Here is a 55,558-nt window from a genome sequence, read left to right as displayed (position 1 = left end):
CAAGATCGGCAACGAGGTTGGTCTCAACGCCGCCTTCCAGACCGCGGCGCAGGCGCAGATGGACGCGCTGAAAGCCGCGTCGACCGGTCTCTCCGGCCTCGGCACGGCCGTCGCGAAGGCCCGTGACGCGTACATCGCCCGGGAAGAGGCGCACAAGGCTTCGCTGGACAAGGCAGCGCGCGCATGAGCGTCGAGGGACTCCTCAGCACGTTCATCGCGCCGATGAAGGAAGACCTGGCGAAGCTCGACGGCGACACCGGCGGCGCCACGCGTGCCGGCGACGCCTTCGGCCGCGCGCAGACCGCTTTGACGAACCTGGGTTCGCGGCACTCGTCGGCTTCCACCGCGGTGCTGAACACGTGGTCCGGTGAGAAGGCCAACGCCTTCACCAGCCGCGTGGCCACGTTCACCGCGGCCGCGAACACGTTGTCCTCCAACGCTTCGGTGGTCAAGACCGTGGCTTCGTCCGGAGTTTCCGCGGTGACCGGCGGGCGGACGGCGATCCAGGGCCTGATCGACGAGTTCACCTCGAAGGCGACGCCGAAGCTCGCCGCCGCCGTCGCCGCGTCGATGGTGGCCGGTCCCGGTGTGGTGCTGGCCGCTCTGGCCGACCTCGCCGGGCTGGCTTCCGGTTACCAGGGCAAGACTTCCGCCGAGCTGCAGAAGGTGCGCAACCAGCTCACGCAGCTGGTCGGGCAGCTGAACGGGTTGCAGCAGCCCGACGGCGGCGCGCTCGGGAAGCTGGGCGAGCCGCTCGGCGGTGACGAGGGCACGACCGCTGCCGCCGGTGCTTCCGACTCGCCGAAGCAGGACTCCAGCTCCAGTTCCAGTGCCAGTTCCGGGTCTGGTTCCGGCTCCAGTGGAGGCGGAGGCGGCGGTGGGGGCGGCGGCGGTGGTGGTGGAGGCGGCGGCGGTGGTGGTGGTGGTGGTGGTGGTGGAGGCGGCGGCGGTTCCGGCCCTCGGCTGCCGGTCGCGATTCCACCGCAGCCCGGCACCGGCGTCGGCGTGAACCTGCCCGACGGCAGCAGTGCCGAGGCACCGAACGAGACCGCGGCCAAGGCCGTCCGGAACGCGTTGTCGGCCCTGGGCACGCCGTACGTGTGGGGTGGCGCGAACCCGCCCCAGGGCACGGACTGCTCAGGCCTGACGCAGTGGGCGTACCAGAACGCGGGCTTCGACATCCCGCGCCCGGCCTCGTCGCAGGCGATGGGCGCGTCCGTGCCACCGGACCAGCTGCTGCCAGGCGACCTGGTCGTGTGGGACGGGCACGTCGCGATGGTGATCGGCAACGGGCAGATGGTCGAGGCCGGTGACCCCGTGCAGGTCGGCAAGATCCGCACGACGAACAGCGGGATGTCGTTCTACGGCTTCTACCGGCCGACGGGCTGATCCGCGCGGACGAACACCGGCTTGAGATGCCGCTCCGGCAACACCTCCGGCAGCTGCTCCCAGTCGAACACGCCGGACACCACCCGTCCCGGATCGACCTGCCCCGACGCCACGAGCTCCAGCGCCTGCGGCAGGTGCGCCCGCACGTTGTCCCTGGCGACCCGCAGGGTGACACCCGTCAGGTACATCTCCAGCAACGGCAGCTCCCCCGGCCGGAAGTGGTTGCCCGCGCTCTCGCAGAAGCCTTCCGGCGCCAGTGAGCGCAGGGCCGTGACCAGTTCGGTGGACTCCACGGCGAGGTCGAACCCGTGGTGCACCGGCTCGATCTCCGCCGCGGTCCGCGCGCCGTATCCCTCCGCGATGGCGCGATGGGCCGGGTCCGGGTCGACGTACAGCACGTCGGACGCGCCCAGAGCGCGGGCGATGTCGCAGACGTAGAGGCCGATGCTGCCGCGCGCGATCACCAGCACCCGTGCACCTGGACGGGCGCGGAGGTGCGGTGCGACGAGCCGCCACGCGAGCGGCCAGTTGTCGCTCGCAGAGGCCATCGCCACCGGGTCCAGCCCGCCGGGCAGCGGCACGAGCATCGCGTCCGCCCACGGGATCCGCACCAGGTCGGAGAACAGGCCGCCCCACGAACCACCGATGGGTGCGCCGAACATCGCCATGTGCGGCACCGACGTGCAGTGGGTGGTGAGGCCGCCGGCGCAGCGGTCGCAGGTTCCGCACGAGATCGCCCACGGCACGACGACGAGGTCTCCCGGCGAGAACCGGCTCGATTCCCCGGCGTCGACAACTCGCGCGACGCATTCGTGCCCGATGGCGAACGGCGGCGGGATGGGGCCGTGGCCCGCCAGGATCGCCGAGTCCACATCGCACGGGGCTGCCGCGACAGGCTCCACGATCGCGTCGGAATCGGATTGCAGAACCGGGTCGGGGGCTTCCCGCCACTCGACGGTCCGGCGCGCGACGTAGGTCAGCTCACGCATTCTTCTTGGCCATCTCGACGAGGTCCGCGAACCGCACGATCTTCCCGCCCGAGCCCCAGGTTCCCTCCGCCTGCTCGTGGATGAGCACCCACACCCGCATGACGTCCGCCTCCCCCAGTCCGGCGGCTTCGAGCACCAGCGCCGTCGCCTCCTGCACCAGCCCGGCCTTGCGCCGCTCGGACAGCGCACCCGCCGGAACGCGCACGTCCCACCCGGAACCGCGGTGCGTCGTCCTCGGCGGTCGTCTGCGCCCCTGCCGGCAGTTCGTGCAGGTAGGCCCACGCCACCGAGCGGAAGAACGCGCGCGCAGCTCGTCGTCGCCGCCGCCGAAGGAGCCGTCGCGATGTGCCGGACCCAGCGCGGCACCCAGCCGCTCGACGACGTCGCGAAGGAGCTGACCGCGCTCCTCGAATCCGTCATCGAGGCGCGTACATGATCACTGCCACACCGGCCAGGCAGATCAGCGCGCCGACCACGTCGTAGCGGTCGGGCCGGAAGCCGTCCACGACCATCCCCCAGGCGAGCGAGCCCGCCACGAACACACCGCCGTAGGCAGCGAGGATCCGGCCGAAGTGCGCGTCGGGCTGCAGCGTCGCGACAAAGCCGTAGAGACCCAGGGCGATCACGCCGCCACCGATCCACAGCCAGCCCCGGTGCTCCCGCACGCCCTGCCAGACGAGCCAGGCGCCGCCGATCTCCATGAGGGCGGCGAGGGCGAACAGCACGACCGAACGCAGGATCATGCGGCACACTGTCGCAGCAGGGGGTGATCAGGTGGACGACGACGTCGAGCGCGCCGCGAGGAAGGTGCGCGATGTCGAGCAGGCCGTGTCGCAGCACGTCGCGCGCAGCGGTCCCGTCACGGGGCGGGCGTCCTCACCGGACGGCGCGGTGACGGTGGTCGCCACGCCCGGTGGTCCGCCGCGGCAGATCGAGGTCAGCGCGTCGGCGCTGCGGATGGGGCCGCACGGGCTGGCCGCCGAGGTCATGCGGGTCGCGGAGAAGGCGCAGCGCAACGCCGCGTCCCGGCTGCACCAGACGCTGGAGCGGGTCGTGGACCCGCGGGAGCTGACGGAGCTGGGGTTCGTGCGCGAGCGGGACGAGGACGAGTTCGGGTGGCGGCGGTGAACGAGGACCGGATGCAGGCCGTCGAGCAGCTCCAGCGCGACCTGGCCGTCACCGCCGAGACCGTCGAGCACCCCAACGGGCTGTGCATGGTCACGGCGTCCGCGAAGGGCCAGATCAGGGCGCTGCACCTGCACCCGGCCCTGCTGCAGCTGGGCGCGCGGGCGGTCGGCGAGATCGTCACCGAGACCGTGCGCCTCGCGACCAACGCGGCCGTGCAGACGAGCTTCAACAAGATGGCACTGGCCTTGGGTGACGGGATGGCGATCGACGTCGAGTCGATCGCGGGCGATTCACCCTTCCGGTCGAAGTGGAACCCCGTCGTACCGCCGAAATCCGCAGCTGAAGCGGCACCGGCGGAGCGGCGGCCCAGGGCGCCGATCGTCGAGGACCCCGACGAGGACGCGTTCTTCGAGAACCCCTTTGGGCGCCGGTGATCAGCACCGTTAGGCTCGCCCACGGCATCAGGCAGGCGTGACCGGGAGGTCAGGATGGCGCAGGACATCGTCCCCATCGAGCTGGGGCTGACGCAGGGTGACGTGGTCACGCTGTGGGCACCCCGCTGGCGCGAGAAGGGCGAGGAGTGGGAGGCGTTCCTCGGCGACGAGGAGGACTTGTTCGTCTTCCCCGACGCCGCGCATCTCGCCGCCTTCGTGCGCACCGCGGAAGAGCACGACCTCACCGACCACCCCGCGTGGCCGGTCGTGCCGTCGCTGGGCGTCGCGGACCTCTCGCCGGACGACAACCACCAGTTCGACCTCGTCGGCGTGCCGGAGCTGATCGCGGAAGACCCGGACACCTGGACCATCGGTGAGCTCGCCGACGTGATCGCGATCGTGCGCGCGCTCGCGGACGTCTGCGACCTGGAGAAGGTCCACGAGGTGCTCGACTCGGCGGAGGGCTTCTCGCTGCTGCCGCAGGGCACGCTGCCGTTCAGCGGCCGTGACGGCGCGAAGCTGTGGGACGAGCTGTCCGAGGTCGTCTCCGAGAAGTGGGACGAGGTCCTCGACGCGATCGACAGCGTCGTCAGCACGCCGGACGTCCCGGAGAAGGAGCTCGCCGTCGCACAGGAGGAGCTCGCCGCGCTCGAGGCCGAGACCGCGGCTGCCGCGGACGCCGCAGACGAGGACGAGGACTCCGACGAGGAGAAGGCCGAGCCCACCGGCTTCTGGGCCGAGGTCGGCATCGACCCCATCAAGATCATCACCTCCGCCGGCGAGTTCTACACGCTGCGCTGCTACCTCGGCGACGACCCGGTGTTCCTGGGCCGCCGCGGCAAGATCGAGGCCTTCACCTCGCAGCGCGGCCTGAGCCGGTTCGTGGCCGAGCACGACGACCACGACCTCGCCGAGGTCGAGACGTGGAACGACGTCAAGGTCAAGGCCACCGCGGGCGAGCTCGACGTCGACGTGGACGAAGAGAACGTCTACGTGCTGACCGGCATCGCCGAGGACATGGAGGAGGGCCCCGACGCCCTCGACCCGCAGCAGCTCGACCTCGCCGTCGAACTGTTCGAGGACGCGGGCGAGTGGGCGGAGGACGAGTCCGTCAAGGAGGCGCTGGCGTCGTCCGAGTCGCTGGGCTGGCTGGTGTCCTTCGTGGTCTCGCCGGACCCGACGCGTCTCGCGCCGTCCGCCCCGTACGACGCCGAGGTGGCCGCGTTCCGCGAGCTGCAGGCGAAGTTCGAGGACCGGCTGAACATCAACTGAGTCTCCGGATGAAAAGGGCCACCCGTGCGGGTGGCCCTTTTCGCGTTTCTAGCGCACGCGGTAGCTGACGGCCGCGAACGGGAAGTTGCCCTGGTGCAAGCTTCCCAGCACGTAGTAGCTGTCGCCGGAACCGCCGGGCAGGCCCGTCCTGCAGTCCGCGTTGTAGAAGACCTCGATGTCGGCGGACGAGATGTTGATCCCGGAACGCACCGGCGCAACGTTCACGCACTCACCGCCGGCGAGGTCGACCGGTGACTTGGTGCCGGACAGGTTGGTGCCGCTGTAGAACGCGGCGTTCTCACCGGAGGCGCTCGCGGGCAGTGCGAGCGCCGTCGAGGCGAGAACCGCGAGTCCACAGGCGATGAGTGCAGTGCGCATTCGACCACTCTTTCTGGGAGGAAAACCGTTGGGGCGACGGCAACCCCAGCCTGCCAGCGGTACCTGTCGGCGAGCTGTCGTTGACCGGTCAACGACAACCGGAACCAGAACCGGTCGCACCACCTGTATGATACAGGTTTATGACAGGTTCTCGGTCGCAGCGCCTAGCCGCTGAGCTGAGGGAACGCATCACGCTCGGCGACTACGGCCCGGCCGGAGCTATCGAGAGCGAGGCGGAACTCGGCCGGCGTTACGAGGTCAGCCGCGTGACCGTGCGCCGCGCACTGGAGCAACTCCGCGACGAAGGCCTGCTGGCGTCACGGAAAGGCGCCGGCTGGTACGTGGTGTCGTTCGCACAGCCGCTTGCTCTCGGCACGTTCCAGCACGCGCGGTCCGCCGTCGCGGAGGCCGGTGTCCCGCTGGTACGAGCCGTTCTCGAGTACGGCTACCGCGAAGCGCCGCCGAGCGTCGCCCTGACGCTCGGCGCGGGCGAGATGCTGCGCGTGCGGTCGTTGCGCCGCACCGGCGGCGCGCCGCTGGACGTCGTGACCGAGTGGGTGCCACTGGAGTTGGCGGCGCCGGTCAGCCGTGCCGACGCCGAGTCTCCGGGCACCTGGGAGACGTTGCGCCGCAACGGAAACCAGATCGCCGTGGTGCGGCAGAGCATCGCAGCCGTGGCCGCGGGCGAGGTCGGCCCGTTGCTCGGCGTCACCGAGGGCACGCCCGTGTTGTTGGTGCGGCGCATCGCATTGGACGTTTCCGAGCGGCCGATCGCGCTGTCCGAGCACCACTACCTGGGCCACCGGTTCCAGCTGGAGGTCGAGTTCCGCGGCTGGCCCGGCGCGGAACCACCCGGGGTAGCACCAATTCGTTCGGAGGACTGAGAATGCGTGTGCTCATCACCGGTGCGGCCGGGTTCATCGGCTCGCACTTCACCCGCTACTGGCTGCGGGAACACCCGTCGGACGAGGTCATCGCGCTCGACGCGCTGACGTATCGCGGCACGCGCACGAACCTGCCAGCGGACGTGCCGTTCGTGCACGCGGACATCGCCGAGGCCGACGTCGAAGGTGTCGACGTCGTCGTGAACTTCGCGGCCGAGTCGCACAACAGCCTCGCGGTGCTGGATCCTGGCCGGTTCTTCCGCACCAATGTCCTTGGCACGCAGGCGTTGCTGGAGTCGTGCCGTCGCGCGGGCGTGCGGCGGTTCCACCACGTGTCGACGTGCGAGGTGTACGGAGATCTCGCACTCGATGCCGTTGACGCGTTCCACGAAGAGTCGCCGTATCGCCCGCGCACGCCCTACAACGCGTCGAAGGCGGGCGCCGATCACGCGGTGCGCTCGTACTTCGAGACGTTCGGCCTCTCGGTGACGATCACCAACTGCGCCAACAACTACGGGCCGAACCAGTTCCCGGAGAACGTCCTCCCGCTGTTCGCGACCCGCGCGCTGGACGGCGAACAGCTGCCGATCTACGCGGCGCGCGACAACCGGCGCGAGTGGATCCACGTGCTGGACCACTGCCGGGCGATCGACGCGGTGCTGCAGGAGGGCGAGGTCGGCCGGACCTACCACGTCGGCACGGGGGTCGAGGCGAGCGTCGACCAGATCGCCGACCTCGTGCTGGACGAGCTGGGGCTGCCGCAGTCGCGGAAGTCGATCGTGGCGGACCGGCCCGGCCACGACCGGCGTTACCTCCTGGACTCGACGCGGATCGGCCGCGAGCTCGGATGGCGTCCCGAAATCGGCTTCGAGCCCGGTGTCCGGGACACCATCCGCTGGTACACGGCCAATCGCGCGTGGTGGGAGCCGTTGCGCGAGCTCAGCCCCGTCGACGAGAGCGGCTGGGCCCAGCGATCGACTACGCCGTCAATGCCGCGTAGCCGGGCTTGACCAGCTCGTTGATGATCGCGAGCCGCTCGTCGAACCCGATGAACGCCGACTTCATGGCGTTGATCGTGAACCACTGCAGGTCCGCCCAGCCGTAGCCGAAGGTGTCGACCAGGGCGGCGAACTCGCTGGAGAGCGTGCAGTCGCTCATCAGGCGGTTGTCGGTGTTGACGGTGACGCGGAACCGCAGCTTGGCGAGCAGGCCGATCGGGTGGTCGGCGATGGTGGCGGCGGCACCGGTCTGCAGGTTCGACGTCGGGCACATCTCCAGCGGGATGCGGCGGTCGCGAACGTACGCGGCCAGGCGTCCCAGCTGGGCGGTGCCGTCGCCGGAGACCTTGATGTCGTCGACGATCCGCACGCCGTGGCCGAGCCGTTCGGCGCCGCAGTGCTGGATCGCCTCCCAGATGGAGGGCAGGCCGAACGCCTCACCGGCGTGGATGGTGAAGTGCGCGTTCTGCTGGCGCAGGTACTCGAAGGTGTCGAGGCCCCTGGTGGGAGGGAAGCCGGCCTCGGGGCCCGCGATGTCGAACCCGACGACGCCGAGGTCGCGGTAGCGGACGGCCAGCTCGGCGATGCGCAGCCAGCCCTCGTTCTGGCGCATGGCGCAGAGCAGCGTGCCGATGCGGATCTTGCGGCCGGTCGCGGCGACGCGCTGCTCTCCGAGGCGGAAGCCCTCCTGAACGGCCTCGACGATCTGCTCCAGCGAGAGGCCCTTCTCGACGAAGAGCTCGGGGGCGTAGCGGACCTCGGCGTAGACGACGCCGTCGGCCGCGAGGTCCTCGACGGCCTCCGCCGCGACGCGGACCAGCGCGGGTTCGTCCTGCATGACACCGCACGTATGGGCAAAACCTTCCAGGTATCGCACGAGCGACCCGGAGTTGGCGTTGTCGCGGAACCAGCCGCCGAGCACGCCCGCGTCCGTGGTGGGCAGGCCCTGGTAGCCGGAGGCATCGGCGAGTTCGATCACCGTCTGCGGGCGGAGGCCACCGTCGAGGTGGTCGTGCAGCAGCACCTTCGGCGCGCTGCGGATGGTCTCCAAGGTAAGCGGCGTGGACATTGCTACACGTTACTTCAGCCGACACACCGCTTCAGCGCTGGCCAAAATGATCTTGCTCCCGCTATGATCATCAGCCGGTTCACGGATGTTGCCGATCCGTGATCAGCAACTTTCTGCAACCGGATGGCGGCTTGAGTCACCCCAAGGTAGGAACATCACCAGTCGCTGTCGTCTGATTCCGGCCAGTAACTTGGCATTCAGCGCAACCGGGTAGCCTGATCAGGTCAGTCGCCCGTCCGCACCCGGCCGTTTTCTGCCGGGGGTGGTACAGACGCGTCCCGTGACGCGGATAGGCTCCCGTGGTCTCCCCCTCCCCTGGACGAAGGCACTCAGCCGTGACAGAGAACAACAACTCCACGATGTCCTTCGATCGGATGCGCAACATGCTCACGCGCGCCGCGGAGATCCGTGAGAGCGAGCAGCAGCAGATCTTCGACGCGCTGGACGAGATCCACGCACGAATGTCGCCTCTGGAGTCGCTGGGTTCGGTCCGCAAGCGCCTGTCGGAGCTGCCGGACCGCACCGAGGTCAGCGTGCTCGCGGAGCGGCTGGACGAGGCCCTCGCCAAGCTGGAGGCCCAGGACAACGCGGTCGCCGACATCGGCCGCGCCGTCGACGCCCTGGTCGACAAGCTCGCCAAGCCCTTCGCCCAGCTGGACGGCCGCCTCGACGGCGTCGCGGGCCGCTTCGAGGGCGTCGCCGGCCGCATGGACGGCCTGGAGGACAAGCTCGCGAGCATCCACAAGCGCATCGACGACCTCGACGGCCACCTGGACAAACAGGACGGCAAGGTGGACGCGATCCCGGGCGCGGTCACCAACCCGCTCCGCGAGCGCATCGAGGCCCTCGAAGCCGCCCTGCGCGGCCGCCTCGACGAGGTCGACGAGGGCGTGCACGAGCACCTCGACGGCACCCGCGAGGCCCTGCAGAAGATCCTCGCCGACTCCTTCTCGGGCATCCACGGCCGCGCCGACGAACAGCGCGACGCCCTGGCCGCCGCCCGCGCCGAACTGGCCGCCGCGGTCACCGAAAGCCGCGAGAAGCTCGTCTCCGCGGTGAACGACCGCCACAACCAGCTGGCGGCCTCGCTGGTCGAGACCCGCGACACGCTGGCAGGAGCCGTGGCGGAGACCCGCGGCGAACTGGCCGGCACCGTGGCCGAGACCCGCGACACCCTGGCCGGCGCCCTGGCCGAAACCCGCACCGAACTGGCCTCGGCCGTCACCGACACCCGCGAAGCCGTCAACGGCAAGCTGGACGAGGCCCGCACCGCCCTGTACGCGGCGATCGAGCAGTCCCGCGACCAGGTGGACGCCGCCGACCGCCTCGAGGCCCTGGCCGGCCGCCTGGAGCAGGTCACCTCGAAGCTCGACACGATGACCGACCGCCTGGACAAGGTCGAGGACGGCTTCGCCACCCGAATCGCCGAACTCGGCGGCTCTGTCGACGCCGGCCTCACCAAGGTCGCCGAAACCGTGGGCGCCCGCCCGGACACCGACGCCCTGCAGTCCCTGGTCCGCAAGTCGAACCAGGAATCCGAACTGCGCATCGGCGGCCAGCTGGACGAGGCCATGGCCACCTTCGCCGAACTCATCCTCGGCGGCGGCTCGCCCACGCCTCCCCCGCCGCCCACCGCCCTGCCGCGCCCGCAGCGCCGCACCCGCAAGAACGGCCCGAAGCCGGCCAACGGCGGCAAGGACATGGACGACGACGACCTGGCGGCCGAGGGCGCCTGACCGCCCCGCCAGACCAAGCAAACCGGCCCCGGAGCTGCTGCTCCGGGGCCGTTTCACGTCCAAAGCGCGCAAGGGGGTGCGCCAAGGTACAGCAGGGGCACCGGCTGCGCGCCAGCGGAGTCGCAGCCCACGAACGGCGCAAAGACCAAGCCGAGCCCCCGCGCGGCACCTCTGGCGAAGCCGCAGGCGAGCGGGCCCCGGGCGAGCGGCGAAGCCGAGTGGGGAGGCCGAAGCCGAAGCAAAGCCGCAGGCGAGCCCAAGCGACGGCGAAGCCGAGCTGCTTTTCACAACGCGGGCTGGCGGGGTGGGTCCCGTCACGAGTCGTGCCCGAGCGCGGCTCGCTCCGGTGCGGCTCGTGACGGGACCCACCCACACCGCAACCAACAAAGCAACCGCAAGCCGCTCAACGCAACAGGCGTGCCATCAGCCTGCGCGTGGCGCTGGCCGGGTCTTTGACCAGATTGGCGGGATCTGGGGCGGAGCCCCAGGAAACTCTCGCAACCAGCACACAAGCACCCAACGCGCCCACCTATGGACACGAAACAGGAACCCGCCAACGCAACCGGGGGGACGACCTACGAAACCGACGCGCCCGAAATCAGCCGCGAATGGTGTCGATCACCAACGGCGACCGCTCAACCCCGTCGTCCGAGACCGAGTAAGCCCCCTCCAACGCCTGCAACGCCCCCTCAACCGCATCCGGCGTGTCGGTGAACAGCTCCAACAACGGCTGCCCGGCCTCCACCACATCCCCAGGCTTGGCCAAGCACATCACCCCAGCCCCAGCCTGCACCGGATCCTCCTTACGAGCCCGCCCAGCCCCAAGCCTCCAAGCCGCCACCCCAACGCCATAAGCATCCAAAGTGGACAGAATCCCGGAAGCAGGCGCCTCGACGACGTGGCGATGTGCGGCAACCGGCAACGGAGCATCCGGATCGCCGCCCTGAGCCCGAATCATCCGAGCCCACACCTCATAAGCCTCACCAGAAGCCAAAACAGCACCCGGATCAGCCGAAATCCCCGCCAGCGAAAGCATCTCCGCAGCCAAAGCCACAGTCAGCTCAACAACATCGGAGGGCCCACCACCACGCAACACGTCAACAGACTCGGCAACCTCAACCGCATTACCAACCGCACGACCAAGCGGCACAGACATGTCGGTCAACAAAGCCGAAACCCGAACCCCGTGCTCAACCCCGATCGCAACCAACGCCTCAGCCAAAGCACGAGCAGAAGCAAGATCCTTCATGAAGGCCCCAGACCCGACCTTCACATCCAGAACCAGCGACTCGGCCCCCTCAGCAATCTTCTTCGACATGATCGAAGAAGCGATCAGCGGAATCGCCTCGACAGTCCCAGTGACATCCCGCAACGCGTAGAGCTTCCGATCAGCCGGAGCCAACCCTTCGGTAGCAGCACAAACCACCGCACCAACCGAAGAAAGCTGCGACAGAATCTCCGAAGTGGACAGTGCAGCGCGCCACCCCGGAATGGACTCCAGCTTGTCCAGCGTCCCACCGGTGTGGCCCAGGCCGCGCCCGGACAACTGCGGCACAGCAGCCCCACAAGCAGCCACCAACGGCGCCAACGGCAGCGTGATCTTGTCACCCACCCCACCGGTCGAGTGCTTGTCCACAGTCGGCCGGGAGACCTGCAACGACAACCGCTCCCCGGACGAGATCATCGCCTGCGTCCACCGCGCGGTCTCCGCAGGAGTCATCCCGTTGAAGAAGATCGCCATCGCCAGAGCCGACATCTGCTCATCCGCCACGACACCACGCGTGTAAGCGTCGATGACCCAGTCGATCTGCGCGTCGGACAGGGTCAGCCCATCACGCTTGGCACGAATGACGTCCACAGCAGAGAAACTCATGGCAGATCCTCCGGTCCGAACGCGTCGAGCAGCACCTCGGTCATCGGCAACGGCCCACGCGCGGTGTCGACCAGGCAGTCACGTCCGCCGAACTCGTAGATCACCTGACGGCACCGGCCGCACGGCATCAGCAGCTCGCCGGTACCGGAACGACAGGCCACCGCGACCAACCGGCCGCCACCCGTGAGCCGCAGCTGGCCGACCAGGGTGCATTCGGCGCAGAGTCCGAGGCCGTAAGAGGCGTTCTCCACGTTGCACCCGACGACAACACGGCCGTCGTCGCACAGCGCTGCCGCCCCGACCTGAAGCCCGGAGTACGGGCAGTGGGCGAACGCCGCCGCTTCCACTGCCCGTGCCCTGAGCAGATCCCAGTCGATCTCAGTCACGGCGGTAGACCACACCGTCCGCGGCCGGCATCCGCAGCCGCTGCGACGCCACGGCCAGCACGGCCAGCGTCACCATGTGCGGGGCGTACGAGACGAACTCGCCGGGGATCTCGTCGAGGCTGATGTACAGCAGGTACAGCAGCACGGCCACGACGATCGCCGCCGCCGCCGAGAACCACCTGCGGCGGATCAGCTGCCAGACGACGATCACGCCGAGCAGCAGCACGACGCCGTAGACCAGCGCCAGCACCGTTTCGCCGCCCGAACGCAGCTGCAGGCCGTCGGCGTAGCCGAACAGCGCCGCGCCGCCCAGCAGGCCGCCGGGACGCCAGTTGCCGAAGATCATCGCGGCGAGGCCGATGAAGCCGCGGCCGCCGGTCTGACCCTCCAGATAGGACAGCTGGCCCGGGTTCAGGACCAGAGCCGCGCCACCGAGGCCGGCGAGGCCACCGGAGACGATCACGGCGACGTACTTGTGGAAGTACACCTTGACGCCCAGCGAGTCCGCGGCGTGCGGGTTCTCGCCGACCGAGCGCAGACGCAGGCCGAAGCGGGTGCGCCAGAGCAGGTAGTACGACAGCGGCACGAGCAGGATCGTCAGCATCATCAACGGCGAGACGCCGGTGACCAGGCCGCGCAGGATGCCCGCGACGTCGGAGATGAACAGGCGCTGGCCCTGCTCCAGCTCACCGAGCCAGTCCGCGAAGCCCGCCGCCGAGTACGTGTCGAACGGCTGGACCGGCGGGGACTGGCGAGGGTTGTTCGACAGCGGCAGGAACAGCAGCGTCGACAGGTACTTGGTGACACCGGCGCCGAGCAGGTTGATCGCCACACCGGAGACGATGTGGTTCACGCCGAACGTCACGGTGGCGATCGCGTGCAGCAGACCGCCCAGCGAACCGAACACGACGGCGGCGACCAGAGCCGCCCACGGGCCCCACTGGTAGCCGGCCCACGCCGCGCCCCAGGTGCCCATGATCATCATGCCTTCGAGGCCGATGTTGACCACGCCCGCGCGTTCCGCCCACAGACCGCCGAGACCGGCGAGCAGGATCGGCAGCGCCAGGCGGACCGCGGTCTGGGTCGTGCCGGACGAGGTGAGCTGCGGGAACCCGGTCTGCATCGAGGTGATCGACAGCAGCGCGACGGCACCGGCGACACCGAGCATCGCGACGGCCCAGCCGGGCACCTTGCGCTTGCGAGGGGCCGCGGGGATGTGGGGCTTCTCCTCCAGCGTCGTGATCACGCGGCACCTCCAACAGTTCCGAGCTCACGGCCGACGCGACGCTGTTCCGCAGCGAGCTCGACGCGGCGCACCACCTCGTACGCGACGACGACCGACAGGACGATCGAGCCCTGCATGATGGTGACGATCTCCCTTGGCACACCGACGTTGTCGAGCGCGAGACCCGACTTGTCGAGGAACGCCCACAGCAGCGCGCCGAACGCGATGCCGCCGGGGTGGTTGCGGCCGAGCAGCGCGATCGCGATGCCGGAGAAGCCGATGCCCGCGGTGAAGTTCAGGCTGAACGTGTGGTCGCGGCCGAGCAGTTCCGGCAGCGAGATCAGGCCCGCGATGGCGCCCGAGAGCAGCATCGACACCAGCACCATCTTCTTGGCGTTGACACCACCGGCCGACGCGGCGGTCGAGGACTCGCCGGACGCCCGCAGCTCGAAGCCGAACCTGGTGCGGTTCATCATGATCCAGTAGCCGATGCCCAGAGCGACGGCCACGAAGATGAAGCCGAACATCGTGCCGGAGCCGCCGAACGAGATGCCGGGCATCCAGCCGCTCTCCGGGATCTCGGCCGTGCGGATGTTGTTGCCCCGAAGCTCACCGAAGACGTCCCGGCGGATCAGGTACGCCGAGAAGCCGATCGCGAGGCCGTTCATCATGATCGTCGAGATGACCTCGTTGACGCCCCTGGTCACCTTGAGGATCGCGGGGATCGCGGCCCAGGCGGCACCGGCGAGGGCGGCCACGATGATGATCACCAGCGTGTGGATGCCGGGCGGCAGCACGATGGAGCCGCCGACGACCGCGGCGATGACGGCCGCGACGCGGTACTGGCCCTCGACACCGATGTTGAACAGGTTCATCTGGAACCCGATCGCCACCGCGAGCGCCGCGATGTAGTAGATGCCCGTCGAGTTGATGATGTCGACGAGCGTCGTGCCCTTCCCGACCTGGCTCATCATCGCGCCGAACGCGCTGAGCGGGTTGGCGCCCGAGATCACGAGCGCCACGCCGCACAGCAGCATCGAGAAGACGATCGCCAACGCGGGCGGCAGGAGTTTGCCGCGCAGGTTCCCCATCAGTTCTCGCCTTCCTCAACCACCGCGGTCTCGTGCACCGCGGCGCTCGTGCTGCCCGCACCCGTCATCGCGCTGCCGAGGTCCTCGGGCGTGACGGTGTTCGGGTCGGCGTCGGCCACCAGCCGGCCGCGCAGCATGACCTTGATCGTGTCCGAGAGGCCGATCAGCTCGTCCAGGTCGGCGGAGATCAGCAGCACGGCGAGACCAGCGGCACGGGCGCGCTTGATCTCGTCCCAGATCAACGCCTGCGCGCCGACGTCGACACCGCGGGTCGGGTGCGAGGCGATGAGCAGCACCGGGTTGCCGGACAGTTCCCTGCCGACGACGAGCTTCTGCTGGTTGCCACCGGAAAGCGCGGCCGCGGGCACGTCGATGCCCGGCGTGCGGACGTCGAAGTCGGCGACGATCCGCTCGGTGTCCTTCTTGGCGCCGTCGGTGTCGAGCCAGACGCCCTTGGCGGTCGGCCTGCGCGTCTGGTAGCCGAGAATCCGGTTGTACCACAGGGGCTGCGTGAGCAGCAGGCCGTGGCGGTGGCGGTCCTCCGGGATGTAACCGATGCCCGCCTCGCGCCGCGCGAGCGTGCCGAGCTTCGTGAGGTCCTTGTCCAGCAACGTGATCGTGCCGCCGCCGGCCTTGCGCATGCCCATGATCGTCTCGACGAGCTCGGTCTGGCCGTTGCCCTCGACACCGGCGACGCCGACGACCTCACCGGAACGGACCACCAGGTCGACGTCGTCGAGGATCGGGCGCGAGCCGTCGGGGGTCATGAGCCTCAGGCCCGTGACGTCCAGCACGACCTTGTCGGTGACGGTGGACTCGCGGGTCTCCGGGCTGGGGAGCTCGCTGCCGACCATCATCTCGGCGAGCTGGCGCGACGAGACGGTCTTCGGGTCCGCGCTGCCCACGGTCGTGCCGCGGCGGATCACCGTGACCGAGTCCGCGATCGCGCGGACCTCGTCGAGCTTGTGCGAGATGAACAGGAACGTGTAGCCCTGCTCCTGCATGCCGCGGACGGTGTCGAAGAGCTCGTTGACCTCCTGCGGCACGAGCACGGCGGTCGGCTCGTCCAGGATGATCACCTTGGCGCCGCGGTAGAGCACCTTGAGGATCTCGACGCGCTGCCGGTCGGCGACGCCGAGCTGCTCGACGAGCACGCCGGGGTCGACGTTGAGCCCGGTCTTGCCCGAAAGCTCGATGATGCGCTTGCGGGCCTTCTGGCCGATGCCGTGCAGCGCCTCCGCGCCCAGGACCACGTTCTCCTGGACGGTGAGGTTGTCGGCGAGCATGAAGTGCTGGTGCACCATGCCGATACCGGCCTTGATGGCGTCCGAAGGCGTGCGGAACCGCACCTGCTCGCCGTTCACCTCGATGGTGCCCTCGTCCGGCGACTGCATGCCGTAGAGGATCTTCATCAGGGTCGACTTGCCCGCGCCGTTCTCACCGCAGAGCGCGTGCACCTCGCCACGGCGGACGGTCAGGTGAACGTCGCTGTTGGCGACCACACCGGGGAATCGCTTGGTGATGCCGGTGAGCACCACCGCGGGGGGATCGTCCGTCCGTACGGACGTGGAACTGCTCATCGTCGAGTGCTCCTCCTACCACGAACCGGGCCCTGTGAGGGGCAGTCCTCACAGGGCCCGGCAGTTGTGGCTTTCTCGGACTACGGCTTGTCCGCGACCTTGATCTTGCCCTCGATGATCTGGGCCTTGTAGCCCTCGAGGATGCCCTGCAGCTTCGCGTCGATCTTGCCACCCGAGGTGGAGTAACCGACACCGTTGACCTTCAGGTCGAAGACCTTCGGCAGCGACGACAGGTCGTTCTTGGCGGCGGCCTTGATGTAGTCGTACACCGCGACGTCGACGCGCTTGAGCATCGAGGAGACGATGACGTCCTTGGTGTCCGCGACGGTCGCCTGGTTGTACTGGTCGGAGTCGACACCGATCGCCAGCACGCCGGCCTGCTTGGCAGCCGAGAAGACGCCCTTACCGGACGCACCCGCGGCCTGGTAGATCACGTCGGCGCCCTTGTCGATCTGCCCCTTGGCGGCCTCCTGGCCCTTCGGGGCGTCCTGGAAGCCCGTGAAGTCACCGGCCGGGGTGATGTACTTCTTCTCGACCTGGATCTTCGGCGCGGCGGCCTTGGCACCCTGGACGTAGCCGGCCTCGAACTTCTGGATCAGCGGGATCTCGACGCCGCCGACGAAGCCCACGTGGCACTTCTTGCTCTGGTACGCGGCGATGACGCCGGCGAGGAAGGAGCCCTCCTGCTCGGCGAACAGCAGCGGGGTGACGTTGGTCGCGCCCTCGACGGCAGAGTCGACCAGGCCGAACTTGACGTTCGGGAACTCCGCGGCGACGAGCTTCATCGACTCGGCGTAGGCGAAGCCGACACCGATGATCGGGCTGAAGCCCTCGCTCGCGAGCTGGCGCAGACGGGTCTGCTTGGCCGACTCGTCCTCGTTAGGGGCGGCGGAGAGCTCGCGCGTGTTCTCCTTCTTGATGCCCATGTCCGCGATGGCCTTGTCGAGACCGGCGGCGGCGGAGTCGTTGAACGACGCGTCGCCACGGCCACCGATGTCGTAGGCCAAACCGATCTTCAGCGCGCTCGCGTCCACCTTGTCACCGTTGGCCGCACTGGTGTTCGAGGTGGTTGGCGCGGTGGGAGGCGTGGCGAACTCGCAAGCGGCACCACTGCCGGTGTTCGAGTTGTTCCCGCCACCCGAATCCTTCGCGCAGGCGGCCATAGTCATCACGCTGGTCAGCGCGATCGCGGCGACCGCGACGCCACGCATACGACGACGCACGGCTCGTCTCCTCCCTGAGGTTCCTCCCCAACGACGTTGTTGGGTTCTAGACGGCGCACCGTACCTCTTAGTAACCAACCCCGTTGCGGCCAGCACCTACAAAGACCCCTATCGGTTACGCATTCGACGCATTGGCCGCACCTGTGGTGATCATTCGTGTTCGGCGCGTGGCGAAACGTCGTCCTCGAGCGCCTCGCCGGTCTGATCGTCGCCCAAACGGCGCAGTTCCGCGCGCCAGGCCCGGCGTTCGAGCGCTGCCGACATCCCCGCGACCGGTCCACCCGGCGGCAGTTCCGTCCCCACGCGCCCAGGATGTGTCGCGACACTGACTCGCGAATGCCTGCCGGTTGACCGCCGCTGACCTGCGGTTCGACGTTCGACGAAACTTCTTGCGCCGAACGTTGAACCGGTCGCGGGTTCCCGATCGTGTAGAGGGCGGCAAGTGCCCTTGCCGACGACGGCGGCCCGGACCAAGGCGGAGGTCCAGGCCGCCGTCCTCCGTTTTCCCGGTACGCGCGCGCCATTTGTGGCGTGAACCGCATTTCGGGATCGATAAAGACCGCTTGGCCGATCGACAGCGTGTCTCGTCGATCACAGAGCGGGTGCGCCTGCTGGGTCGGGTCCGACGTGCGGGACTAGGATTTTCCGGTCATGGTCGGCAGGAACTGTTCACCGACCACCACCACTGACGTTGGAGGCCGCGGCGCATGACCAGCGCAGGCGCACCCGAGCGGTCGGGCACCACCCGAGGGGGTGGGACGCTCTACCGCGGTGATCTGGGCATGTGGTCCTGGGTCGCCCACCGGATCACCGGTGTCCTCACGTTCTTCTTCCTCTTCACCCACGTGCTCGACACCGCACTGGTGCGGGTGTCACCGAACGCGTACGACGCGGTGATCGAGACCTACAAGAACCCGGTCGTGAACCTCTTCGAGGTCGGCCTCGTCGGCGCGGTGCTCTACCACGCGCTGAACGGCATCCGGGTCATGCTGGTCGACTTCTGGGAGAAGGGCGCCAAGTACCAGCGGGTCATGCTTTGGACCGTGCTGGCCGTCTGGGTCGTCGTGATGATCCCCGGCTTCTACTTCATGATGCAGCGCACGATCTCCGAGCTGGTTGGGGGTCACTGACCATGTCTCTCGCACTCGACAAGCCCCGCCAGCCGCGCCGCCCCGCGGCCCGTCGCAGCAACGGCGAGCTCTACAGCTGGCTGTTCATGCGCCTCTCCGGCCTGTTGCTCGTGGTCCTGGTCCTCGGCCACCTGTTCATCATGAACATCCTCGACGGCGGCATCCACAGGATCAACTTCGGTTTCGTGGCAGGCCGCTGGGCGTCCCCGTTCTGGCAGTTCTGGGACCTCGCGATGCTCTGGCTCGCGCAGATCCACGGCGGCAACGGCGTGCGGACGATCATCAACGACTACGCCCGCAAGGACGCCACCCGGTTCTGGTTGAAGATGCTGCTCTACGTCTCGATGGTGCTGATCGTCTCGCTCGGCACGTTCGTGATCTTCACCTTCGACCCGAACATCTCGAACTGACCCGCGCGGGGAGCCCACCACAATGCAGTTCCACAAGTACGACGTAGTCATCATCGGCGCTGGTGGTGCCGGAATGCGCGCGGCGATCGAGTCCGGCCAGCGCGCCCGCACCGCTGTGCTCACGAAGCTCTACCCCACGCGTTCGCACACCGGCGCGGCCCAGGGCGGCATGTGCGCCGCCCTCGCCAACGTCGAGGAGGACAACTGGGAGTGGCACACCTTCGACACGATCAAGGGCGGCGACTACCTGGTCGACCAGGACGCCGCCGAGATCATGGCGAAGGAGGCCATCGACGCCGTTCTCGACCTCGAGAAGATGGGCCTGCCGTTCAACCGCACGCCCGAGGGCAAGATCGACCAGCGCCGGTTCGGCGGCCACACGCGCAACCACGGTGAAGCCGCCGTGCGCCGCGCCTGCTACGCCGCGGACCGCACCGGTCACATGATCCTGCAGACGCTGTACCAGAACTGCGTCAAGCACGGCATCGAGTTCTTCAACGAGTTCTACGTCCTTGACATCTGTCTCACCGAGACGGAGAACGGCCCGGTCTGCACCGGTGCCGTCGCGTACGAGCTCGCGACCGGCGAGATCCACGTCTTCCAGGCCAAGTCCGTCGTGTTCGCGACCGGTGGTTTCGGCAAGGTCTTCAAGACCACGTCGAACGCCCACACGCTGACCGGTGACGGCATGGGCATCGTCTTCCGCAAGGGCCTGCCCCTGGAGGACATGGAGTTCTACCAGTTCCACCCGACGGGCCTCGCGGGTCTCGGCATCCTGCTGACCGAGGGCGCTCGCGGTGAGGGCGCGATCCTGCGCAACGCCTCGGGTGAGCGGTTCATGGAGCGCTACGCCCCGACCATCAAGGACCTGGCGCCGCGCGACATCGTCGCCCGCTCGATGGCGCTCGAGGTGCTGGAGGGCCGCGGTGCCGGCCCGAACAAGGACTACGTGCTGCTCGACTGCACGCACCTCGGCGCCGAGGTGCTGGAGACGAAGCTGCCGGACATCACCGAGTTCGCCCGCACGTACCTCGCGGTCGACCCGGTAGTCGAGCCCGTCCCGGTGTACCCGACCGCGCACTACGCGATGGGTGGCATCCCGACGAACGTCCACGGCGAAGTGCTGCGGGACAACGACAACGTCGTGCCCGGCCTGTACGCCGCCGGTGAGTGCGCGTGCGTCTCGGTGCACGGTGCGAACCGCCTCGGCACGAACTCGCTGCTGGACATCAACGTCTTCGGCCGCCGCGCCGGCATCGCCGCCGCGGAGTACGCGCTGTCGCGTGACGAGCACGTCGAACTGCCGGAGAACCCGGCCGCCGCCGTCGAGGCCCAGGTCGCGCTGGCGCTGTCGGAGCACGGCCAGGAGCGCGTGGCGGACATCCGCACCGAGCTGCAGGCCACGATGGACGCGAACGCTTCGGTGTACCGCACCGAGGACACGCTGAAGCAGGCGCTGCACGACGTGCAGGCGTTGAAGGAGCGGTACGCCCACATCTCCGTGCAGGACAAGGGCAAGCGCTTCAACACGGACCTGCTGGAGGCCGTCGAGCTCGGCTTCCTGCTGGAGCTGGCCGAGGTGCTGGTCGTCGGCGCGCTGGCGCGCAAGGAGTCCCGCGGCGGACACGCCCGCGAGGACTACCCGAACCGCGACGACACGAACTTCATGCGCCACAGCATGTTCTACAAGCAGGGCGAGGGTCTGGCGGCGGACATCCGCCTCGACTACAAGCCCGTGACCTTTACCCGGTACAAGCCGATGGAGCGCAAGTACTGATGACCGCCACCGCTGAAACCACTGCTGGCTCGCGCGGCTCCCAGCCGCCGGTTCCGGACGGCGCTGTCACGGTCACCGTCAAGATCCGCCGGTTCAACCCGGAGTTCGACGACGAGCCGCGCTGGGACTCGTTCGACATCCCCGCGCTCCCGTCGGACCGCGTGCTGAACCTCCTCCACTACATCAAGTGGTACGTGGACGGCACGCTGACCTTCCGTCGTTCCTGCGCCCACGGCATCTGCGGTTCCGACGCCATGCGCATCAACGGCGTCAACCGCCTGGCGTGCAAGGTCCTGCTGAAGGACCTGCTGGAAAAGGGCGGCAAGCAGACCACGATCACCATCGAGCCCATCAAGGGCCTGCCGGTGAACAAGGACCTGCTCGTCGACATGGAGCCGTTCTTCGAGGCGTTCCGCGCCGTCAAGCCGTACCTCGTGACCTACGGCAACGAGCCGACGCGCGAGCGCATCCAGTCGGTCGCCGACCGCGAGCGCTTCGACGACACCACGAAGTGCATCCTGTGCGCCTGCTGCACCACGTCGTGCCCGGTGTACTGGACCGAGGGCTCGTACTTCGGCCCCGCGGCGATCGTGAACGCGCACCGCTTCATCTTCGACTCGCGTGACGAGGGCGCTGAGGAGCGGCTCGACATCCTCAACGACATCGACGGCGTGTGGCGGTGCCGAACCACGTTCAACTGCACCGACGCCTGCCCGCGCGGAATCCAGGTCACCAAGGCGATCCAGGAAGTGAAGCGCGCGCTGCTGTTCAAGCGCATCTGAGTTCTCGTTTTCGAAGCGCCGCGTTCCCGTTGGGGGCGCGGCGCTTCGCTTTGCGCGTGGTAAGTCTTTCCGGACGCGCACGACCGGACCACCGTGAGGCCACGTTGAAGAAGCAGACAACCGCTGCGGCGGCGGTCACCGTGGTGAGCATCGCCGTCGCCATCGTCGTGAATCTGCTGACGTCGGGCTGGAGCTGGACGTTCTTCGTGCTGCTCGCCGTGCTGGCCGTCATCTGGGTGGCATTGGCGGTGTGGCAGGTCTCGGCCGGCCGGACCAAGCCTCTCGGAGCACCGCCGGTGGCTTCCGCCAGCGGCATCGTTGCCAGGCCGGAGCTCTCGGGAAAGATCGTGCGCCTGCTGCTGGGCACGGGGACGCGCAAGGTCGCCATCACGACCGGGCTCTGGGGTGCCGGCGGGTTCGGCAAGACGACGCTCGCCGCAGAGGTGTGCGAGAACAAGGAGATCAAGGCGGCGTTCGGCACCAACATCTGGTGGGTCACCGTGGGCCAGGAGGTCCGCGGCGCGGCACTTGCGGACACGATCAACGACGTCATCAAGCGCATCGACGGCCAGAGCCCCGGCCTCACCCGCCCGGAACAGGCAGGTATGCACCTGGGCGCGCTGCTGAAGGAGCGCGGCCGCTCCCTGCTCGTCGTCGACGACGTCTGGTCCGCCGAGCAGCTGCGCCCGTTCCTGGACGCGGGCCGCGGCTGCACGCTGCTGGTGACCACCAGGTTCTCCGACGTCCTGCCCAGCGACGCGGAACCCGTCGAGGTCAACCAGATGCGGCCGGAACAGGCGAGCGCCCTGGTGAACAGCGGCATCGCCGGACTGCCCGACTCCGTCAGGGACGGTCTGCTCGACATCACCGGCCGCTGGCCGCTCGCCCTGAGCCTGGCCAACGCCGCTCTGCGACGAGCGGATCGCACCGGCGCCGACGTCACCGAGACCGCGCAGAAGCTGTTGCAACGCCTGCAGAACCTCGGCCCCGCCGCGCTCGACGTCACCGACGCGGATCGCCGTGACCGCACGGTCGCCGCCACCCTGGAATCCTCGCTGAGCCTGCTCGGCGAACGCCGGGACCGAGTCGTCGAGCTGGCGATCTTCCCCGAGGACACCGACATCCCGCGGGACCTGATCGCGCTGCTCTGGCACCGCACCGCGGGGCTGTCGCGCGACGAGACCGACCTGCTGTGTCAGGAGATCGTCGACCTCTCCCTGGCCACCGGGCTGCACCGCGTACGCCTGCACGACGTCATTCGCACCTACCTGCGGCACGAGTGCGGGCTCGATCGGCTGACCGCGCTGCACAACACCTTTCTCGACGGTGTCGCCGCAACGCTCCCGCCAGGTGCGGCGGGATGGTGGCAGATTCCCGGCGAGCAGGAACACCTGTGGCGCACCCTCGCCTACCACCTCACCGGTGCTCAGCGGACCGAGGAACTGGCCGCGCTCGTGGAGGCGCCGGCCTGGATCATCGGCAAACTGCGCAGGTTCGGTCCTGTCGCCGTGGCCGAGGACGTCGCACTCGTCGACAACGAGCACAGCCGCGAGCTCACCCGGTTCCTCGACCAGTTGGGCCACACGCTGACGCCGACCATCCCCGAGCACGCGGTGGTGAACGCACTCGCTCATCGGCTCGCCCACTATCCGGCGCTGAGCAAGCTGCACGAGGCTGCGATCGCGGAAACGCGGAGGGTGCCACGGCTGGTGCCGAGCGCTCCGATGCCGGACCTGCCCGACCCCGCGTTGAAGCGGGTGCTCACCGGTCACGACCGCGCCGTGAAAGCATGCGACTTCTCGCCCACCGGAGCGTGGCTGGCCACAGTCGGCGCGGACGACACGATCCGGGTGTGGGAGCCGCAAAGCGGTCGTGTGTTGCAGGTCATCACCACGAACACCTGGCTGTTCGGCGAAAGCGCACTCTCGCCTGACGGCAGGTGGCTGGCAGCCGAAGGTTTTCGCTCGGTGGTGAACGTGTTCGACACCGAAACGTGGACTGTGCAGGCTGCTCTCGAAGGCCGTGGCACGGTCAGGTGCTTCACCTTCACGGCCGACAGCCGCACGCTTGTCCTGGCCGACTCGCGGGACCAGCTGATCGTGTGGGACGTGGTCACGGGAAAGAAGCTGCGGCAGTTCAAGATCGAGCAGAATCTCGATCACTGTGTCGCGCTGACCGGCACCACGGTGCTGGGCGTCGACGACGGCCTGGTCAGGCTGTGGGACACAGACACCGGTAAGCACACGACGTTCACCGAGCTGCAGACGACCTACGGGGTCACCGACGTCGCGCTGGACCCCGATCACCGCTGGGCAGCGCTCGCCGGTGACTTCGGTATCGCCGTGCACGACCTGGCCCGCCCCGGCCGGCCCGCGCGCATGTTGAGGCACCACACCGACCTGACCGCGGTCGCCTCGTCTCCGAGCGGAGACCTGCTCGCCACCGGCGACGCCAAAGGCATGATCTCCATCTGGACCGTCGCGGAGTGGCGTCCGGTCGGGCAGATCGCCGCCCACGGCTCGGCGATCAACGCGCTGGCCTTCTCCCCCGACGGCTCCACGCTCGCCTCGACGAGCGCCGACGGCACCGCCCGGCTCTGGAATCCCGCGCTGGCATCAGAACGGGCTCAGCACACCGCAGCGTCCACCTGTGCCGCGGCACCTGACGGCACCTGGCTGGCAATCGGGACGCCGACGAGCACGATCATCCAGCGGCTCGCACCTCCCCAGCCCGCTCTGGAGCTCGAGTTCGCGACCCGCGCCTACAGCCTCGTAGCGCTGCACGGCGGCAGGCAACTGCTGGTGGAACTGGTCAGCGAGGTCCTCCTCTGCGACGCGGGTGACTGGCGCGCCGGCCGCGTGCTGGCGCATCCCGAAGGCAACACGCTCAGCTCCGCCACCGGCGGTGGTTCATACGTCTGCGCCCAATCCGGAGGGCAGGGTCTGTTGTGGGACGTCGACAACTGGGGCCCGCCCAGGTTCGTCGTGGCCGACGGCGACTCGGTGCGGCTGGCCGACCGGCCGATGCCGGAGAGCCCGCGCCGAGCCGTACCACTCCTGCGGAGGTCGGCACCGCCGGAGATCGTCGAGGCAGCGGTCGCCCCGTCCGGCAGCTCGGTCGTGGTGACCACCGATACCGCGGTCTTCGTCCTCGGACCTGCCACGGGCGAGGTGATCAAGACTGTCAACGTCGGAACGCAGCCCTATGGAGCACGCGTCACACCAGGCGACCGCTGGCTGCTCGTCGGAGTTCAGGACGGCCTGCAGGTGTGGAGCACCAACACGTGGACACGCCACACCGTCCTGACGGAGATCAGCTCCGACCTCGAGGGCGCGGCTTGGACGCCGGACAACTCGGTGGTCGCCATGGTCACGAAGGACCAGACCGTCCGGATCTACGACAACACCGACTGGCGGTGCCTCACCTCCATTCGGCTCGACGGCACGGTGACCGGATGTACCTGGGCCGGGAACACCGACCTGGTGGTGGTCGGTGGGCACGGCGTCTACCGGTTCGACTTCCGCGGCGGATCTCCCGAAGCCGAAGGGTGATCGAGGCGCACGATGCACACCGGCGGCCTTGGCCGCGCTGCCGCTGCCCGGTGTGCCTTCTTCAGCTCGCGTGCCACCGCGTCCGGGTCGTCGCGCAACCGACTGGGCAGTGTTTGGAGGACCAGGATTCCGGCTGCCGCGTACCGGCTGTTGCGCGCGAGGGTGCGCTCGTAGTCGCGCGGGCCGTGGTGGAACGCCTTCGAGTCGATCTCCCAGGCCAGGCCCACGTCGTCGAACCAGGCGTCCGGTCTGCCGATGACCAGGCCGTCGGCGTCGGCGATCGGGACGTTCCAGTGCGGGGTGGTCAGGCGGATTCGGCGGGAGAGGCGGCGCGCGTCGCGTTCGGCGACCGATTCCGCGCGGCCCAGTTCCTTCAGGACGGCGCGGACGAGCTTGGTGCCGTAGCGGTTGGTGCGGGCCTCCCCGGCGAGGCTCTCTGGCGTGCACCGGCCTCTTTGGACGGCGGCGGCCACCAGGGCCGTGGCGGCGTCGATGGAGCGCAGCTGGCGGCAGGCGTCCACCACGGCTCTTTCCGCGGACACCACCGGGAAGCCGGTCACGTCGGTGGACGCGGGCACCGGGGAGGCGCGTTCGAGGATCAACGCACCGCTGCCGCGGGCGAAACCCGGCACCAGCACGTGGATCTCGGTGCCGGAGGCGGGCAGGCCGTGGCGGCGGCAGGCTTCCGCGCCGGTCAGAACGGCGCCAGGGCCTGCTCGCAGCAGGGCGGCGGTGACCTGTTGGTCTCGCGTGGGCGGGCCGTTGTGCAGCAGCACCACGCCAGGGTGCATGCGCTGCCACGGCCCGCCGGGTTCACAACGGCGCCAGGGGTTCGAGACTCCCAGCGACTTCAGGGTGGTGGCGGTGATGACTCCGAGATCGCTGCGTTCGCGCAGGTGTTCGATGAGCATGGAGTCAGTGTGACAAGCGCCACCGACAGTTTTTGACGGTCAGCGGCGGGAGGCGCGCCTGTTGCGGTCGATCAGCAGCATGAGCGCTCCGGCGACGATGAGCAGCACTCCCAGCGGCAGCAGCCAGCCGACCGAAGCACCCGTGCTGGCCAGGCGGTCGTCCTGATGGCGTGGGGCTTTCGTGACGGGCGTGGACGACGTGGTCGGTGGCTTGGTCGTTGTCGTTGGAGTGGTGGTCGTCGACGTTGGAGTAATCGGCGTGGTCGTTGAAACCGGCGTCGTCGTCGAAACCGGCGTCGTCGTCGAAACCGGCGTCGTCGTCGAAACCGGCGTCGTCGTCGAAACCGGCGTCGTCGTCGAAACCGGTGTCGTCGTCGTGGTCGTTGACGACGTGGTGGTCGTGGTCGAAACCGGAGTCGTCGTCGAAACCGGCGTCGTCGTTGTGGTCGTTGACGACGTGGTGGTGGACGACGTGGTGGTGGACGTGGACGTCGAGGTGGAAGTTTCGTCACCTCTCGGCTCGGGCGTGCGCCATCCTGGCCGTTCTTTCGGGCACCACGCGGCGGCGCACACCCGGCCGTCCCCGGAGGCCGTGGCCTCCGAGGCGGCGCCGTGCAGCGCGACGATCGTCAACACCGCGCCGGCGGTGAGCACACCGATGAAGGCGATACGTGACATGCCGCGATGGTTCGCCCAGGTGCGGCACGTCGCACGCCGTACAGGCGGACGTCACCCACGAGTGCGTCCGAGATCGCTCGATCAGGTCCAGAAAACCGCGATGCCCACGTTCAGCACGACGAGGGACGCGGCGGTCGGCATCAGCCAGGACGGGGCCTTGGGCTTGTTGACGTTGATCGCCACGACGGCGGCGATGGCCACGACGACCAGCAGCTTGACGCCGATCTTGATGTGGTCGTACTTCACCGAGTCGACCAGCGGGTCGATGCCGACCAGCGCGACCCCGGTGAGCAGCTGCAGGGCGGCGCTGTGCAGCCAGCCCTTGTTGACCGGCGCGTCCTTGCCGGCCCTGGCCTGCAACATGATCATCGCGACGAGCATGCCCATGCCCAGCAGGTGCAGGAACACCAGCAGCAGGCGTACGAACTCCACAGCGTTTTCCTATCGACGTCGAGTGGCCAGGAAGCCCCGCACGCCCAGCACCCCGATGATGCTGCCGAGCACGAGCGAGACGATCACGAGCACCAGGTGCACCGTGAAGAAAGCAGTAGGTCCGTCGCTGAACGAACGCGGGTCTTCCCAGATGTTTTTCAGGAACGTGGGCCAGATCACCCACGACCACACACCAAAAGCCACCAGGAAGAGTGACATCGGGCGCGAGAGCTTCACGGCGACCAGTATCAGACGTGGTGCGTGCAAGACGCTAAACGGGGGTGGATAGCCTGGAGGCGTGCCCTTCACCAAACGGCTCATCGTCGCCCTGGTCCTAGCAACGGCCACAGCCGCGTTCGCCGCACCGACCGGCACCGCGCAGCAGGCCGTTTCGGCGCAGTGCGCGAACCGCGAGACCCCGCCGCCCCCGGTGGACACGTCAGAGCAGCCGGCGCCCGGCCAGAAGGCGCCGACGCCGCTCGAAGTGCCGGAGAAACCGATCGGTGGCGACCGGCTGGGCGAGTGCGGCCTGATCCTGCCGCCGAACTCCGCGCAGCCCCCCAGCGGCATCACCGCCGCCTCGTGGCTGCTCGCGGACATGGACAGCGGCGCGGTCATCGCCGCATACGACCCGCACGGTCGCCAGCGCCCGGCGAGCATCATCAAGGTGCTGCTCGCGATGGTCGTCGCCAAGGAGCTGCGCGGCGACCTCGTCGTCACCGCCAGCGCCGAGGACACCCAGCAGGAGTGCACCTGCGTCGGCCTCAAGGACGGCGGCCAGTACACCGTCCGCCAGCTGCTGCACGGCCTGCTGCTCACCTCGGGCAACGACGTGGCGCACACCCTGGCCCGCCAGCTCGGCGGCGTGCCGAACGCCCTGCGCAAGATGAACGCCATGGCCAAGGAGCTCGGCGCCCTCGACACGCGCGCCGTGACCCCGTCGGGCCTCGACGCCCCCGGCACCAGCACCTCGGCCTACGACGTCGCCCTGATCTTCCGCGGCGCGATGAAGTACGACGAGTTCGCCCAGGCCATCAAGCTCCAGCAGGCGCAGTTCCCCGGCCGCAACGGCGGCACGATCATGCTGACGAACGACAACCGCCTGCTCGCGAACTACCAGGGCGCCCTCGGTGGCAAGACGGGCTTCACCGACGACTCGCAGCACACCTACGTGGGTGCCGCCGAACGCAACGGCCGCCGCCTGGTGGTCGCCATGCTGCGCGGCCAGCAACAGCCCACGCACATCACCAACCAGGCCGCGAAGCTCCTCGACTACGGCTTCAACATGGGCCCCGGCGGCGTGGGCAAGCTCGTCGACGGCGCCCCGCAGCCCAAGCCGAAGATCGTCCCCACCCAGGACAGCAACGCCCCTGACGACGCGGCAGCGGCCGACCCCGGAACGGGTCGCCCGACGCCCACCGCGTTCGGCACCGTGGGCCTCCCGATCACGGCAGCGGCAGGCATCGGCCTCCTGGCCGCCGTGTTCCTCTACATCCGCAACAAGCGGGCCAAGGCGGCAAGGGCACGCCGCCAGGCCGCTCAGGCGGCACAGGGCGTCTGAGCCCGCAACGACGACGGCCCCAGCGCAACCGCGCTGGGGCCGTTTCGCGTCAGCAGGGCTACCGCTTGCGCCACCGAAGGCCGAGCAACGCCCCCACCAGAGCCCCGACACCGAGCATCAACGAGGGCGAGGGCCCGGACCGCATCGACACCACCGGCTGAATGACAGCGGGAGGCGGCGCCGGCACCACCTCAGGCTCCCGGTTCTCCCGAGCGGTAGCCGTCCAAGCGGTGATGAACAACAGGAACTGCGCGACGAGGTTCGCGAACACCAGCACACCGATCACCGACCCGAACGCGGCCGAGGTGGGCGAGCGGGTCACGAACGACAGGAAGATCGTCGCCGCCTGCTTCAACACCTCGAACCCGATCGCAGCCGCGAAAGCCCCGCGCAACGCACTGCGCCACCCGACGGGTTTGCGCGGCAACCGGGCCAGCACCCAGATGAACACCATCCAGTTGGCGAGCAGCGACAGGACGATCGAGGCGATCCGCACCAGCGCGTGCGCCCAGCCGGCGTTCTCGAAGCCCAGCCAGTCCAGCAGGTTCTCGGCGAACCCCGACCCGGCGGCCGTGATGGCGAACGACAGCACGATCGCGAGGCCCAGGCTGACCAGCGACAGCAGGTCCCGCCACAACGTGCCGAAGAACGGCAGGTTCGCCTTGGCGTGGCCCCATTGCGCGGTCAGGGCGTCGCGGAGGTTGCTCATCCAGCCGAGGCCGGAGTAGGCGGCACCGAGCAGACCGATGATGCCCACCGTGCCCTTGGAGTCCAGGGCGGTGTTCACGGCCTCGTTGATCTGGTCGCGCAGCTGCTGGTCCGGCACGGCCTCGGCGATGCTCGCGCGGAGGTCGGCCAGCAGGTCCGGCTGGGACTGCAGCACGAAACCGGCGATGGCGAAGCCGATCATCAGGATCGGGACGAGGGACAGCACGCTGAAGTACGTGACCGCGGCCGCGTAGTGGGTGCCGTAGCTCTCGGTGAAGCGCTCGTAGGCCAGCAGGATGTGGTCGAGCCACGCGTACTTCCGCCGCCACTTGTCCACGGTCGAGACGCTAGTGCAAGCGCACTACTCAGGCAGGACGAACCCGATCTTCTCGTACGAGCGGCGCAACGTGACCGAGGCGACCTCGCGGGCGCGTTCGGCGCCGCGGGCGAGGATCTTGTCCAGCGACGCCACGTCGTCGAGGTACATGCGGACGCGCTCCTGGACCGGCGTGACCCACTCGGTGAAGACCTCGCCGAGGTCCTTCTTCAGGTCGCCGTAGCCCTTGCCGTCGTAGTCGAGAACCAGCGACTCCACGGAGCGGCCCGTCAGGGCCGAGTAGATCGTCAGCAGATTCGAGACGCCCGGCTTGTTCTCGACGTCGAAGATGATCTCGCGGCCCGTGTCGGTGACCGCCGAGCGGATCTTCTTGGCCGAGCGCTTCGGGTCTTCCAGGAGCTCCACCACGCCGCCGGGCACCGACTTGCTCATCTTCGCCGTCGGGTCCTGCAGGTCGAAGATCTTGGCGGTGTCCTTGACGATGTACGCCTCCGGCAGGCGGAACGTCTTGCCGTAGCGCGAGTTGAAGCGCGTCGCGAGGTCGCGGGTCAGCTCCAGGTGCTGGCGCTGGTCCTCACCGACCGGGACGTAGTGCGCCTGGTACAGCAGGATGTCTGCGGCCTGCAGGATCGGGTAGGTGAACAGGCCCACGCCGACGGACTGCTCCTGACGTGCGGACTTGTCCTTGAACTGCGTCATGCGCGCTGCCTCGCCGAAGCCGGTCATGCACTGCATGACCCAGCCGAGCTGGGCGTGCTCCGGGACGTGCGACTGCACGAACAGCGTCGCGCGGTCCGGGTCGATGCCCAGCGCGAGGAGCTGGGCCGCCGAGACGCGCGTGTTCTGGCGCAGTTCCTTCGGGTTCTGCTCAACGGTGATCGCGTGCAGGTCGACGACGCAGTAGAACGCGTCGTGCTCCTCCTGCAGCGCGACCCACTGCCGCACCGCACCCAGGTAGTTGCCGAGGTGGAACGAGCCTGCGGTCGGCTGGATGCCGGACAGCACTCGGGGACGACTGGTGGGTGCGTTCTCCGTGGACACGAACGAAATCTTCTCAGACCAGGCGAATCAGTTCTGCGCGGTGTCCTGCTGAACCAGGTCGATGCGCTGGTTCGCCGCCGTGACCGGGGCCGGCCTGCGACGCTTCACCAGGCCGTACACCAGACCACCCACGCCGGCCGTGACCGCGACCAGACCCACGGGACCTGCAGCAGCGGTACCGGTCATGCTGCTCTCGACCGCAGCGCTCAGTACCAGACTCATGCCGTGCACTTGCCGAGCCTCCCCAAGGCACAGATCCACCCCGGAAGGGTGAACCTTGCTGACTGATTGGCCGCCAAGCTACCGATGACCGGTAGCGTCGATGCGCCGAATCAGACTATCGGTCACTGTTGATCGGTTCGCACTCGCCCATATGTCGTAGTCCGCTGACGGGCGTTACGCCCTGCGAGCGAAGCCAGGGTCTCAAGCTCACGCACAGTACGCGCCGACCCGTGTTCGGACCCGGCCATGCGGCTGATCGTCTCCTCCATGAGCGTGCCGCCGATGTCGTTCGCACCGCCGTTGAGGATCTCCGCGGTGCCCTCGTCGCCGAGCTTGACCCACGAGCACTGGATGTTGTCGATGCGCCCGTGCAACGCCAGCCGCGCGAACGCGTGCACGGCGCGGTTGTCGCGGCGGGTGGGGCCGGGACGGGCGACTCCCGCGAGGTAGATCGGGGCGTTGCGGTGCACGAACGGCAGCGCGACGAACTCGGTGAGCCCGCCGGTGCGGTCCTGGAGCTGTGCCAGCACGCGGAGGTGGGTGAGCCAGTGACCGGGGTGGTCCACGTGGCCGTACATCATCGTCGACGACGAGCGAATGCCCAGCTCGTGGGCCGTGCCGACCACTTCGAGCCAGGTCGCGGTCGGCAGCTTGCCCTTGGTCAGCACCCACCGGACGTCGTCGTCGAGGATCTCGGCCGCCGTGCCCGGAATCGTGTCGAGGCCGGCCTCGCGGAGCTCCGTCAGCCACTCGCGCACGCTCACACCCGCCTTCGCCGCGGCGGAGACGATCTCCATCGGGCTGAACGCGTGCACGTGCATTTCGGACAGACGCTTCTTGATCGCGCGCACGACGTCCGCGTAGTAGGTGACCGGCAGCTTGGGGTCGATGCCGCCCTGCATGCAGACCTCGGTGGCACCGGAGTCCCACGCCTCCTGCGCGCGGTCGGCGACCTCCTCGGCGCTCAACCTGAAGGCATCCGCATCGCGCTCGCGTTGAGCGAAGGCGCAGAAGCGGCAGCCGACGTAGCAGACGTTCGAGAAGTTGATGTTCCGGTTGACCACGTACGTGACGTCGTCGCCGACCACCTCGCGCCGCAGGTCGTCGGCGAGGCGCGTCATCTCCTCCAGGGCGGAGCCGTCCGCCGTCAGCAGCGCCATCGCGGCATCGGTGTCGTCGAGCAACGCGGCCGGGTCGTTCGCCGCGATCTTCAGTCCACGTTGGACGTCTTCGGAAAGCCGTTGCGGTGCAACAGGGATCTTCAGCTCGGTCCAGTCGCCGTAGACCTCGTCGAAGTCACCGCGGCGATCGCTCGTGCGGCCCTCGGTGTCGATCGCGGTGTTCAGGTCGGCACGGCCGAACGTGTCGAGCCCGCCGTCCGGCTCCTGCCACTCGCGGCCGACGACGGGAGCGTCCGGGTTCGCGAGGCCGTTTTCCAGCGCCAGCGCGGAAACGTGCGCGGTGAGCCGGGTGTCGATCCACTGCCCCGCCGCCGCGCGGACGTAGCGCGGGTAGACGTTGAGCCGCTCCTGCAAGGAGAAACCGGCCTCGCGCGTGATGTCGACGAGCCTGTCGACCTGAGGCCACGGCTTCTCGGGGTTCACGTGGTCGGGCGTGATCGGCGAGACGCCGCCCCAGTCGTCGACGCCCGCGCGCAGCATCAGGCCGAACTCCTCGCCGACCAGGTTCGGCGGCGCCTGCACGCTCACGGTCGACGGCATCACCAGGCGCGCCACGGCGATCGTGGCCGCGAGCTCGGTCAGGTCGGCGTCGGGCATGCCGCGCATCGCCGTGTCCGGCTTGGCGCGGAAGTTCTGGATGATGACTTCCTGGATGTGCCCGTACTGCTTGGCGATCTGGCGCATCGCGAGCAACGACTCGGCGCGCTCGGTGAGGTTCTCGCCGATCCCGATCAGGATTCCGGTGGTGAACGGCACGTTCACGCGTCCGGCATCGGTGAGGACCCGAAGGCGGACAGCGGGATCCTTGTCCGGGCTGCCGTAGTGCGGCCCGCCCTTCTCGCTCCACAGCCGCTCGGCCGTGGTCTCCAGCATCATGCCCATGCTGGACGCGACGGGACGCAGCCGCTGCAGCTCCTCCCAGCTCAGCACGCCGGGGTTGAGGTGTGGCAGCAGACCCGTTTCCTCGAGCACGGCGATGGCACTGGCGCGCACGTAGTCCAAAGTGGACTCGTAGCCGCGCGCCTCCAGCCACTCCTTGGCGGCGGGCCACCGGTCCTCCGGCCTGTCACCGAGCGTGAACAGCGCTTCCTTGCAGCCCTGCGCCGCCCCTGCCCGCGCGATCTCCAGCACCTCGTCGCGTTCGAGGAACGCGGCGGGCAGCTTGTGCGGCACGGTCGCGAACGTGCAGTAGTGACACCGGTCGCGGCACAGTCTGGTCAGCGGGATGAACACCGACCGGCTGTACGTGACGATCCCGGGACGCCCTTCGGCGAGCAGGTGCGCGTCACGCACTTTGCCCGCCGCGGTCAACAGCGCGTCGAGATCCTCCCCGCGCGCATGCAGCAGCACGGCGGCCTCGGTCGCATCGAGAACGGCACCGTCAGCGGCCCGGCGCAGCGCACGCCTCATGGCCGCCGCGCTCGGACGGGGCTGCGATGGGGTTAGCGAGATGTCCACTGCCACGTCAACGACCTTAAGCCGCCGAAATTCCTGATCACGGTGATCGGGGTGTGGCAAGGATTACGTCACCGCACGCTGACCAGCAGTTCCGTGTTCCGGTCGAGCGGCGTTCCCAGCGGGTTCGTCCGCGAGTGGATGTCGTTGTAGGTGATTTCCCGGCACAGGCTCGCCAGCCCCGTGTCCGACCTGTCGTCGTAGTCGACCTGGTACGGCGCGTCGGCTTCGAGGAGGGTCGTGAACAGCGACAACGTGCCGTCCCCGTTGTCCGCGACCTCGATCACGCGGGCGTGCTGCGGGTAGTCGACGTGGGCGGCGGTGTTGATCTCCCAGAAGCTCCTGCTGGGCGTGTCGTGCCGGTGCGGCGTGATCACGTTGCGGTGCGTGTGCCCGTTGACCCACGCCAGCACGTTGGGGAACCGGTGCAGGAGGTACACGAGCGCGTCGCCGTTCATGCGCGGGTCCAGCGGCCGGCGCCGATCCGGCAGGACGTTGCTCATCGACTTGGACGTGTGGTGACTGAACAGGACGAACAGCTCGTCGCTGACGTTCTGCCGGGTCGGCCTGCCGAGCCAGTCGTAGTAGAGCGAGCTGTTGCGCCTGAGGGTCTTCTCGATCCAGTTGAGCTGGTGCAGCCCGATCGAGCCCTCGGCGAAGCCGGCGAGGTTCGTGGTGTCCATGCTGATGCCGGTCACGCCCGGCGCCATCCGGAACGTGTAGAAGACATCGACACCGTCCGCGTTGGCCTCCGTGTAGCCGTGGCCGCCCGTCGGCAGATGCTTGCGCACGAACTCACCGGTGTCGAACAACCTGCGGCGCTCGTCCGGCGTGACGGTGCGGACGACGCCGCCGCTCGCGAGGATGGCGAGCGCCTCGGGAAGCGCCGCGGGATCGCTGAACGCCCGCGCGACCTTCGCGTTCTGCACGGGGTCGCCGAACCCGACGATCTTCTTGCGCCCGGTGTACCAGCTGTCGAGGAGCCCGTCCGGCAGCGAGCCGACCACGCTGTCGTCGTGGTTGCCGATCGTGGAGTACCAGGGGATGTCCAGGCCGGGGCTGGTGAACTCGCGGACCGCCGCGTCGAGCAGCCCGTCGAGCTGCGGGAAACCCTTTGCCTTGTAGTCGTCCGTGCTGCTGAGGTCCGGCTGCCAGAACGTGCTGATGCCCGCGTTCTGCACGCCTTCGTACCTGGAGTCGCCGGTGTTCGGGACGATCCGGCCGCCGTTCAGGACCGTCAGGAACCAGTCGAGCTCGATGTGCTCGTGGTTGTCGGTGTTGTCGCCGGTCGTCATGACGAAGTCGAACGGCCTGCCGGTCAGCGGGCCGCGCTTGACCGCGTTGACGCGCCTGACGAGCGACGTCGACCCCTGCGCGGTGAGCGTCTCCTGCGGCCGGTGCGCGCCCGATCCGATGATCGGGTGGAGGTACTCGAACCGCAGCGGGCTCTGCGCGTCGCAGATGTGCATGTCGCTGAACTGAACGAAGCTGGCGAGTGCCTGGCGCCGTGCTTCCCTGCCCGCCTTGGCCGCGATCAGGTCGTTGCGCACGACGGTCGGCCAGCCCGGTCCGGCCGCGAGCCTGCGGTAGCCGCTGGCGCCGATCGGCGCGGCCGTGACGTCGAGCGTGGTGCCCGCGGTGAACGCAAACGCTTGGCGGTCGAGGAGTGGCACACCTGCCGCGCCCACACCCATCGCCAGAAGGAATGAACGCCGGCTGAAACCCGTCATGAGCGCGCCCCCGATTCATTGATGGTGAATCGTGTTCATGTTCGGGGAGCTAGCTGGTGAAATCGAGCCGTCAGGTGGGCGACAAGAGCGATAAAGGCTGGTCGGGCTGGATCAGTCGGAGTACTGCAACAGAGTCTCGCCGGACGACGTTGAAGCACGGTTGCCGACAACTGGGGGTGTCATGGCGAAGGACGGACTGCTGCCCGACCCGGACGACGAGACCTACGATCCCGAACCTGACCGCGAAAACACGATCGCCGTCATCGCGATCATGGGCGGCATCCTGCTGCTGGCCTTGTGCGTCCCGACGTTCCCGAAGGCGGTCAAGATCGCTTTCGACCTCGGGACGCCGGGCGTCTACGCGGTCGGCGACGTGCCCGAGTGCTCGTTCCGCTGCTACACCCGCACCGGAACGTTCACGAGCGACGACGGCAAAGTCACGCGCACGGGCGTACACGTGCGCAATGGTCTGCCGCGCGGGCTGAAGCAGGGCGACAGCGTGCGTGCGTTCGACATCGGCACTCCGGGCGAGGTCTTCACGAACGAGGGGCAGGGCGGTTGTCCGTACGCGCTGCCGATCATGTTCGGCCCGCTGGGACTGATCGGGCTCGGGCTCGGGCTGCAGCACGTCTGGGCATCCCGGATGCGGCGCGGGTAGCCGGAGCAGGGGCCGGCACGTCCACTTCACCGAGGACGGCGCGCCACTGGTCCAGCATCAGTCGGCGTAGACGACGGTGACCGGGGCGTGGTCCGACCAGCGCTCGGCGTACGTCGCCGCCCGCTCGACCACCGCCGAAGCAGCCCGAGCCGCGAGCCCGTCCGTCGCGACGTGGTAGTCGATGCGCCAGCCCGAGTCGTTGTCGAAGGCCTTGCCGCGGTACGACCACCACGAGTACGGCCCGGCCACGTCGGGGTGCAGCGCGCGCACCACGTCGTTGTAGCCGGAGGCGAACACCGAGGACATCCACTCCCGCTCGTACGGCAGGAAGCCGGACTCCTTCTGGTTCGTCTTCCAGTTCTTCAGGTCGGCCTGCTGGTGCGCGATGTTCCAGTCGCCGCAGACGAGCACCTCACGACCCGAGACGGCCGCCTTCTCCCGCAGCGACACCAGGTACGGCAGGAAGGCCGCCATGAAGCGGTCCTTCTCGTCCTGCTTCTCGGTGCCGACGTCGCCGGAGGGCAGGTACAGCGAGGCGACCACGACGCCCGGCAGCTCGATCTCCACGTACCGGCCGCTCGACTCGAACTCCGCGGTGCCGAAGCCGACGCGGATCGAGGAGGGCTCCACGCGCGACATGATGCCGACGCCCGCGCGGCCCTTCAGCGACGACGGGGCGTAGACGCCGAACCAGCCGGACGGTGAGTGGACCTCCTGCGCGAGCTCGGCCGGTTCCGCGCGGACTTCCTGCAGGCACACCACATCGGCGGAGGTGGTGGCCAGCCACTCGAGGTAGCCCTTCTTGGCGGCAGCGCGCAGACCGTTGACGTTGACCGTGGAGACCGTGAGCACGAGCGCGCAGCCTACTTGGACGCCAGTCCCCAGGGCTTCGGGTACTCGGCGCCGCAGCCCGCGCAGTGCGCGGTGAGGTCGAGGTAGCCGACGATGGTCGCCATCTCGTCGCGGGGCAGCGCCAGCTGGCGCTGACCGTCCATCTCGGTGTAGAGGCCCTGCCACTCGGGGGTGCACGAGCACTGCGTGACGGCCTTGGCCCGGCCCCACCGAAACATGTTCCGCAGCATGCCCCAAGTTTGCCACACGCCACCGAAGCCGTTGACCAAAGCAAACCGCCACTTCGGCGAACACGAAACGTTGAAAGCGGGCCCTTGAGCGTGCGGATCGGCATGGGCCAAATTCGAAACGGGCCCAGGAAATCTCCCCGAAGCACCAAGGAGAACAAACGAACGCGATCAAGGGTGTCCTCGCCGGTCTCGCCGCAACCGCCGTCCTCTTCGGCGGTGCCGCCCAGGCAGTCGCCGCCCCGGCCACGTCGCAGTCGACGGCGGCGGCGGCGGCGAACGTGACCGGCGAGGTCGTCGCGGTCGTGAAGGGCAAGTCCATCAAGGTGCGCGTCGACGCCTCCACGACGGTGGACGTGGACTACGACCTCAAGAAGACCAACATCTCCGGTGAGCTGAAGGTCGGCGCGTCGGTCGACGTCAACGGCAAGGAGGTCGACGGCAAGATCGTCGCGTCGGGCATCATCGTCATCAAGTAACTCGCGCAGGAAAAGGCCGGCGCCGCCCTCACGCGCCGGCCTTTTCCAATGCCGCCGCCAAATCACGCCGTCCGGAAATTCCCAGTTTTCGATACGCACGCGTCAGGTGCAGTTCAACGGCCCGTGGCGTCACGAACAGCTCAGCCGCGATTTGCCGGTTGGTCAGCCCGTGGACAGCACGCCGCACGATGTGTTCCTCCTGCGCGGTCAGGACCGAACCCGACGGTGTGCGGGCCGGGCGGCCTCCCGCCGCACGCAGCTCACGCGCGGCCAGGCCCATCAACGGGATGGCGCCGCACCGCTTCGCCGCGTCGTGGCCCTGCCGCAACGCCGCGAGCGCTTCCGGACCGCGGCCCGATGCCCGCAGTGCGACACCCCAGTCGACCAACGCCCGCGCCAGCTCCAGCCGTGCCGGAGTGGACCGCAACGTCAGCACCGCCTCCTCCAGCAAAGCGGCATCTCCAGCCACCACACCGGAAACCCGCAGAGCCACGCCGAGTGGCACGGCAAGTCCCCAGTCTCGCGCCAGTTCCAGCTCCTGCGCGGCCAGCCGCACAGCGTGATCCCGCTCCCCCAACGCCAAGTGCGCCAACGCCGCGTGCGAACGCCACGGCTGCAACGACGGGTTGCGCGCGCCACGGCGTTCCATTCGCCGACCGCAGTCGAGGTGGTCGCGCAACGCCGAAGCGGGATCGCCCAGAGCGAGGTGCAGGCGACCACGCTGGTGCAGAAGTGCTTGGTAGTGCGTGTATTCGGGCAGATCGCCGTCCAGCTCGCGTTCACGCACGAGCCGCAGAGCCGACGTCATGTCACCGGTGTCCACCCACGCGCCGACCAGCCCGGAGACAGCGATCACGAGATTGCCGTCCTGGTTGGCGCCCAACGCATCGAGCCGCGCCAACGAAGCGAGGCCGAGCTGTTCCGCGGCAGGCAACGTCCCCAGCCGCCGCGCCACGTGACACCGCAGCCCCTGCACCAAAGCCGCGCACACGGCCAGATCGCGCTCGGCCGTCACCCGCAGCGCCTCCTCGCACTGCCGGTCCGCCTGCTCGTACTCGTCGATGCCGATCAACGCCACGATCAGGTGCGCGAACGAGAACTGGTCGATCAGGTCGCGCCCGATCTGCAGCGGCAACGACGACTGCACGCGCCGCCGCGTCTCCCCGAGGTTCACGCCGACGGAAGCACCGCGGTACGCCAGCAACGTGTTCAGGAACCGCTCGTTGCGCGCCGAGGTCATCCGCGCACCGCACAACCGCGCGATCCGCGTCTCCACCTCGCCGGAGAAGAACGACTCCTCCAGACCGAGCGACAACGCGTACAGGTCCAGCCGCTGAGCCAGATCGGCGTCCACCCCGGAAACCCGCGCGACCACCGACTCGACCTTCGCGACCGCGTCCCGGTACATCCGCCTGCCCGCGAGGTCGCAGGCCAGCAGCAACGCCATCCGCCCCTCGGCCAGCACGTCCATCGACGCGCTGGCGGCCTTGTTCAGCGACGCGATCGCCGCGCCCGGATCGACCAGGGACTGCGCCTCGCTCAGCTCGACCAGCACCTCGCCGCGCAGGTCGTCCGGCAGCGGTTCGCGCAAAAGCCTGCGCAGACAGGCGATCGCTCTGTCCGGGGTGGACCGGCGAGCCGCGATGCGCAGCACGTCCCGCACCCAGTCCTCACCGATCGGCGCGGCCTGGAGCAGATGCGCCGCGACCTCCTCGACGGGCGCCTGGTCGTCGTGCCGGAACCGTGCCGCACGAGCATGCACCGCCGCGCGGTCCAACGCGGTCGTGCTCTGCGCCAACGTCGTCAGCACCATCGGTACACCCGCGAAACCCAGGCCGCTCAACGCCCGTGACGCGTCCACGGCCTCCTGCGGCCCCAATCCCGCTGCCGCGCCGGCCAGCGCCATGTCCACCTCACCGAGCACCGCGAACGCCCGCGCCAGTGCCACCACCTGCGGCCCGGCCTGCGCGAGCCGGGCGACCAGCTCGCCGGACCGTTCCCCGAGGTCGCGAGGACGCAGCCCCAGGAGGTACGGGTTGCCGCGGGTCGCCACCCGCCAGTCGGCGACCACCTCGTCGGTGACACCGCTCGAGAAGATCGTCCGCAGGAACCGGCCACACGCCTGCTGGTCAAGCCCTGCGAGCCGGATCCGTCGCGCGTCACCGACCACCTCGCGCAGCAACGGCGTCGCGTCCACGGCCAGACCGCGCGTCACGACCACGGCCACGGGCAGCTCGCCCAGTCGTCTTCGCAGGTAGGACAGGAAGTTCAACGACGGCGCGTCGGCCTGCTCCACGTCGTCCACGGCGAGCACCACCGGAGCGCCCAGCGAGATCTCGCGGACCAGGCGGTGCATCCGGTGCATCGCGGCCTGGTCCGCGTCGCCGTCGAGGATCTCGTCGGCCTCGCTCTCGAAGAGCTGCGCGACCACACCGAACCGGAACCCTGACTCCGACGACGAGCACTGCGCCCGGAAGACCGCGAACCCCAGCTCACGTGCCATCCGCACGGTCTCGGTCAGCACCGACGTCTTGCCCATGCCCGCGCGGCCTTCGACACAGACCACGCAGGGCGTGCCCGCGGCGGCCTCCTCCAGCGCACGCCGCAGAGCCGTCAGCTCGCGCTTGCGGTCGGACACCACGGAACTCGTGACCGCCACCCGGGCACGCCCCTTCGCCACACGCAGTTGGAACACGTGGCGGCGCGTTCAGGGCCGTCCTGACTAGTCCAGCCGGGTCAATCCTATGGAGGGTCCCCGGACCTGGAAAGGCCTGACCCAACTGGGAAACACCTGGTATCTCAGCCGGAAATTCGGAGCATCTCTCACTTGCAGGTCGAGTCGCTGGTCAGCGCGACGAACTGCGTGCTGACCCAGCGCCGGTCGCTCAGCATCCGGTAGCCGTTCTCGACGCGCGGCTGGGCGTCGGCAACGGCGTCGCGCGGCATCGTCGAGACGATCGGCTGCATGTCGCCGGGGCCCGACCGAACGTTGAGGATGTCCGCGGTCACCGTGACCTTGCAGATCTGGGCGCCCTGCTCACTGGTCATCTGCTTGCCGCCGTTCGCCACGTACATGACGCCGGCGATGCCCAGCACGCCAATCACGATCATGCCCCTGACCGGAACACCCAACATCGCCAGCCTCCGAATACCGCACTGCCCTGGAGCTGCAGATATAGCGGCTGACAGACCCCTGTGGAGGGCTCGGCGCGGCAACCACCCGCAAGAGGAACCGACCGGGTGACGCGGGGACGGAAAAGGCCACCCCGGCGTGACCGGGGTGGCCTTCTCGACTGCGTGAATCAGGCGAACGTCAGAACGACGCCATCTTCTTCTTGAGGTTCTCGTCCAGTGCGGCGAGGAAGTCCTCGGTGGTCAGCCACGCCTGGTCCTTGCCGACCAGCAGGGCCAGGTCCTTGGTCATCTGACCGGCCTCGACGGTCTCGATCACGACCTCCTCGAGCGCCTCGGCGAAGCGGATCACCTCGGGGGTGTTGTCCAGCTTGCCGCGGTGCATGAGGCCGCGGGTCCACGCGAAGATCGACGCGATCGGGTTCGTCGACGTGGGCTTGCCGGCCTGGTGCTGGCGGAAGTGACGCGTCACGGTGCCGTGCGCGGCCTCGGCCTCGACGGTCTTGCCGTCCGGCGTCATCAGGACCGACGTCATCAGGCCGAGCGAGCCGAAGCCCTGCGCGACCGTGTCGGACTGGACGTCACCGTCGTAGTTCTTGCACGCCCAGACGTAGCCGCCCTCCCACTTCATGGCCGCGGCGACCATGTCGTCGATGAGGCGGTGCTCGTAGGTGAGGCCCTTGGCGTCGAACTCCGCCTTGAACTCCTCGTCGAACACACGCTGGAAGATGTCCTTGAAGGCGCCGTCGTAGGCCTTCAGGATCGTGTTCTTCGTGGACATGTAGACGGGGTAGCCCCGCTGCAGGCCGTAGGAGAACGAGGCGCGGGCGAAGTCCTCGATGGACTTGTTGTAGTTGTACATGCCCATCGCCACACCGCCCTCCGCCGGGAACTCGGTGACGACGTGCTCGATCGGCTCCGAGCCGTCCTCCGGCTGGAAGGTGATCGTCAGCTTGCCGGCGCCGGGCACCTTGAAGTTGGTGGCCTTGTACTGGTCACCGTGCGCGTGACGGCCGATGATGATCGGCTTCGTCCAGCCGGGGACCAGGCGCGGGACGTTCGAGATGATGATCGGCTCGCGGAAGACGACACCGCCGAGGATGTTGCGGATCGTGCCGTTCGGCGAGACCCACATCTTCTTCAGGCCGAACTCCTCGACGCGCGCCTCATCGGGGGTGATGGTGGCGCACTTGACGCCGACGCCGTGCTTCTTGATGGCGTTGGCGGCGTCGATGGTGACCTGGTCGTCAGTGGCGTCCCGGTGCTCGATGCCCAGGTCGTAGTACTCAAGGGTGACGTCCAGGTACGGGTGGATCAGCTTGTCCTTGATGAACTGCCAGATGATCCGGGTCATCTCGTCGCCGTCGAGCTCGACGACGGTGCCCTGAACCTTGATCTTGCCCATAACTCCGGGCGCTCCTCTCGCGACGATGCAAGCAAGACAAGCGTACTGGTAAACCGCCGAGGTGTGCCTGCGACCCTGGTTACACCGATTCAGGGTCGAAGTCCGTCGAACGGCTCACGTGCTCCCACTTGTCGATTTCAGCGTTCCGTGCCTGGTCTGCCATGCGGACCATGTCCACCGCGTCGCTGCCGAGCAGCAGACTCAGCGGAGGCTCGTCCATGGCTACCACGTCGAGCATGACCCGGGCGGCCTTGGCCGGATCACCAGGCATGTTGCCGTGCGCGCCACGCATCATGTCGAGCATTGCCCCGACAGAGGGAACGTAGTCCTCTCCCGGCTCGGTCACCACCAGAGAGGGGCCGGTCCAGTCCGTCTGGAAGCCTCCCAGTTCGACGATCGTGGCCTTGACCCCGAACGGCGCGCACTCCGCGGCCAGCGACTCGGTGAAGCCGCGCAGCGCGAACTTGGCCATCACGTACGGGGCGAGCCCGCCGCCGAACGCCATGTGGCCGGCGGTCGACCCGACCTGCAGGAAGTGGCCCGACCGCTGCTCGTGCAGGACGGGCAGCGCGGCCTTGGTGACGTTGACGACGCCCATGAGGTTGATCTCCAGCTGGTCGCGGAAGTCGGCCTCCGAGCACTCCTCGATCGACGTGACGCGACCGGCGCCCGCGTTGTTCATCACGACGTCGAGCCGGCCGAACTCGCGGACCGCCGTCGCCACGGCCGCCCTGGCTTGCCCGGCGTCGCGGACATCGAGTGCAACAGATCTGACCCGGTCGCCGTGTTGAGAGACGAGGTCGTCGAGATCACGTGGGTTGCGCGCGGTCGCGACGAGCCGGTGTCCGGCGGCGAGCACCGCTTCTGCGGTCTTGCGGCCGATGCCGCGGGAACTGCCGGTGATGAGCCAAACCTGCCCCATGTCCGTGCTCCTTGCAGAGGAGTTGGTTGTCCGGAGATATGGAGATTCGGCTCGGGCACCTGATACCTGCGGCTACTGTTTTCACCATCGGGTGATCATCAGAAGGGACGTAAGTGTCAACTGGGCCAACACATGCGATGAGCGGGCTGCTCGCCTGGAGCGCCGTCACCGCACTCGCATCGAGTCACCCGATCGGCCAGCTCTCGCCGCAGAGCTGGGCCGTTGGCGCGGTTCTCGCCACCGGAGCGGCACTCCTGCCGGATCTCGACCACCCCGGTTCGACCATCTCGCGCACGTTCGGAGCACTGAGCAGCGGGCTGTCCGCCGGCATCAACGCGTTGAGCAGCTTCGTGTACCGGACAACGAGAACGAAGAAGGATTCCAAGCGAGACGGCGGACATCGCGGTCTCACGCACACGCTCGTCTTCGCGTTGTTCGCCGCGGTCTTCACCACCGCGGTCGTGCAGAACAGCCAGAAGTGGGCGCTGCCGGTGCTGATGTTCGTGTTCGCCGGTCTCGCGGTGCGCGGCATCATGAACGACTGGTGCCCCAAGCAGGACGCGTTGCTGATCACCGTCGTGTCCGCGGGGATCACGTGGGCGATGATCGCGTGGACCTCCCAGTCGAACGCGTCCGCCGCGGCGTGCGGAATCGCGGTCGGCGTCGGCTGTTTCGCGCACTACATCGGCGATGCGATCACCGAGCAGGGCTGCCCGATCCTCTGGCCGGTTCCGATCATGGGCAAGACGTGGTTCCCCGTGGCACCGCCGAAGATCATGCGGATGAAGACCGGTGGCGTCGTCGAGATGGCCATCGTCGGTCCCGTCGTGACGATCCTGTCGGTGTGGCTCGGACTCGCGGCCCTGCAGGCCACTGGCGCGCTGCCGTTCCTCGACTGGGTGGACCTGTTGCCGATCTAGTGTTCTTGCTCCATCCATTCAGCGGCTACCTGCGCCTCACCCGATCGGTCTAGCCTCCACGAACCCCGACCAGTCGTGTGGAGGATCAGCCGTGTCCGACGTAGCCCGCAGACGCTTCCTGCAGGGAGCGGGTGCGCTGGGTGCAGCGGGTGCGCTCGGCGCTGGACGTGCCTCCGCATCGTCGCGCTACCACTGGCTTTCCGGCGACCACCACACGCACACGCAGTACTCGTACGACGGCATGTACACCATCGAGCAGCAGATCCGCGGTGCGTTGCGGTACGGCACGGACTGGCTGGTGATCACCGACCACGGACACGCGTCGCACGAGGCGCATTCCGTTGAGGCAACGGCCGCCGACATCCGCAGGGCACAGCGGAAGTTCCCGCAACTGCTGCTGTGGCAAGGGATGGAGTGGAACGTTCCCGGCGCCGAGCACGCGACCCTCTTCTTCGAGGACTGCCACGACGAGGCCGGTGTGCTGCGCGACTTCGAGCGGCAGTTCGACTGGCGGCTGAACGGGCAGGAAGCTTCCAGTCCCGCCAACGAGAAGAAGGCTCTGGACGCGATCCGCTGGCTGCAGACCAAGATCCGCAACGGCACCATGAAGTCCGCTCTGGTGTTCGTCAACCACCCGCTGCGCAACGGCCGCGTGGCGCCCCATGAACTGCGGAACATGCGCGACCTGGCGCCCGACATCGTTGTCGGCATGGAGGGTGCGCCCGGCGCGCAGGGTGACGGCGATCCGTTGCGCGGCCCCGGCGGCCACCGCGGCGGGTACGCGAACAGTCCCGGCTCGAACTCCTACGCGGCCTACCCGCCGGAGGCCTACAAGACCTACGGCGGCTTCGACTGGATGACGGCGAAGCTCGGTGGCGTGTGGGACTCGCTGCTCGCCGAGGGCCTCGGCTGGTGGATCACGTCGAACTCCGACTCGCACTTCAACTCGCGCGACACGATCGTCCGCGTGCCGGAGCCGGGAAACCAGTTCGATCTCCACGGCAAGCACCTCGACCCGGTGGACTCCGGCCCGCCGCAGGTCCAGCCGCCCTATGTCGACTTCTTCCCCTGTGAATCTTCACGGACCGCCGTCGGTGCGACCCGGCGGACGCGGGGCGCCGTGATGGAGGGTCTGCGGGCCGGACGGGCATGGGTTTCGCACGGCGGGCTGGTCGACGACCTGCGGTTCAGCGTCCACGGTTCCAGCGGTTCCGCCGGCCTCGGTGAGCGGCTGTGCGTGCGGCGTGGATCCACCGTGACGGCGCAGGTCAAGGCCCGTTTGGCGACACGCCCGAACAGCGCGGGATTCGTGCCGCGCCTGCGTCGTTTGGACGTCGTCAAGGGCCTGGTAACCGGTCCGGCGTCGCCCGAAACGTTGTCGACGCCACATGTGAACGTCGAGCAATCCTACGAGCCGCGCTGGCACTATGCGGTCTTCACGCACACGTTCCGCAACGTCCGAGAGCCTTTTTACCTCCGATTGCGCGGAACCGACGGCAACCGCGGCGCGTTCGAACCGCAGGCGGACACTCCGGGAGCCGCGAACCCGTGGGAGGACCTGTGGTGCTACACCAACCCGATCTTCGTGGAGGTCAGGTGACCAGCACCTTCGTCGGCATCGACGCCGGCTACGAGAACCGCTGGGAAGCGGAGAAGATCGCGCTGGAGCTGCACGACACCGTGCTGACCACGGCCAGGACGGTCGTGGTGCACGAGGTCGAGTCGCACTACGCGATGTCCTTCCTGCTGCCGATGCCCCCGTCCGACGCGGTGGTGAACTCACTGGTCGAGCAGGGCTTCGGGGTAGCGGTGCGCAGTGCCTCGTCGGGGCGTCTCGCGGGACCGGACGCGCTGCGAGCAGGCGCCTCCACCGCCGCCGAGGCCCACCAGTACCGCCGCGAGGGGCGTGCTCTGCGGTTCCAGGGCCAACGCTCGTTGCGCGGCCGTCACGGTGTTTCGGACATCCTCGCGTTCACCGCGATCGAGGCCGTCTTACCGCGTGGCACGCACACGGTCGACACGCGCGGGAACCTGACACCGTTCTTCCAGGACGGCAAGTTGGTGCTGGTCATCGACTAAGTTCGTCGATGTGCGTGACATCGCTGTCTTCAGTGGTTCTGCTCATCCCGCTCTCGCCGAGGAGATCTGCCGTCATCTCGGCGTCGACCTGTCACCCAGCCGCCTGACCCGGTTCGCCAACGACTGTCTCGAGGTGCAGCTGCAGGCGAACTGCCGGGAGCGGGACGTGTTCCTGATCCAGCCACTGGTGCCGCCGGTGCAGGAACATCTCGTCGAACTGCTGCTGATGCTGGACGCTGCCCGTGGCGCTTCGGCGGCGCGCACGACCGTTGTGCTGCCGCACTACGCCTATGCACGCTCGGACAAGAAGGACGCACCGCGAATCTCCATCGGCGGACGGCTGGTCGCCGACCTGATGTGGCCGCCGGCGCATCACGCGTTCTGGCGATGACGTTGCACTCTCCGCAGGTGCACGGATTCTTCTCGGTGCCCGTTGATCACCTGCACGCGTTGCGGGAGCTGGCCGCACACTTCTCCCAGTACGACCTGACGAACACCGTCGTCGTGTCGCCGGACCTCGGGAACGCCAAGGAGGCGGCGCACTTCGCGCGGATCCTCGGCCTGCCGGTCGCGGCCGGCGCCAAGCAGCGGTTCGCCGACGACAACGTGCAGATCTCGACCGTGATCGGTGACGTCACCGGGCGCGATGTGATCGTCCTGGACGACGAGATCGCCAAGGGGTCGACTGTCATCGAGTTGCTGGACAAGCTGCGGGAGCGTGGAGCCGGGTCGATCCGGGCCGCCTGCACGCACGGGCTGTTCTCGTCCGGTGCGCTGGACCGGTTGCAGGCGTTCGACGACGTGCTCGAGATCGTCGCGACGAACACCGTTCCGATCCCCTCGGACAAGATCGTGCCGAAGCTGAAGGTGCTGTCGATCGCGCCGGCGATGGCGGAGGCCATGCGCCGGATCAACGTCGGCGAGTCGGTCTCAACCCTGTTCGAGGCTCCCTGACTTCAGGTGGGCCAGCGCGGTGATCAGCCGTTCCGCGACGTCGGCCGGTCCTGGCATCTTGCGCACCACGGCACGTTGGTGCGCAAGGCCGTGCAGCCCCAGCCACAACGCCACCGCGTCGCCGTAGAGGTCGTCGCTGTCGTGCGCGATCCCTGCCTCGACACACGCGCCGAGCACGTCGGCGAGCAGGGTGAGCGCCTCGGCGCCCAGTGACTCGAGCTCGTCGTCGGTGATCGAGGTGTCCTCCACCGATGGCGTCCACAAGCCGCCGAACATGATCCGGTAGCGCTGCGGGTGCTGCCGAGCGACGTCCAGATAGGCGTTGCACACCGCGAAGAGCCGCTGCCGCGGGTCCTGGCCGGCCTTCTCGTCCGCCTCGCGCAGGGCCGCCGCGAGCCGGTCCATCTCCTGCTGGACGACCGCCAGCATGATCGACGGCTGGTCCGCGAAGTGCGCGTAGATCGACGGCGCCGCGATGCCCGCCTTGCGTGCGACCGAGCGCAGCGTGACCGCGCGTTCGTCGCCGCCCTCGTCCAGCAGGGCAATCGCCGCGGCGATGATCTCCTCGCGCAGCTTGCCGCCCTCGCCGCGGCGGTTGCGCCTGCGTGGCTCCGTGTTCGTCACGGCCGTAACCATACACCTGAAAGTTTATGGTTGTTAGGTCTTGCGCTCGTAGACTTACGGTCGTTAGCTTACGTCCGTCAGCACAGCGAGCCGAGGAGCCACCGGATGAACACCACCACCGAGGTCGTCCTGCCGGGCATCGTCGCGCCCAGCGGCCTGAAAGTGCAGGTCCGCGACCTGCCCGCGCCAAGTGAGGGCCAGGTCGTCCTGCGCATGGACGCGACCGGGGTCTCGTTCGCCGAGCAGCAGATGCGCCTCGGCAAGTACTTCGACCAGCCGCCGTTCCCGTTCGTGCCCGGCTACGACGTCGTCGGCACGGTCGTCGCCGTGGGCACCGGCGTGGACCCCGCGCTGAAGCTCCACCGGTTCGCCGCGGTCACCAAGGTCGGCGGGTGGGCCAGCCACCTGATCGTCGAGGCCGCCGACCTGGTGCCGGTACCGGATGGCGTCGAGCCGGCCGCGGCGGAGACGGTCGTGGTCAACGGCGTCACGGCGTGGCAGATGCTGCACCGCACCGCGAAGGTCAGGACCGGCGGCACGATCGTGGTGCTGGGCGCCAACGGCGGCGTGGGCTCGACGCTCGTGCAGCTCGCCCGGCACGCCGGCATCAAGGTGATCGGCACGGCCTCGGCCCGCCACCACGACGCGGTGCGGGAGCTGGGTGCGACCCCCGTCGACTACCGGGATCCGCACATGTACGACCGGATCCACGAGCTCGCGCCCGACGGTGTCGACGCGGTGTTCGACCACGTCGGTGGCGAGGGGCTGCACAAGTCGTGGCGGCTGCTGCGCCGTGGCGGTGCGCTGGTGAACTACGGCACCGCGGCGACGAAGGACGAGCCCGGCAACGCGATGCTGCCGGTGCTGAACTGTTCGGACGCCTGTTCTTGTGGAACGTGCTGCCCAATGGCAAGCGCGCGGGCTTCTACAACTTCTGGGCCGGCAAGCGTTTCCGTCCCGCCGCGTTCCGCGCACGGCTTCGGGACGACCTCACGCAGGTGCTCCGTCTCGTCGGCGCCGGTGTGCTCACGCCGCAGATCGCCGCACGCATTCCGTTGTCCGAAGCCGCTTCCGCGCTGGCGCTGGCCGAGTCGCGCACCGTGCTGGGCAAGGTCGTGATCGTCCCGGAGCCGTGACCGACCGCCAGACCACCGTGGCCGCTGCCTCTCCGCTCTCGCACCCGCTTGATCACGTCACTCACTTCCCGGAGGTCCCCATCATGAACGCCACCGCTGTCCGCACCACCGTTCTCGCCGGTGAGGTCGACAACCGCGCCGCCTACCTGGGTTTCGCGTTCGCCTACGTCTTCGGCCACGGCGCCGCCGTGCTCTCCGAGACCGGCCTGGTCGTCATGCCGTCCTGGCTGCCGATCGGCTTCCTCGGTGCAGGGCTCCTCGCCGGCACGGTCCTGGCCATGACGGCCTCGCTGCGGGCTCAGCGCGCTGTTTCTCCGGAACGCCGCCGTGCCGAGAAGCTCGTCGGCACGGCCTGGGTCACCGGATTCGCCGCGCTGGCTCTCATGATCACAGCGCTGAGCACCGTGTTCGAGAAACCAGGGCTGCAGACCGTGCTCTGGCCCGCGGGCGCGACCATCGTCGTGGGACTGACCTACATCGCAGAGGGAGCCGTGCGCCGCAACGCGTTGCACTACAACCTGGGCACCTGGCTCGCGTTGGTGGCGGCAGCGACGTTGTTCGTGCCCGCGCCCGACTTCTTCGGTGTGCTCGCCGTGCTGGGCGGCGGTGCCTACGCGGTCGCGGCGGTGCTGGAAGGTCGCCGCCTGGATTCCCTTGCCGCGTAAGGGTTCTAGAGCTGCACTCGCACCGTGACACGGCCTCGGTCGTCACGGTGCGATGTCGCGTGTCCGGTCCGTTGCACGCCATCGAGTTCGAGAGTGAGAGGGCCGCCCTCGCCGTTGAAGTTGCGCCACCACGTCTTGGCGTCCGGCATCATCACCTGGATGGCCACGACGTCACCGTTGCGTTGGTAGCTGACAGGAGTGGAGAACGTACGGCCGGAGCGCCGTCCGGTGTAGGACACGACGGTGATCACCTTGCGCACGAGCTTCCCCACGAGCGGTGCGTCACGCAGGCCCACCATCAACTTGTTGAGGTGACGTACGACCGGTCCCTTGAAGTTCATGTCCGCCAACGTAGCCTCGTAAGTGGAGAACCCCGTCCACTTGACGCGAAGTGAGAAGAAGTGACCGCCGAACCGTCTCAGATGCGTGCAGACGCGCGGGAGAACCGCGCGCGGGTGCTGGCCGTCGCGCGCGAGCTGTTCGCCGAGCGCGGGCTGGAAGTGCCGATGGCCGCGATCGCCCGCCACGCCGGAGTCGGGGTCGCCACGCTGTACCGGCGCTTCCCCACCAAGGAAGCGCTGGTGATGGAGGCGTTCACCGAGCAGTTCGCCCTCTGCCAGGCCACCATCGAGGAGGCGCTGGCGGATCCGGACCCGTGGCGCGGGCTCCGCACGGTGATCGAGAAGGTGTGCTTGCTGCAGGCCACGGATCGCGGGTTCACCGCAGCGTTCGTCGCGTCGTTCCCCGACATGCACTCCGAGGTGCGGGACCGGACGTGGCTGGGCTTCAGCGCGTTGGTGCAGCGGGCGAAGGACAGCGGACAGTTGCGCGCCGACTTCTCGCCGCACGACCTGACCCTGGTGCTCCTGGCCAACGGCGGCCTCGCCGGCGTGCCCGTCGACGTGGCAGTGGCCGCTTCACAGCGGCTCGTCGCCTATCTGCTGGAGGCGTTCCGAACCGGCACGAACGAGTTGCCGCCGCCCGTGCCGCTCAGCTTGGACCTCGTCCTGCGTTAGCCCGGATGGGCGCCGACGGTGTCGCGGATCTGCGCCCCGAGGTCGGCGGACGCCGAACGCGCGCAGTGGGCGCAACAGAAGAAGCGGCCCTCCACCTCCACACCGTGCCCGATCACGCGGCAGTCGCAGTGCTCGCAGCGCGGCGCGAGGCGTTGGATCGCGCACTCGAAGCTGTCGAACGTGTGCACGCCGCCGCCGACGGTGCGCACCTCGAAGGCCATCCAGTACTCGTTGCCACAGACGTCACAGGTCGCCATGCGCGAAGACTGCGACAGGTCAGTCAGGTCGGCAACTTGAGGCGTCGAGTTGCGCGACCAGCGTCTTCGGGGCAATCACCCGATAGGCGTCCTCGACCAGGTCCGCGACGACGTCCCAGTCGACCTCGACGTCGAGGTACACGCCGAGCCAGCCGCGGTGGCCCATGTAGGGCGGGCGGAAGTAGCGGTCCGGTGCCTGGGCGACGAGGGTCTCCTGGACGTCCGGGCCCGCCGCGCACCAGAACGCCACGCGGTCGTCGTGGTGCTGGTTCGCGAACATCACGAAGGTCTTCTTGCCGCGGACGAACCAGGTCGGTTCGCCGTGGCTCAGGCGTTCGGTCACCTCTGGCAGCGCCAGGCAGAGGCGGCGCAGGTGTTCGAGTGCGTCCACCCGAACATCCTGCGCCTTCGGTGGCGGTTCTATCAGCCGATGCCGGAACGGATCGCGCTGATCAGCTCGCCGTTGGACGTGTCACCGGAGAGCTCCCAGAAGAAGACGCCACCCATGTTCTGGCCGCTGGCCCACGAGATCTTGCTGCGGACCGTGGCCGGGGTGTCGTAGCTCCACCACTGGCTGCCGCACTTGGCGTACGCGGTGCCCGCGACGGTTCCGTTGGCCGGACAACGAGTCTTGAGCACCTTGTAGTCCTCGATGCCGGCCTCGTAGGTGCCGGGTGCGGCGCCGGTCGCAGTGCCGCCGGGTGTGGACTGGGTGACGCCGGTCCAGCCGCGGCCGTAGAAACCGAGGCCCAGCAACATCTTGCTGGCGGGAATGCCCTTGCTCTTGAGCTTCTGGATCGCGGCGTCGGTGTTGAAGCCCTGCTGCGGGATGCCGGGGTAGCTGGTCAGCGGGGAGTGCGGCGCGGTCGGGCCCTGGGCGGCCCAGGCGCCGAAGAAGTCGTACGTCATCGGGTTGTACCAGTTCACGTACTGCGCGGCACCCGCGTAGTCCGCCTTGTCGATCTTGCCGCCGGTCGAGGCGTCGGCGGTGATCGCGGCGGTCACGAGGTTGCCGGAGCCGAAGCGTGCCCGCACGGCCTGCATCAGCGTCTTGAACGAGCTGAAACCGCTGGTGTCACAGGTGAGTCCGCACGCGTTGGGGTACTCCCAGTCGATGTCGATGCCGTCGAACACGTCGGCCCAGCGCGGGTCCTCGACGAGCTTGTAGCAGGAGTCCGCGAAGGCCGCCGCCGCGCTCGGGCTGCTCGCCGCCGCCGGGAAGCCGCCGGACCAGGTCCAGCCGCCGAACGAGAACAGGACCTTGAGGTTCGGGTGCAGCTTCTTCAGCTTCCGCAGCTGGTTGAAGTTGCCGCGCAACGCACCCGCGTCCCAGGTGTCCGACGTACCGTCCACAGAGGACGCCGCGTCGTAGAACTTGTCGTAGTCCGCATAGGCGTCGCCGAGGACGCAGCGGCCGCCGGAGACGTTGCCGAACGCGTAGTTGATGTGCGTCAGCTTGCTGGACGAGCCGGACGTGCGGATGTTCTTGACGTGGTAGTTGCGCTGGTAGACACCCCACTGCACGAAGTAGCCGACGACGCGGTTGGCGATCGCCTGCGCGCCGGCCTCCTCCCGCGCCTGCGATGCCGGTGCGGCCAGCGTTGCCGCGATCAGAAGTGCCGATGCCGCCGCGATGATTCTGCGCCTGAACATAGCGGTCTCCTCGATGGGTGACGGCGCGGCGGCGCTCACCTCAAGCTAAGTGGACTAGACCACTGCCGTCAATGGTGAACCGGGAACACGACCGAGACGTACGAGGAGGAGGGAAGGAGGCAACCCGTCAGCTGAGCGGGACCGGCCGGATTCGAACCGGCGTTCTCCCTCCGTGCCGGAGGGCGCGTCGACCACTGCGCTACAGGCCCCATCGCCTACCGCTGCACCCACACTAGTCGGCGAATGCCGGGCCGTATGCCCTGCGAAAGTGTTGGACCCAATAAGGTTCATGCACCAACCTCGGACTGGACGGTGTCGTGCCAGGGATCGACTACTACGAGTTGCTCGGTGTGAGCCGGGGAGCCAGCGCCGCGGAGATCAAGTCCGCGTACCGCTCCCTCGCCAAGGTCATGCACCCCGACGCGGGTGGGACGTCTGGCGGCTTCCGCATGCTTCAGGAGGCCTACGAGACGCTGAAGGACCCGGTCAGGCGCGCCGACTACGACCGCCCGGCCGCACCGCCGCCACCCGTGGTGCGCCCGCAGGCACGCCCGCGACCTCGCCGAACCGGCCGTACTGGCAGGTTGCGCGACTTCGGCGACGACCCGAACTACATGGCACCACGCCCCCGCGTCGACCTCGGCTCGATGGACTGGTGGAACCGCATCGACCTGGGTCAGCGCGTCCGCTACGTGCCCGCCACGCGCGTCGGCCACGCCCCCGCGGCGGCCGCGATCGGCGGGTGGTTCGTTCTGCTGATCCCGCTGGCACTGCCGTTGTCCCCGCTGCTGCTGGCCGTCTGGCTCCCCCTCGTCGCGGGCGCCGGTTACGCGGCGTTCCGACTGGTGCGCCGCTACATCGCCACCACGAGGGCCGAACGGGCGTTCGCCGGTGAGTACGACGGGAACACCATCTTCGGCCGTCCGGGTGAAAACAGACGCGAACGGCTGACCGCCGGACTGCTGACCGAGTACATGACGCAGCTACCGGGCGTGCGCATCTTCCACGGCCTCGCCTGGCCCGGCTCGGTCTTCACCGACATCGACCACGCGCTGCTGTGCGGGCGCCGCCTCGTCCTCATCGAGTCGAAGTCGTGGCTGCCCGGCCACTACTACTGCGACGAGGACGGCGAGCTCTGGCGCAACGGCCACCCGTTCCGCGGCGGCGGCTCGCAGCTGATCGAGGGCGTGGAGCGCTTCGCCGAAATCCTGCCGTGGCTGGAGATCCGCGGGGCGATGATCGTCTACCCGAGCCGGGCCGGCGAGATCACGTGCGACGACGACCTCGACTTCGAGGTCCCGCCGATGACCCCGGACCAGTTCGTGCGCGAGATCGGCGACTGGCTCGCCGACGACCCGGCCACGGTCGACCGCGAGGCGCTGCGCCTTCTGGTGCGGCAGGTGGTCTCCGAAGTCCGAGTCGCCGGCGCGTGACTTGTTTCGCCTCCGTACGAATGCATCTCCGAGTTGAGACGAATTACCTCTTGACGGGCGACTGACGGCCTGAAAGATTGGGTTCGCCAACTGGGGGGAGCAGTTTGAAGTCGAGGGCGCTCTCCCATGCCGTCTTCATCAGATTAATCATGGGGGATTGAAGTGAAGAACGTCATTCGCAGAGTTTCCATTGCCATTGCGGCCGGCGCCGCTCTCATGTCGCTCGCGATCTCGCCGTCCTCGGCCGCGCCGAAGCTCGAGCCGTACGAGATCCCCAAGACGGGCGCGCAGATGCAGGCCGCAGCGGCCGGCGAGGCCGAGTGGACCTACATCGTCCCGAGGACGACCGACCCCAGCTACGTCGGCGGCGACCCGCGCTGCGCCGACGTGGCGTGGAACTCCGTCGACAACGGCGCCCGCGTCATCCTGTTCGACTGCTACGGCACGAACAACCAGAAGTGGGCCCCGATCTGGGTCGCCGGCACCGGCACCCCGTACGGCGCCGCGATGTTCGTGAACGCCAGCTCCGGCAAGTGCCTCGACCTGGCCAACGGCTCCACCGCCAACGGCGCCCACGTGATCCAGTGGAACTGCCACAACGGTTCGAACCAGCAGTGGGAGGTCGTGCTGCCCGCAGGCGCCGACCCGGCGACCCACGACTGGCCCGTCATGTTCAAGAACCGCGCCACGGGCAAGTGCCTCGACCTCGACAACCGCAACACCGTCAATGGCACCGGATTCCTGCAGTGGGACTGCGAGAGCCTGAACAACCAGCTGTTCACGCTCTACCAGGCCAACTAACAATCTGAGGTGCACGTGAAGTGGCCGCTCGCACATTTTCCGCAGGCGGCCACTTCACATGTAAATGCGTCACCCGTTGCACACCGACCGCACCGATTCAACGTGCCGCGTGCCGCTGCGGAGGTTGGTGTCGGCCTTTCCGCTTACGCACCCGCACCTGGAACACGTGGTCCGCGAGCGCGCCGCCATCCGGCGCACGTGTCAGGATTGCCGCCATGACCCGCACGGTGTGCCTCGCGCAGAACCCCGAAGCCGACGCCCTCCTGGCAGAAGACCGGTTCGCGTTGTTGCTCGGCATGCTGCTCGACCAGCAGATCCCGATGGAGAAGGCCTTCTCCGGCCCCAAGGTCCTCGCCGACCGCATGGACGGCCTGGACGTGCACCGCATCGCCGAGGCCGACCCGGAGGCCTTCGCCACGATCATGGCCACCCCGCCCGCCGTGCACCGGTTCCCCGGTTCGATGGCCAAGCGGGTGCAGGCGCTGTCGCAGTACGTCGTCGAGCACTACGACGGGGACGTCACGCGGATCTGGGCCGACGGGGACGGGGCCGCGGTGTTCAAGCGGCTCAAGGCGTTGCCGGGGTTCGGGGACCAGAAGGCGAAGATCTTCCTGGCCCTTTTGGGCAAGCAGTTCGGCGTCACGCCGGACGGGTGGCGTGAGGCCGCCGGGCACTACGGCGAGGACGGAAGCCGACGTAGCGTCGCTGACGTGACGGACCAGAAGTCGTTGCTCGAGGTGCGGGACTTCAAGAAGGCCGCCAAGGCCGCGGCCAAGGGCAAGTA

At 68.5% G+C, this 55,558-nt stretch carries 58 protein-coding genes, 1 tRNA gene and 2 pseudogenes (1 of these 61 cut by a window edge); 28 read left to right on the top strand and 33 right to left on the bottom strand.

The window, feature by feature from the left end:
* Window positions 1–187: the 3' portion of a type VII secretion target gene (locus ABFX45_RS10055; RefSeq protein WP_346129193.1), read on the top strand. It extends 140 nt beyond the left edge of the window; the window shows 187 of its 327 coding nt (coding positions 141–327); the start codon falls outside the window, past its left edge; its stop codon occupies window positions 185–187.
* On the top strand, window positions 184–1,389 hold the full coding sequence (locus ABFX45_RS10050) for a C40 family peptidase (protein WP_346129191.1): 1,206 nt from the start codon (window positions 184–186) through the stop codon (window positions 1,387–1,389). Before ABFX45_RS10055 ends, ABFX45_RS10050 begins: the two co-directional genes overlap by 4 nt.
* Here the strand turns inward: ABFX45_RS10050 and ABFX45_RS10045 are convergent.
* Both ABFX45_RS10045 and ABFX45_RS10040 read right to left on the bottom strand, forming a co-directional pair.
* Window positions 1,371–2,378, bottom strand: coding sequence for a zinc-dependent alcohol dehydrogenase (locus ABFX45_RS10045; protein WP_346129189.1), 1,008 nt, complete (start codon window positions 2,376–2,378; stop codon window positions 1,371–1,373). The genes ABFX45_RS10050 and ABFX45_RS10045 overlap by 19 nt on opposite strands.
* Window positions 2,371–2,583, bottom strand: a complete 213-nt coding sequence (locus tag ABFX45_RS10040) for a tautomerase family protein (protein ID WP_346129187.1) — start codon at window positions 2,581–2,583, stop codon at window positions 2,371–2,373. The genes ABFX45_RS10045 and ABFX45_RS10040 overlap by 8 nt, the downstream gene beginning before the upstream one ends.
* Window positions 2,584–2,601: 18 nt before the next feature.
* On the opposite strand from ABFX45_RS10040, the gene ABFX45_RS46395 reads away from it, so the two are divergent.
* Window positions 2,602–2,814, top strand: a complete 213-nt coding sequence (locus tag ABFX45_RS46395; protein ID WP_428834114.1) for an LmrA/YxaF family transcription factor — start codon at window positions 2,602–2,604, stop codon at window positions 2,812–2,814.
* Here the strand turns inward: ABFX45_RS46395 and ABFX45_RS10035 are convergent.
* Window positions 2,795–3,121: a YnfA family protein gene (locus ABFX45_RS10035; protein ID WP_109639109.1), complete on the bottom strand. Its 327-nt coding sequence runs from the start codon at window positions 3,119–3,121 to the stop codon at window positions 2,795–2,797. The two genes, ABFX45_RS46395 and ABFX45_RS10035, sit on opposite strands and share 20 nt — an antisense overlap.
* Window positions 3,122–3,152: 31 nt before the next feature.
* Here ABFX45_RS10035 and ABFX45_RS10030 point away from each other — a divergent pair, with 31 nt between their 5' ends.
* Genes ABFX45_RS10030 through ABFX45_RS10020 form a run of 3 tightly spaced genes read left to right on the top strand, consistent with a single transcriptional unit; the run spans window position 3,153 to window position 5,212 of the window.
* Window positions 3,153–3,506: a YbaB/EbfC family nucleoid-associated protein gene (locus ABFX45_RS10030; RefSeq protein WP_346129184.1), complete on the top strand. Its 354-nt coding sequence runs from the start codon at window positions 3,153–3,155 to the stop codon at window positions 3,504–3,506.
* Complete coding sequence (locus ABFX45_RS10025) at window positions 3,503–3,940, top strand: YbaB/EbfC family nucleoid-associated protein (protein WP_346129182.1); 438 nt, start codon at window positions 3,503–3,505, stop codon at window positions 3,938–3,940. Before ABFX45_RS10030 ends, ABFX45_RS10025 begins: the two co-directional genes overlap by 4 nt.
* Before the next feature lie 54 nt (window positions 3,941–3,994).
* Window positions 3,995–5,212 carry a primosomal protein gene (locus tag ABFX45_RS10020; protein ID WP_109639107.1) on the top strand — a complete coding sequence of 406 codons (1,218 nt, stop codon included), beginning with the start codon at window positions 3,995–3,997 and terminating at the stop codon, window positions 5,210–5,212.
* Window positions 5,213–5,260: 48 nt separating this feature from the next.
* On the opposite strand, the gene ABFX45_RS10015 is transcribed toward ABFX45_RS10020, so the two are convergent.
* Window positions 5,261–5,590 (bottom strand): hypothetical protein, encoded by a 330-nt coding sequence (locus ABFX45_RS10015; RefSeq protein ID WP_109639106.1) that lies wholly within the window; start codon window positions 5,588–5,590, stop codon window positions 5,261–5,263.
* A 140-nt stretch (window positions 5,591–5,730) separates the two neighbouring features.
* Here ABFX45_RS10015 and ABFX45_RS10010 point away from each other — a divergent pair, with 140 nt between their 5' ends.
* Window positions 5,731–6,474 (top strand): GntR family transcriptional regulator, encoded by a 744-nt coding sequence (locus ABFX45_RS10010; protein ID WP_109639105.1) that lies wholly within the window; start codon window positions 5,731–5,733, stop codon window positions 6,472–6,474.
* Window positions 6,475–6,476: 2 nt separating this feature from the next.
* Window positions 6,477–7,484, top strand: a complete 1,008-nt coding sequence (locus tag ABFX45_RS10005) for a dTDP-glucose 4,6-dehydratase (RefSeq protein WP_346129179.1) — start codon at window positions 6,477–6,479, stop codon at window positions 7,482–7,484.
* Here the strand turns inward: ABFX45_RS10005 and ABFX45_RS10000 are convergent.
* Entirely contained in the window at window positions 7,453–8,541 is a 1,089-nt protein-coding gene (locus ABFX45_RS10000) for an adenosine deaminase (RefSeq protein WP_109639103.1), read from the bottom strand. The genes ABFX45_RS10005 and ABFX45_RS10000 overlap by 32 nt on opposite strands.
* A 359-nt stretch (window positions 8,542–8,900) precedes the next feature.
* Here ABFX45_RS10000 and ABFX45_RS09995 point away from each other — a divergent pair, with 359 nt between their 5' ends.
* Window positions 8,901–10,277, top strand: coding sequence for a coiled-coil domain-containing protein (locus ABFX45_RS09995; protein ID WP_109639339.1), 1,377 nt, complete (start codon window positions 8,901–8,903; stop codon window positions 10,275–10,277).
* 598 nt (window positions 10,278–10,875) lie between these two features.
* Here the strand turns inward: ABFX45_RS09995 and ABFX45_RS09990 are convergent.
* From ABFX45_RS09990 to ABFX45_RS09960, 7 genes are all read right to left on the bottom strand, one after another.
* Window positions 10,876–12,150, bottom strand: a complete 1,275-nt coding sequence (locus ABFX45_RS09990; RefSeq protein ID WP_109639102.1) for a thymidine phosphorylase — start codon at window positions 12,148–12,150, stop codon at window positions 10,876–10,878.
* On the bottom strand, window positions 12,147–12,536 hold the full coding sequence (locus ABFX45_RS09985; protein ID WP_109639101.1) for a cytidine deaminase: 390 nt from the start codon (window positions 12,534–12,536) through the stop codon (window positions 12,147–12,149). Before ABFX45_RS09985 ends, ABFX45_RS09990 begins: the two co-directional genes overlap by 4 nt.
* A complete protein-coding gene (locus tag ABFX45_RS09980; protein ID WP_233439977.1) occupies window positions 12,529–13,782 on the bottom strand; it encodes an ABC transporter permease in 1,254 nt (417 codons plus the stop codon). Before ABFX45_RS09980 ends, ABFX45_RS09985 begins: the two co-directional genes overlap by 8 nt.
* Window positions 13,779–14,852, bottom strand: a complete 1,074-nt coding sequence (locus tag ABFX45_RS09975) for an ABC transporter permease (protein ID WP_109639100.1) — start codon at window positions 14,850–14,852, stop codon at window positions 13,779–13,781. Before ABFX45_RS09975 ends, ABFX45_RS09980 begins: the two co-directional genes overlap by 4 nt.
* A complete protein-coding gene (locus ABFX45_RS09970; RefSeq protein ID WP_109639099.1) occupies window positions 14,852–16,432 on the bottom strand; it encodes an ABC transporter ATP-binding protein in 1,581 nt (526 codons plus the stop codon). Before ABFX45_RS09970 ends, ABFX45_RS09975 begins: the two co-directional genes overlap by 1 nt.
* 80 nt (window positions 16,433–16,512) lie before the next feature.
* Window positions 16,513–17,643, bottom strand: coding sequence for a BMP family lipoprotein (locus tag ABFX45_RS09965; protein ID WP_109639098.1), 1,131 nt, complete (start codon window positions 17,641–17,643; stop codon window positions 16,513–16,515).
* Between the two features lie 162 nt (window positions 17,644–17,805).
* The gene (locus ABFX45_RS09960) at window positions 17,806–17,958 is read right to left on the bottom strand and encodes a hypothetical protein (protein ID WP_170155125.1); all 153 of its coding nucleotides are present in this window, start codon (window positions 17,956–17,958) and stop codon (window positions 17,806–17,808) included.
* Between the two features lie 404 nt (window positions 17,959–18,362).
* On the opposite strand from ABFX45_RS09960, the gene sdhC reads away from it, so the two are divergent.
* From sdhC to ABFX45_RS09935, 5 genes are all read left to right on the top strand, one after another.
* A complete protein-coding gene (gene sdhC, locus ABFX45_RS09955; protein WP_109639097.1) occupies window positions 18,363–18,785 on the top strand; it encodes a succinate dehydrogenase, cytochrome b556 subunit in 423 nt (140 codons plus the stop codon).
* Between the two features lie 2 nt (window positions 18,786–18,787).
* Window positions 18,788–19,195, top strand: coding sequence for a succinate dehydrogenase hydrophobic membrane anchor subunit (locus tag ABFX45_RS09950; protein WP_407656981.1), 408 nt, complete (start codon window positions 18,788–18,790; stop codon window positions 19,193–19,195).
* A gap of 22 nt (window positions 19,196–19,217) precedes the next feature.
* On the top strand, window positions 19,218–20,972 hold the full coding sequence (gene sdhA, locus ABFX45_RS09945; RefSeq protein ID WP_109639096.1) for a succinate dehydrogenase flavoprotein subunit: 1,755 nt from the start codon (window positions 19,218–19,220) through the stop codon (window positions 20,970–20,972).
* A complete protein-coding gene (locus ABFX45_RS09940; protein ID WP_109639095.1) occupies window positions 20,972–21,754 on the top strand; it encodes a succinate dehydrogenase iron-sulfur subunit in 783 nt (260 codons plus the stop codon). The genes sdhA and ABFX45_RS09940 overlap by 1 nt, the downstream gene beginning before the upstream one ends.
* A gap of 104 nt (window positions 21,755–21,858) precedes the next feature.
* Window positions 21,859–25,305 carry an NB-ARC domain-containing protein gene (locus ABFX45_RS09935; protein ID WP_346129173.1) on the top strand — a complete coding sequence of 1,149 codons (3,447 nt, stop codon included), beginning with the start codon at window positions 21,859–21,861 and terminating at the stop codon, window positions 25,303–25,305.
* Here ABFX45_RS09935 and ABFX45_RS09930 read toward each other — a convergent pair.
* From ABFX45_RS09930 to ABFX45_RS09915, 4 genes are all read right to left on the bottom strand, one after another.
* Window positions 25,260–26,216: a hypothetical protein gene (locus ABFX45_RS09930; protein ID WP_346129171.1), complete on the bottom strand. Its 957-nt coding sequence runs from the start codon at window positions 26,214–26,216 to the stop codon at window positions 25,260–25,262. The two genes, ABFX45_RS09935 and ABFX45_RS09930, sit on opposite strands and share 46 nt — an antisense overlap.
* Window positions 26,217–26,255: 39 nt before the next feature.
* Entirely contained in the window at window positions 26,256–26,894 is a 639-nt protein-coding gene (locus tag ABFX45_RS09925; RefSeq protein WP_346129169.1) for a hypothetical protein, read from the bottom strand.
* Between the two features lie 81 nt (window positions 26,895–26,975).
* Window positions 26,976–27,326, bottom strand: a complete 351-nt coding sequence (locus ABFX45_RS09920) for a hypothetical protein (protein WP_346129167.1) — start codon at window positions 27,324–27,326, stop codon at window positions 26,976–26,978.
* Window positions 27,327–27,335: 9 nt separating this feature from the next.
* Window positions 27,336–27,563 carry an SCO4848 family membrane protein gene (locus ABFX45_RS09915; protein WP_346129165.1) on the bottom strand — a complete coding sequence of 76 codons (228 nt, stop codon included), beginning with the start codon at window positions 27,561–27,563 and terminating at the stop codon, window positions 27,336–27,338.
* 61 nt (window positions 27,564–27,624) lie between these two features.
* On the opposite strand from ABFX45_RS09915, the gene ABFX45_RS09910 reads away from it, so the two are divergent.
* Entirely contained in the window at window positions 27,625–28,887 is a 1,263-nt protein-coding gene (locus ABFX45_RS09910) for a D-alanyl-D-alanine carboxypeptidase family protein (RefSeq protein ID WP_109639090.1), read from the top strand.
* 58 nt (window positions 28,888–28,945) lie between these two features.
* Here the strand turns inward: ABFX45_RS09910 and yhjD are convergent, their stop codons facing one another.
* From yhjD to ABFX45_RS09885, 5 genes are all read right to left on the bottom strand, one after another.
* Complete coding sequence (yhjD, locus tag ABFX45_RS09905; protein WP_109639089.1) at window positions 28,946–29,932, bottom strand: inner membrane protein YhjD; 987 nt, start codon at window positions 29,930–29,932, stop codon at window positions 28,946–28,948.
* Between the two features lie 24 nt (window positions 29,933–29,956).
* A complete protein-coding gene (gene trpS, locus ABFX45_RS09900; RefSeq protein WP_112226840.1) occupies window positions 29,957–30,973 on the bottom strand; it encodes a tryptophan--tRNA ligase in 1,017 nt (338 codons plus the stop codon).
* A gap of 27 nt (window positions 30,974–31,000) precedes the next feature.
* Window positions 31,001–31,195 (bottom strand): hypothetical protein, encoded by a 195-nt coding sequence (locus ABFX45_RS09895; RefSeq protein ID WP_146231702.1) that lies wholly within the window; start codon window positions 31,193–31,195, stop codon window positions 31,001–31,003.
* A 122-nt stretch (window positions 31,196–31,317) separates the two neighbouring features.
* Window positions 31,318–33,840, bottom strand: coding sequence for a bifunctional FO biosynthesis protein CofGH (locus ABFX45_RS09890; protein ID WP_346129161.1), 2,523 nt, complete (start codon window positions 33,838–33,840; stop codon window positions 31,318–31,320).
* 62 nt (window positions 33,841–33,902) lie between these two features.
* Window positions 33,903–35,561, bottom strand: coding sequence for a TIGR03767 family metallophosphoesterase (locus ABFX45_RS09885; protein ID WP_428834113.1), 1,659 nt, complete (start codon window positions 35,559–35,561; stop codon window positions 33,903–33,905).
* A gap of 181 nt (window positions 35,562–35,742) precedes the next feature.
* Here ABFX45_RS09885 and ABFX45_RS09880 point away from each other — a divergent pair, with 181 nt between their 5' ends.
* The gene (locus ABFX45_RS09880; RefSeq protein ID WP_346129157.1) at window positions 35,743–36,219 is read left to right on the top strand and encodes a hypothetical protein; all 477 of its coding nucleotides are present in this window, start codon (window positions 35,743–35,745) and stop codon (window positions 36,217–36,219) included.
* Window positions 36,220–36,276: 57 nt separating this feature from the next.
* Here ABFX45_RS09880 and ABFX45_RS09875 read toward each other — a convergent pair whose 3' ends face one another.
* Both ABFX45_RS09875 and ABFX45_RS09870 read right to left on the bottom strand, forming a co-directional pair.
* Window positions 36,277–37,071, bottom strand: coding sequence for an exodeoxyribonuclease III (locus ABFX45_RS09875; protein WP_109639084.1), 795 nt, complete (start codon window positions 37,069–37,071; stop codon window positions 36,277–36,279).
* 11 nt (window positions 37,072–37,082) lie between these two features.
* Window positions 37,083–37,301, bottom strand: a complete 219-nt coding sequence (locus ABFX45_RS09870; RefSeq protein WP_146231701.1) for a hypothetical protein — start codon at window positions 37,299–37,301, stop codon at window positions 37,083–37,085.
* A 278-nt stretch (window positions 37,302–37,579) separates the two neighbouring features.
* On the opposite strand from ABFX45_RS09870, the gene ABFX45_RS09865 reads away from it, so the two are divergent.
* Window positions 37,580–37,777 (top strand): hypothetical protein, encoded by a 198-nt coding sequence (locus tag ABFX45_RS09865; protein ID WP_346129154.1) that lies wholly within the window; start codon window positions 37,580–37,582, stop codon window positions 37,775–37,777.
* A 28-nt stretch (window positions 37,778–37,805) separates the two neighbouring features.
* On the opposite strand, the gene ABFX45_RS09860 is transcribed toward ABFX45_RS09865, so the two are convergent.
* The 4 genes from ABFX45_RS09860 to ABFX45_RS09845 form a co-directional block, all read right to left on the bottom strand.
* Entirely contained in the window at window positions 37,806–40,436 is a 2,631-nt protein-coding gene (locus tag ABFX45_RS09860) for a helix-turn-helix transcriptional regulator (RefSeq protein ID WP_346129152.1), read from the bottom strand.
* Window positions 40,437–40,600: 164 nt separating this feature from the next.
* Window positions 40,601–40,888: an SH3 domain-containing protein gene (locus ABFX45_RS09855; protein ID WP_146231700.1), complete on the bottom strand. Its 288-nt coding sequence runs from the start codon at window positions 40,886–40,888 to the stop codon at window positions 40,601–40,603.
* A gap of 202 nt (window positions 40,889–41,090) precedes the next feature.
* Window positions 41,091–42,314, bottom strand: coding sequence for an NADP-dependent isocitrate dehydrogenase (locus ABFX45_RS09850; RefSeq protein ID WP_109639079.1), 1,224 nt, complete (start codon window positions 42,312–42,314; stop codon window positions 41,091–41,093).
* 79 nt (window positions 42,315–42,393) lie between these two features.
* A complete protein-coding gene (locus ABFX45_RS09845; protein WP_346129149.1) occupies window positions 42,394–43,236 on the bottom strand; it encodes an SDR family NAD(P)-dependent oxidoreductase in 843 nt (280 codons plus the stop codon).
* 113 nt (window positions 43,237–43,349) lie between these two features.
* Between ABFX45_RS09845 and ABFX45_RS09840 the strand changes: the two genes are divergently transcribed.
* The 4 genes and pseudogenes from ABFX45_RS09840 to ABFX45_RS09825 all read left to right on the top strand — a co-directional run bounded on the left by ABFX45_RS09840 (window position 43,350) and on the right by ABFX45_RS09825 (window position 47,189).
* Window positions 43,350–44,156 carry a metal-dependent hydrolase gene (locus ABFX45_RS09840; RefSeq protein WP_109639077.1) on the top strand — a complete coding sequence of 269 codons (807 nt, stop codon included), beginning with the start codon at window positions 43,350–43,352 and terminating at the stop codon, window positions 44,154–44,156.
* A gap of 91 nt (window positions 44,157–44,247) precedes the next feature.
* Window positions 44,248–45,756 (top strand): PHP domain-containing protein, encoded by a 1,509-nt coding sequence (locus ABFX45_RS09835; RefSeq protein ID WP_346129146.1) that lies wholly within the window; start codon window positions 44,248–44,250, stop codon window positions 45,754–45,756.
* The gene (locus ABFX45_RS09830; protein WP_346129144.1) at window positions 45,753–46,235 is read left to right on the top strand and encodes a hypothetical protein; all 483 of its coding nucleotides are present in this window, start codon (window positions 45,753–45,755) and stop codon (window positions 46,233–46,235) included. Before ABFX45_RS09835 ends, ABFX45_RS09830 begins: the two co-directional genes overlap by 4 nt.
* A 10-nt stretch (window positions 46,236–46,245) precedes the next feature.
* Window positions 46,246–47,189 (top strand): annotated as a pseudogene (locus ABFX45_RS09825) (ribose-phosphate diphosphokinase).
* On the opposite strand, the gene ABFX45_RS09820 reads toward ABFX45_RS09825, so the two are convergent.
* Window positions 47,166–47,813 carry a TetR/AcrR family transcriptional regulator gene (locus ABFX45_RS09820; RefSeq protein WP_346129142.1) on the bottom strand — a complete coding sequence of 216 codons (648 nt, stop codon included), beginning with the start codon at window positions 47,811–47,813 and terminating at the stop codon, window positions 47,166–47,168. The pseudogene ABFX45_RS09825 and the gene ABFX45_RS09820 overlap by 24 nt on opposite strands.
* 105 nt (window positions 47,814–47,918) lie before the next feature.
* On the opposite strand from ABFX45_RS09820, the pseudogene ABFX45_RS09815 reads away from it, so the two are divergent.
* The 3 genes and pseudogenes from ABFX45_RS09815 to ABFX45_RS09805 all read left to right on the top strand — a co-directional run.
* Window positions 47,919–48,593: pseudogene (locus ABFX45_RS09815) on the top strand (zinc-binding dehydrogenase); the annotation flags it as partial.
* Window positions 48,590–48,949 (top strand): zinc-binding dehydrogenase, encoded by a 360-nt coding sequence (locus ABFX45_RS09810; RefSeq protein WP_346129625.1) that lies wholly within the window; start codon window positions 48,590–48,592, stop codon window positions 48,947–48,949. The pseudogene ABFX45_RS09815 and the gene ABFX45_RS09810, both read left to right, overlap by 4 nt.
* An 83-nt stretch (window positions 48,950–49,032) precedes the next feature.
* Window positions 49,033–49,614: an ABC transporter permease gene (locus ABFX45_RS09805; protein WP_346129140.1), complete on the top strand. Its 582-nt coding sequence runs from the start codon at window positions 49,033–49,035 to the stop codon at window positions 49,612–49,614.
* A 5-nt stretch (window positions 49,615–49,619) separates the two neighbouring features.
* Here ABFX45_RS09805 and ABFX45_RS09800 read toward each other — a convergent pair whose 3' ends face one another.
* Entirely contained in the window at window positions 49,620–49,955 is a 336-nt protein-coding gene (locus ABFX45_RS09800; RefSeq protein ID WP_109639072.1) for a hypothetical protein, read from the bottom strand.
* A gap of 81 nt (window positions 49,956–50,036) precedes the next feature.
* On the opposite strand from ABFX45_RS09800, the gene ABFX45_RS09795 reads away from it, so the two are divergent.
* Window positions 50,037–50,630, top strand: coding sequence for a TetR family transcriptional regulator (locus ABFX45_RS09795; RefSeq protein WP_109639335.1), 594 nt, complete (start codon window positions 50,037–50,039; stop codon window positions 50,628–50,630).
* Here ABFX45_RS09795 and ABFX45_RS09790 read toward each other — a convergent pair.
* The 4 genes from ABFX45_RS09790 to ABFX45_RS09775 form a co-directional block, all read right to left on the bottom strand.
* Window positions 50,627–50,887 carry a Prokaryotic metallothionein gene (locus ABFX45_RS09790; protein ID WP_109639071.1) on the bottom strand — a complete coding sequence of 87 codons (261 nt, stop codon included), beginning with the start codon at window positions 50,885–50,887 and terminating at the stop codon, window positions 50,627–50,629. The two genes, ABFX45_RS09795 and ABFX45_RS09790, sit on opposite strands and share 4 nt — an antisense overlap.
* A 19-nt stretch (window positions 50,888–50,906) precedes the next feature.
* The gene (locus ABFX45_RS09785) at window positions 50,907–51,278 is read right to left on the bottom strand and encodes an MmcQ/YjbR family DNA-binding protein (protein WP_346129137.1); all 372 of its coding nucleotides are present in this window, start codon (window positions 51,276–51,278) and stop codon (window positions 50,907–50,909) included.
* Between the two features lie 32 nt (window positions 51,279–51,310).
* Window positions 51,311–52,540 carry a glycoside hydrolase family 18 protein gene (locus ABFX45_RS09780; RefSeq protein WP_346129135.1) on the bottom strand — a complete coding sequence of 410 codons (1,230 nt, stop codon included), beginning with the start codon at window positions 52,538–52,540 and terminating at the stop codon, window positions 51,311–51,313.
* A 136-nt stretch (window positions 52,541–52,676) separates the two neighbouring features.
* Window positions 52,677–52,750, bottom strand: a tRNA-OTHER gene (locus ABFX45_RS09775).
* A gap of 107 nt (window positions 52,751–52,857) precedes the next feature.
* Between ABFX45_RS09775 and ABFX45_RS09770 the strand changes: the two genes are divergently transcribed.
* The 3 genes from ABFX45_RS09770 to ABFX45_RS09760 form a co-directional block, all read left to right on the top strand.
* A complete protein-coding gene (locus tag ABFX45_RS09770) occupies window positions 52,858–53,973 on the top strand; it encodes a J domain-containing protein (RefSeq protein WP_109639068.1) in 1,116 nt (371 codons plus the stop codon).
* Between the two features lie 162 nt (window positions 53,974–54,135).
* Complete coding sequence (locus ABFX45_RS09765; RefSeq protein WP_346129132.1) at window positions 54,136–54,774, top strand: RICIN domain-containing protein; 639 nt, start codon at window positions 54,136–54,138, stop codon at window positions 54,772–54,774.
* 215 nt (window positions 54,775–54,989) lie between these two features.
* Window positions 54,990–55,558: HhH-GPD-type base excision DNA repair protein (locus ABFX45_RS09760; RefSeq protein WP_109639066.1), on the top strand; the 569-nt coding region annotated here is incomplete at its 3' end.

This window comes from Lentzea roselyniae (assembly GCF_039537795.1).
In the GTDB taxonomy this organism is placed as follows: domain Bacteria; phylum Actinomycetota; class Actinomycetes; order Mycobacteriales; family Pseudonocardiaceae; genus Lentzea; species Lentzea atacamensis.
Note: the sequence above shows the minus strand (reverse complement) of the source record. Positions and strands in the feature narration are given on the sequence as shown.

What these genes read in the sequence shown, in the direction of transcription:
- ABFX45_RS10035 (WP_109639109.1), bottom strand. Translation starts at nt 3,121, where the DNA reads ATGATCCTGCGTTCGGTCGTGCTGTTCGCCCTCGCCGCCCTCATGGAG.
- ABFX45_RS10050 (WP_346129191.1), top strand. Translation starts at nt 184, where the DNA reads ATGAGCGTCGAGGGACTCCTCAGCACGTTCATCGCGCCGATGAAGGAA.
- ABFX45_RS10015 (WP_109639106.1), bottom strand. Translation starts at nt 5,590, where the DNA reads ATGCGCACTGCACTCATCGCCTGTGGACTCGCGGTTCTCGCCTCGACG.
- ABFX45_RS09800 (WP_109639072.1), bottom strand. Translation starts at nt 49,955, where the DNA reads ATGAACTTCAAGGGACCGGTCGTACGTCACCTCAACAAGTTGATGGTG.
- ABFX45_RS09845 (WP_346129149.1), bottom strand. Translation starts at nt 43,236, where the DNA reads ATGGGGCAGGTTTGGCTCATCACCGGCAGTTCCCGCGGCATCGGCCGC.
- ABFX45_RS09855 (WP_146231700.1), bottom strand. Translation starts at nt 40,888, where the DNA reads ATGATCGTGATTGGCGTGCTGGGCATCGCCGGCGTCATGTACGTGGCG.
- ABFX45_RS10045 (WP_346129189.1), bottom strand. Translation starts at nt 2,378, where the DNA reads ATGCGTGAGCTGACCTACGTCGCGCGCCGGACCGTCGAGTGGCGGGAA.
- ABFX45_RS09790 (WP_109639071.1), bottom strand. Translation starts at nt 50,887, where the DNA reads ATGGCGACCTGTGACGTCTGTGGCAACGAGTACTGGATGGCCTTCGAG.
- ABFX45_RS09805 (WP_346129140.1), top strand. Translation starts at nt 49,033, where the DNA reads ATGAACGCCACCGCTGTCCGCACCACCGTTCTCGCCGGTGAGGTCGAC.
- ABFX45_RS10010 (WP_109639105.1), top strand. Translation starts at nt 5,731, where the DNA reads ATGACAGGTTCTCGGTCGCAGCGCCTAGCCGCTGAGCTGAGGGAACGC.
- ABFX45_RS09975 (WP_109639100.1), bottom strand. Translation starts at nt 14,852, where the DNA reads ATGGGGAACCTGCGCGGCAAACTCCTGCCGCCCGCGTTGGCGATCGTC.
- ABFX45_RS09965 (WP_109639098.1), bottom strand. Translation starts at nt 17,643, where the DNA reads ATGCGTGGCGTCGCGGTCGCCGCGATCGCGCTGACCAGCGTGATGACT.
- ABFX45_RS09990 (WP_109639102.1), bottom strand. Translation starts at nt 12,150, where the DNA reads ATGAGTTTCTCTGCTGTGGACGTCATTCGTGCCAAGCGTGATGGGCTG.
- ABFX45_RS09780 (WP_346129135.1), bottom strand. Translation starts at nt 52,540, where the DNA reads ATGTTCAGGCGCAGAATCATCGCGGCGGCATCGGCACTTCTGATCGCG.
- sdhA (WP_109639096.1), top strand. Translation starts at nt 19,218, where the DNA reads ATGCAGTTCCACAAGTACGACGTAGTCATCATCGGCGCTGGTGGTGCC.
- ABFX45_RS09795 (WP_109639335.1), top strand. Translation starts at nt 50,037, where the DNA reads ATGCGTGCAGACGCGCGGGAGAACCGCGCGCGGGTGCTGGCCGTCGCG.
- ABFX45_RS09940 (WP_109639095.1), top strand. Translation starts at nt 20,972, where the DNA reads ATGACCGCCACCGCTGAAACCACTGCTGGCTCGCGCGGCTCCCAGCCG.
- ABFX45_RS10005 (WP_346129179.1), top strand. Translation starts at nt 6,477, where the DNA reads ATGCGTGTGCTCATCACCGGTGCGGCCGGGTTCATCGGCTCGCACTTC.
- ABFX45_RS09895 (WP_146231702.1), bottom strand. Translation starts at nt 31,195, where the DNA reads ATGAGTCTGGTACTGAGCGCTGCGGTCGAGAGCAGCATGACCGGTACC.
- ABFX45_RS09850 (WP_109639079.1), bottom strand. Translation starts at nt 42,314, where the DNA reads ATGGGCAAGATCAAGGTTCAGGGCACCGTCGTCGAGCTCGACGGCGAC.
- ABFX45_RS09870 (WP_146231701.1), bottom strand. Translation starts at nt 37,301, where the DNA reads ATGCTGCGGAACATGTTTCGGTGGGGCCGGGCCAAGGCCGTCACGCAG.
- ABFX45_RS09950 (WP_407656981.1), top strand. Translation starts at nt 18,788, where the DNA reads ATGTCTCTCGCACTCGACAAGCCCCGCCAGCCGCGCCGCCCCGCGGCC.
- ABFX45_RS09970 (WP_109639099.1), bottom strand. Translation starts at nt 16,432, where the DNA reads ATGAGCAGTTCCACGTCCGTACGGACGGACGATCCCCCCGCGGTGGTG.
- ABFX45_RS09930 (WP_346129171.1), bottom strand. Translation starts at nt 26,216, where the DNA reads ATGCTCATCGAACACCTGCGCGAACGCAGCGATCTCGGAGTCATCACC.
- ABFX45_RS09880 (WP_346129157.1), top strand. Translation starts at nt 35,743, where the DNA reads ATGGCGAAGGACGGACTGCTGCCCGACCCGGACGACGAGACCTACGAT.
- ABFX45_RS10020 (WP_109639107.1), top strand. Translation starts at nt 3,995, where the DNA reads ATGGCGCAGGACATCGTCCCCATCGAGCTGGGGCTGACGCAGGGTGAC.
- ABFX45_RS10000 (WP_109639103.1), bottom strand. Translation starts at nt 8,541, where the DNA reads ATGTCCACGCCGCTTACCTTGGAGACCATCCGCAGCGCGCCGAAGGTG.
- ABFX45_RS09995 (WP_109639339.1), top strand. Translation starts at nt 8,901, where the DNA reads ATGTCCTTCGATCGGATGCGCAACATGCTCACGCGCGCCGCGGAGATC.
- ABFX45_RS09885 (WP_428834113.1), bottom strand. Translation starts at nt 35,561, where the DNA reads ATGACGGGTTTCAGCCGGCGTTCATTCCTTCTGGCGATGGGTGTGGGC.
- ABFX45_RS09925 (WP_346129169.1), bottom strand. Translation starts at nt 26,894, where the DNA reads ATGTCACGTATCGCCTTCATCGGTGTGCTCACCGCCGGCGCGGTGTTG.
- sdhC (WP_109639097.1), top strand. Translation starts at nt 18,363, where the DNA reads ATGACCAGCGCAGGCGCACCCGAGCGGTCGGGCACCACCCGAGGGGGT.